Raw genomic sequence first — 57,671 nt, forward strand, 5'->3', positions numbered from 1 at the left:
ATTAAGTTATTAGTCCTAAGTTATAAGTTTCAGGGGCAAGGGTGAGGTTAATACGAAATGCCAACCTGACCAGGTGTAGAAGGATATATCGAAAACAGGACTCCCGTCGTGCGAGTGGTAAGGTGGAACTACTGGCCGGAGTTTTTGCGTTGCTGAGGGAACTGAAACTGTCGGATTTGCTGCAGTTGTGGGGTGGGAATGGTATAAAAACAAAATAGCCTCTCAGTAAACTGAAAGGCTATTTGTAAAGAATATGGCAGCTACCTACTCTCCCGCATTGTGGTGCAGTACCATCGGCCATAAGGGGCTTAACTTCTCTGTTCGGAATGGGAAGAGGTGAACACCCTTGGAAAAACCACCATAAGAAGGTAATAAGTTATAAGTATTAGGTTATAAGTTTTAAGCAAGGTCAATTCAAACAGATGAATGACTTATTACTTACTACTTATTACTTACAACTCAAATAAGATCATATTGGGAAAAGTTAGAACGAGAGTCTAAGAAAAAAAATTAAAGCGTACGGGCAATTAGTACTACTCGGCTTTGATGTTACCACCTTTACACCTGTAGCCTATCAACGTCATAGTCTCTGACGGCCCTTAAAAGTAAACTCATCTTGAGGCAGGTTTCACGCTTAGATGCTTTCAGCGTTTATCCTTTCCGTACATAGCTACTCTGCATTGCACCTGGCGGCACAACAGATACACCAGCGGTACGTACGACCCGGTCCTCTCGTACTAAGGTCATGTCCTCTCAATTTACTAACGCCCACCACAGATAGGGACCGAACTGTCTTGCGACGTTCTGAACCCAGTTCACGTGCCACTTTAATCGGCGAACAGCCGAACCCTTGGGACCTTCTCCAGCCCCAGGATGTGACGAACCGACATCGAGGTGCCAAACCTCCCCGTCGATATGAGCTCTTGGGGGAGATCAGCCTGTTATCCCCGGAGTACCTTTTATCCTTTGAGCGACGGCCCTTCCATACAGAACCGCCGGATCACTTCAGCCGACTTTCGTCCCTGCTCGGCGTGTATGCCTCACAGTCAAGCTCCCTTATACTGATGCGCTCTACGTACGATTACCAACCGTACTGAGGGAACCTTTGCAAGCCTCCGTTACTCTTTAGGAGGCGACCACCCCAGTCAAACTACCCACCATGCACTGTTTCCCGTTAGGGATTAGACTCTAAATCAAAGAAGGTTGGTATTTCAACGACCGCTCCACAATGGCTAGCGCCACTGCTTCAAAGCGTCCCAACTATTCTACACATCCGTAATTCAAAATCAATGCAAAGTTGTAGTGAAGGTTCACGGGGTCTTTCCGTCCCGTGGCGGGTAACCGGCATCTTCACCGATACTACAATTTCACCGGGCTCGTGGAGGAGACAGCGTTCAACTCATTAGACCATTCGTGCAGGTCGGAACTTACCCGACAAGGAATTTCGCTACCTTAGGACCGTTATAGTTACGGCCGCCGTTTACTGGGGCTTCAGTCAGGAGCTTTGGCTTGCGCCGAACACCCTTCCTTAACCTTCCAGCACCGGGCAGGTATCAGGCTCTATACGTCATCTTTCGATTTTGCAGGGCCCTGTGTTTTTGTTAAACAGTTGGTTGAACCATTTTACTGAGACCTACCGAAGTAGGTACGCTTTATCCCGAAGTTACAGCGTCAATTTGCCTAGTTCCTTCTCCACGGCTCACCCGAGCGCCTTAGAATACTCATCCCGTCTACCTGTGTCGGTTTGCGGTACCGGCTGCTATACTCGCTTTTCTTGGAAGAACTTTCATTACTGCGCTTCACCCGAAGGATCCGCTCGGCTAATCCGTCAGCCTATGTAACTAGCATTCTCCGTCACTTTTAATGTATAGCAGGCGCAGGAATATTAACCTGCTTTCCATCATCTACCCCTTTCGGGTTTGACTAAGGACCGGGCTAACCCTGATCCGATTAACGTTGATCAGGAACCCTTAGACTTTCGGCGAATAGGTTTTTCACCTATTTTATCGTTACTTATGCCTACATTTTCTTTTGAAATCGCTCCAGCATACGTCGCCGTACACCTTCGATGCAGATTTCAATGCTCCCCTACCGATATACCACCAAGTGGCAATCATAGAGCTTCGGTTCGTAGTTTGATGCCCGATTATTTTCCGTGCAGAGCCTCTCGACCAGTGAGCTGTTACGCACTCTTTAAATGAATTGCTGCTTCCAAGCAAACATCCTGGCTGTTATAGAAGCTCTACTTCGTTTGATCAACTTAACTACGTATTAGGGACCTTAGCTGCTATTCTGGGTTATTTCCCTCTCGGCCACGGATCTTAGCACCCGTAGCCTCACTCCCGGAGATATCTGTTAGCATTCGGAGTTTGTCAGGGTTTGGTAGGCGGTGAAGCCCCCTAGCCCAATCAGTAGCTCTACCTCTAACAGACTTCATAATCCGAGGCTGTTCCTAAAAACATTTCGGGGAGAACGAGCTATCTCTCAGTTTGATTGGCCTTTCACCCCTATCCACAGGTCATCCCAAGACTTTTCAACGTCAACGGGTTCGGTCCTCCAGTGTGTGTTACCACACCTTCAACCTGCCCATGGATAGATCACAAAGTTTCGCGTCTGCCCCCACTGACTAAGCGCCCTATTTGGACTCGCTTTCGCTACGGCTCCGTTGTTAAAAACTTAACCTCGCCAGTGAGGAGCAACTCGTAGGCTCATTATGCAAAAGGCACGCCGTCACATCTTACGATGCTCCGACCGCTTGTAGGCGCACGGTTTCAGGTACTATTTCACTCCCTTGTTTAGGGTGCTTTTCACCTTTCCCTTACGGTACTGGTTCACTATCGGTGTCTGAGGAGTATTTAGCCTTACCAGATGGTGCTGGCAGATTCAGGCAGGATTTCTCCGGTCCCGCCTTACTCAGGATACTGCTCGTCCTTGTCAATTTGTGCTTACGGGGCTATCACCCTCTATGGCTCAATTTTCCAAAAGATTCAACTTGATGACAATTTCTAAATGCAGTCCTACAACCCTCGCTCCGCACGCGGAGCAAGTTTAGGCTATTCCCATTTCGCTCGCCACTACTCAGGGAATCACTATTGTTTTCTTTTCCTCCCGGTACTTAGATGTTTCAGTTCTCGGGGTTGGCTCTCTTACGAGTACTATACCTTCAGTATAGTGGGTTGACCCATTCGGAAATCCAGGGATATAATGCTTGTGTGCAGCTCTTCCTGGCTTATCGCAGCTTACCACGTCCTTCGTCGCCTCTCAGACCCAAGGCATCCACCATGCGCCCTTAGTTGCTTTAAAAAACTTAAAAAACTAGAATTATTATGTTATTCTTGTAGTTGTTACCCGACCACATTTCTTCAGACCAACCATAAAAAATCATGGTGATTAAAAATTTGTGATCGTCCTTGCATTGCTGCAAGGGTTAGATACTTCGTTCTAACTATTATTTTCCCAATATGTCAAAGAGCTTGTTAATTTGAAAACCTGAAAATTTGAAAATCAAATAGCAAGTTTCCGTGTTAAATTAACTTCTGTAGATAATATGGTTTCGAACCATCAAACGCCTCTCAGGCATTATCTTCTATGTTAAGAACTGTTTCAGATTTCTCTGATTTGTGGAGGATATCGGAGTCGAACCGATGACCCTCTGCGTGCAAGGCAGATGCTCTAGCCAACTGAGCTAACCCCCCAAATTAAGGTTTGAAGGTGTAAGCTTGAGAAGAAAGGTCGTAGCCTTTAATCTCCTGGCCTTATCCCGTGTACCTTTTAAGTAGACCCGAGCAGATTTGAACTGCTGACCCCTACATTATCAGTGTAGTGCTCTAACCAGGCTGAGCTACGGATCTGTTTAATTGTAGCCTCCCGTTTTCGGGTTACTAATTGTAAAGAACTGAAAGTCAATGAAAAGTAAGGAAACAATAGCCAGTAAATCATGTACCGATTAAATCGGCATAAGCTCTAAAAAGGAGGTATTCCAGCCGCACCTTCCGATACGGCTACCTTGTTACGACTTAGCCCCAATTACCAGTTTTACCCTAGGCGGCTCCTTTCGGTTACCGACTTTAGGTACACCCGGCTTTCATGGCTTGACGGGCGGTGTGTGCAAGGTCCGGGAACGTATTCACCGTATCATTGCTGATATACGATTACTAGCGATTCCAGCTTCATGGAGTCGAGTTGCAGACTCCAATCTGAACTGAGAAGAGGTTTTTGAGATTAGCTCCTTGTCACCAAGTGGCAGCTCTTTGTCCTCTCCATTGTAGCACGTGTGTAGCCCTAGGCATAAAGGCCATGATGACTTGACATCATCCCCTCCTTCCTCACGTCTTACGACGGCAGTTTCACTAGAGTTCCCAGCGTTACCTGATGGCAACTAGTGATGGGGGTTGCGCTCGTTGCGGGACTTAACCCAACACCTCACGGCACGAGCTGACGACAGCCATGCAGCACCTTACTGGCAGTGTATTGCTACAAAGTGAGCTTTCACCCACGGTCTCCCAGCATTCTAGCCTAGGTAAGGTTCCTCGCGTATCATCGAATTAAACCACATGCTCCACCGCTTGTGCGGACCCCCGCCAATTCCTTTGAGTTTCAATCTTGCGATCGTACTTCCCAGGTGGGATACTTAATGCTTTCGCTCAGACACACACAGTGTATCGCGTATGTCGAGTATCCATAGTTTAGGGCGTGGACTACCAGGGTATCTAATCCTGTTTGATCCCCACGCTTTCGAGCCTCAGTGTCAATATATGTGTAGCCAGCTGCCTTCGCAATTGGTGTTCTATGTCATATCTAAGCATTTCACCGCTACATGACATATTCCGCTAACCTCCACAATATTCAAGACTGATAGTATCAATGGCAGTTTCCGAGTTAAGCTCGAAGATTTCACCACTGACTTATCAACCCACCTACGCTCCCTTTAAACCCAGTGAATCCGGATAACGCTTGCACCCTCCGTATTACCGCGGCTGCTGGCACGGAGTTAGCCGGTGCTTATTCCTATGGTACCGTCAGTTGAACTAGAAAGTCCCTTTTTCGTCCCATATAAAAGAAGTTTACAACCCAGAGGGCCTTCATCCTCCACGCGGCATGGCTGGTTCAGACTTTCGTCCATTGACCAATATTCCTTACTGCTGCCTCCCGTAGGAGTCGGGCCCGTGTCTCAGTGCCCGTGTGACTGGTCGTGCTCTCACACCAGTTACTGATCGTAGGCTTGGTGGGCCGTTACCCCGCCAACTACCTAATCAGCCGCACACCCGTCTTCTAGCGCATTGCTGCTATAATAATAAAGTGATGCCACTTCATTATGTTACGGAGTATTAATCCAAGTTTCCTTAGGCTATGCTCCACTAAAAGGAAGGTTGTGTACGTGTTCCGCACCCGTTTGCCGGTCGCCGCCCATGTATTGCTACACTGCGCTGCCCCACGACTTGCATGTATTAAGCCTGCCGCTAGCGTTCATCCTGAGCCAGGATCAAACTCTCCATTGTAAATGATGTTTGATACTGACATTTTAAAATTCTCAAGAGAAAATTAAACGTGTCAAATCGAATTATATTCGCTTTGACTTACCTTTTGTTACAACCTAGATGGCTATCTAAGTTGCGTGCTATTGTTTCCTAACTTTCAAAGAACTTGACTATCTCAACTTTCGTTGATCAAGCTTGCAGATGTTAAGGTTTTGAACCTTCAGGCCTTTCGCCTCATCTTTATTTCAGAAGAACTTTCGTTTCACTTTTTCAACAACCTCGTTTCGATTGGGATTGCAAAGGTAAGAATCTTTTTCAAACTACCAAATCTTTTTTCAAAAATTTTTTCGTTAACCAGTGATTCTCAATTACTTCCCTTAAGAACTCAGTCCCATTTGATTGGGAGTGCAAAGTTGAAGTTTCTTTTTCAAACTGCCAAATTTATTTTTTAAATTTTTCAGTTATTTTTTCCTTCAAGTGAACCGCGTTTTTCGAAGAACTATTTCCCTGTTTTGATTGGGAGTGCAAAGGTAAGAGTTTGTTTCGTTTCACCAAATTTATTTTCAGATTTTTTTTCTGCTATCCAGTGATTGTCAACCCTTATGAAGAACTTCCGGTTTTTTACAGCCGGACGGCAAAGATAGATATTTCAAACCATTCACACCAAAAATTTCTTTTTTTTCTTTTTCACATCTACCGCACATTTTTCTTCACATTTACCTTTCAGAGAGCTATCCGTTTGTTGAACGGGCGGCAAAGATAGGACGGCGTTTCTTTCCACCAAATCTTTTTTACTTCTTTTTTTGCCCCCTATTTCCAAACCCGCGTCCAGTCTGCATTTCAATGGAAAAATTTTTTCGAGAAGGCGGAAGGTGTAAGGCCCGACACTTCGGGCTAAGGCTTAAGGTAAACAGCCGTTGTAAGTTATAAGTAGTAAGTTTTAAGTAAACAGCCGGGAGAAGGCTTAAGGCATAAGGCCCGACACTTCGGGCCGAAGTTTCGGCCTAAGGCTTAAGGTAAACAGCCGCCCGATACTTCGGGCATAAGTAGTAAGTAATAAGTTTTAAGTAAAACAGCCGGGAGAAAGTGGAAGGCGGAAGGCTTAAAGTGCAGGGTAACTGCCGTTATACGTAGCCAGTATAAGCCGCAGCGATCATCATAGTCACGATTGCCGATTGACCATTGACGATTCACGATTGACCATTGACTATTGACTATTCACATTGCCATACCTCACCGCCGTCAGAAACAACCCCTTCCCCGGTACATCAAAATTCGCCTTCGTATTGTCCTTCCCCTCAATGATCTGCCTGAATTCTTCCAGCCCTATCTTTCCCCTGCCTACCCTCAACATCGTAGCCGTCAGCGCTCTTACCATGCCCCGCAGAAACCGGTTCGCCTCCACTTCATATACCAAATACTCCCCTTCCCACAACCATTTACTGTGCGAAATCCTGCATTTAAACGTCTTTACCTGGGTATTGCGCTTGGAAAATGTCGTGAAGTCCTCGTATTCCATCAGCATAGCCGCCGCCATTTGCATCTTTTCCATATCCATTGTATAAGGATAGAAGTAAGCACGGTCCTCCAGAAACGGGTTTTTAGCCCTGTATATATAATAGCGATAGTAGCGGCTCGTGGCATCAAACCGGCAGTGAGCCTCCGGCGCCACCGCCTCCACACCATGAATGACAATGTCCCGTGGCAGGATCGCATTCATTTTATAGACGAAATCGGGATGTAACTCTCCCTCAAAGTCGAAGTGAAAGAAGTTCTGCAGCGCGTGGACCCCCGCATCCGTACGGGAAGAGCCGATCAGTTCCACCGGCTTACGCTGCAGCGTGCTGAAGGCCTTTTCCACCTCACCCTGCACCGTTTCCGCATTTTCCTGGGTCTGAAACCCGCTGTAACGCGTGCCCTTATAGGATAATTCCAAAAAATATCTTGTCATGGCTGATTTTACACTACCGCAGCATCGCCTGGAAGCGTTTAATATAATAAGGATCGCGGATTTCAGCCTCCAGCGAAGGAAAGGCCGCCGGATCCGATACCGAACCGTATGACGCATCGAAGAAGTTGTATTTGCCTGCCGGCGACAGGAACAGTGAACTCAGGTCACGCAGTTGCTGGGTAGTGAAACATTTGTTTTTATAGTATTTGCGGGCCTCGGCGATCATCCCGTCATCGCTGGCGGCAGCGGCCATCTTGCGACGCAGTTTCAGGAAATCACTCTCGCCGGCCACCTCCTTGCATGCATTTTTCTTTATTTCCACTTTCGGTTGTGCTACCTCCTCCTTCTTTTCTTCCACTACCGGTTCCGCTTTAAACAATTGCTTTGCAGGGGGAATCAGTATCCTCACCGTTACCCATTTACCCGTTTCGTCCTGCTCTTCGTAGGTGGCCACCGTACCATCTTTCATTTCTTCTTTTCCAACATACCGCACCGCCCCGGTTGCCGCAACTTCCGCTGGTACCGCAACAGCCTCTTTTTTGATCTCGCCCTCCGGCGTTTTCACCGTTTCTTTTACCGGCTCCTCTATTTTTGTTTCCGCTACAGGTGGCTTTGCCACCGTTTCAGCTTTCGCACGTTCTTCATCATCAGTAACGACTGCCACTTCCTGCTTCGGCGTTTCTTTTATTGCAGGTTCTTTCACCACCGGCTCCGGCTCTTTTACCGGTTCTTTGACCACTTCCGGCCTGGTTTCCTGTTTTACCGGCGCCACCTTCTCCACCACCGGACGGTATTTCAATGTACTGTCGGACGATGCTTTCGCCAGCTTTTCCGTAAACGGACTCACCGATGGTATTTTTTCCATTTTTACCCCATTGGAGGCATTGCTGGCGGGCATTATGAGTTGTGCGGTCTGCAAATCAAATAATCCCCACCCTTTTTCAGGCAGGTTTTTCAACAGGTATCCTTTGTCGCCCTGGCGAATGTCGATGGTGAACCGCTGCTCCGGCCAGCGGGCCTGCGGAAATCCCACACCAAATGTGTAGCTGCTGTCCGTTAATTGGGAAAGAATAAGATACCCTGACGCAGAAGCGCTGTATACCTGGTCATTCATCTTGACAAAGAAAGGTTGTTCCTGCTCGGACTGTAAATAGAGGAACCAGCGACGCTGCGCCGACACAAGGCTTACCCATAACACCAGACCCAGGCAGAGAACGACTCGCTTCATTGTTGAGAGATTGATTGGTTTCAAAATTAATCCAAATAACACTATAAGAGGTTGTTAAATACAAACGCCACCCATCCTTTTTCATTTCCGGCAAGGCTTTCACCGGTTATATTTGTAGCTTAAACGATAACGTAATGAAAAAATTCTTGTTGGCAGGAGGGCTGCTCAGCCTTACGCTGCTGGCCACCGCACAGCATCGTCCTAATACCGACACCAGCTGGAAAAAGGTCTACCGCGAATCAGCCACCCGTATCAACGACCTGGTTCATACCAAACTGGATGTGAAGTTTGACTACAGCAAAAGCTATCTGAACGGTAAGGCCTGGATCACGCTCAAGCCTCATTTTTATGCTACCGATTCGCTGACACTCGATGCCAAAGGAATGGATATCCGCAAAGTGGCCATTGCCAAAGGCTCCACCCTGCGCGACCTCAAATACCGCTACGATAACAAGCAACTGTTCATTACACTTGACAAAACTTATAAAGGCGGCGAATCTTATACCATTTATCTCGATTATACGGCCAAGCCCGATGAACTCGAAGCAGAAGGAAGCGCAGCCATCACCGATGCCAAGGGGCTTTATTTTGTAAACCCACTCGGTAAAGAGAAAAATAAACCCACACAGATCTGGACACAAGGTGAAACCGAAGCCAGCTCCGTATGGTTCCCCACTATCGACAAACCCAACCAAAAGACCACGCAGGAGATTTACATGACCGTGCCTGCGAAATATGTAACACTGAGCAATGGTAAACTGACCAGCCAGAAAAAGAATGCCGACGGCACCCGTACCGATTACTGGAAAATGGACCTGCCCCACGCTCCTTACCTGTTCTTCATGGGCGTAGGTGAATATGCAGTTGTCCGCGATTCGTACAAAGGCAAAGAAGTGAGTTATTATGTAGAGAAAGAATACGAACCCGTTGCCCGTCGCATTTTTGGCCATACACCGGAGATGATGGCGTTCTTTTCAAAAATTACCGGCGTTGATTATCCCTGGATAAAATATGCACAGATCACAGGCCGCGATTATGTGAGCGGTGCCATGGAAAATACCACAGCTACATTGCACCAGGAAAGCGCACAGCAGGATGCACGCGAACTCGTGGATGGCAACCATTGGGAAGGAACGATTGCACATGAACTATTCCACCATTGGTTTGGCGACTATGTTACTGCTGAAAGCTGGAGCAACCTTACCATCAATGAGTCATTTGCCAACTACAGCGAATACCTGTGGAATGAATACAAATATGGCAAGGACGACGCCGATGACCACAACTTCGATGATATGTCGGGCTACCTGCAAAGCAACAGCGGTGCAAAAGACCTCGTGCGTTTTCAATACCGCGATAAGGAAGATATGTTTGACGCGGTGAGCTACAACAAAGGAGGCCGCATTCTTCATATGCTCCGCAACTATGTAGGCGATTCTGCTTTCTTCAAATCGCTTAACCTTTTTCTTGTTACCAATAAATTCAAAACCGGCGAAGCACATCAGTTGCGTCTTGCATTTGAAGAGGTAACGGGCCGCGACCTGAACTGGTTCTTTAACCAATGGTATTTCGGCAGCGGCAACCCCAGCGTTGACATCGATTATATGTATGATGACGCCGCAGGTACTGTCAAAGTGATCGTACGCCAGACGCAAAAATCCGGCAAGGTATTCCAACTGCCGATCGCTATCGACGTATACAACGGCGCACAGAAAACACGTTACAATGTTTTAGCCGATAATATGGAAGATACATTCACCATCCGGTATACCAAACGCCCCGATCTGATCAACGTAGACGGCGACAAAGTGATGTTGTGGACCAAGAAAGACAACAAGACCCTCGACAACTTCATTCATCAGTATAAATATGCCGGTTCTTATCTCGATCGCCGCGAGGCCATCGACTATGCATCGAAATACCTGGATAATGATAAAGCGGTCGCCTTCCTCAAAACAGCACTGGCTGACAAATATGAAGGACTTCGCAGCTTTGCCTTGTCTAAACTGACCCTGAAGAACGAGAAGATCAAGGCTGATATCGAACCGCTGATCGCCCGTATGGCCAAAGAAGATAAAAAACCCGCTGTTCGCGCCCGCGCTATCCGCATGCTTGGCGAATACAACAACCCGGCGTATGCTGCATTTTTTAAAGGTGCTACCAATGATTCATCTTACACCGTAGCGGGCTATGCCTTGTCTGCCTACAGCAAGGTGGATGAACAAGGTGCGCTGGCACTGGCAAAAGAATTGAATAAAAAGCCATCCCGCGGTGCGTTGAAAGCTGCGGTAATGTCGGAAATTCTGAAAGCAGGTGACGAAAGCATGTTTGACGAAGTAATCGGTGGCTTTGAAACAATGGGCCTCCAGGAAAAATTCGATGCGGTAGGTAATATTTCCACCTACATCGCAGCATTGAAAAATACCGATAAAGTAAAAAGAGGTATTGACGCCGTGGTGAAGTTCCGCGAAGAGATTCCGGCAAGTTACCGTACGCAAACGGATCCTTATATCAACGGAATGGTGCTCAAAGGTATTCTCGCTGCAAAAAGCAAGGCCCTTGAAGCCCAACCCACCGATGCCGGTCTGAAAGCGCAGGTTGACTACATTAAAGCGCAATTATCGGAAGAAGATAAAAAAGGGTTCTGACAATTTGATAATTTGATGATTTGAAGATTTGAAAATAGTTCCGGCAATGGCACGTGCACCCGGTAATTTAAGTAAGAAGGCTGCTCTGAGAGCAGCCTTCTTTAATATGATAATTTGATAATGAGTTAGGACCCGTATCGTGCATTTGATAATTTATAATGCCGTTTACTAAAGAACAGCATTCCCAAATTTTCAAATCATCAAATCTTCAAATTAATCTCACCATTTCCCACTTGCGCCACCGCCGCCAAATCCGCCACCACCGAATCCACCGAAGCCTCCACCGCCGGACCAGCCGCCGCCACTTCCTCCTCCACCCGACCAACCTCCGCCTCCGGTCCATCCGCCCCAGCCGGTATAGCCGCGACGCGATACGTATCCGCCATTTCCTCCGCCACCAATACCCATCACCACTAAAATAATTACAACGATGATGATGATTAGTAAGGGCGACATGCCGCCTTTTCCCTTGCCACGGCTGCCGTATCCTTCGGGTGCTTTGTAGCGCCCTTCAGCAGCTTTGAACAATTCCGTAGTGCCTTCGTCCAGGCCACGATAGATATTACCCGCCTTGAAATTCGGGACCAGCTCGGTTTCGATGATGGAATGACTCACATAGTCGGTAATGACCCCTTCCAATCCATATCCTACCTGGATGGTTACATCGCGGTTGCCGGAGCCACCGCCGGTGGATACCAGCAGCACCACACCGTTGTTAAAATCTTTGTTCCCCACGGCCCACTTGCGGCCGATGGCCATCGCAAAATCTTCGGCACTGTATCCTTTCAGATCAGACACAATAACCACGGCAATCTGGTTGGACGTGGAATCGTCGTAGGCCACGAGTTTGCGCTCGAGCTCCTGCGCCTGTGCAGGCGTGAGCGTACCCGTAAAATCATTGACCAGTTTAGGCGGATTGGGACGCCCGGGTATGGCGTTTTCCACTTGTGCCATTCCGGAGAATGCCAGCGCAAAAAAGGTCAGTAAGAAAATAAGTTTTTTCATGTCTTTATTCCCGGCTTATTGTCAGCCGGCTTTATTCAGCACGATTGAAAACAGCGAAGTATGTTGAAAAGATGATCCGGTCATTTCATTTAATTTATCAATGGCCTCCATGATCATATCTGTCCCTTTCTCCAGCCCTTCGTACATTTTTCCTTCTTTGAACAAAGGAATCATTTCACCAATGATTTCATTCAATACATCATTAACGGGATAACTGGCATAGGCTTTTCCCAACTGGATCGTCAGGTCGCGTTTGCCTTCACCACCGCCGGTTGTCACCAGTATGATGATCCCGTTATTTTTTTGCTGATCGCCTATTCCCCATTTGTTGGCCAGAGCTCTTGCATACACCTCGGAGGAATATCCGTAGGCGCTGTCCATGATGACGACGGCCATCTGTACATCCGCACGCTGATCAAACTTCACCAGTTTTTGTTCGAGTTTATCCCTGTCAGTGGCGGACAGCGCACGTCCGGTAAAATCGTTTACCAAGCGTGGCGGCTCCGGGGCAGCCGGCAGCACCTGATCGATTTGGGTGAAGCCCTTCAGCGCCATTATCATAAATATGAATAGGAAGAACTTTTTCATCATTTATTTTCCGAACACGATCTCGTCAGGTAGTTCGTTCTTGTCGGTGTCTTTGTTGTAGGGAAAATGGGTGCGTAAGGCGAGACCGATATCTTCTACGCAATGCCGGATTCCTTCGGCAAGGTTATCACGATTAAAATCGGTGATCATCTGTTCCACTTCGGTATTCCAGTAATCCTGGCCGGTACGTAAATGAATTTGTTCGTCCGCAAAAATGGCGAGCTGGTGATCAACGGTTGCCACGTATACAAGTACCGCATTCCGGTCCTGCGTGTGGTCCATTTCCAAACCAAAAAAGATCTCTGCTGCACGGTCGATTGCGTCCATGAAACGGCAATGCGATTCCACAAACACACGTACTTCGCCGCTTGTCTGACGTTCAGCTTCCCGGATCGCCTCCACGATATGGTGCTGTTCCTCGTCGGAAAAGAATTTATTTTTTCGTTTAAAAAATGAAAACACGGGATCAGAATTTTATTTCGACTGCCTTATCGGCGCCAATATCGGCTTGGAAACCTTCTTTTTTACGGAAACCAAAAAGACCGGCCACCAGGTTTCGCGGAAAACTTCTTACAGCGACATTATAATCGTTAACGGCTGCGTTGAAGTCCTGCCGTGCTACACGAATGCGGCGCTCGGTGCCTTCCAGTTGCACCTGTAATTTGCGGTAGGCTTCGGTGCCCTTTAGTTCCGGATAACTTTCCACCTGTGCTATAAGCCGGTTGGTGGCCGTTGCCAGCGAATCCTGTACTGCCTGGTGTTTCCTGTAAGCGGCAGAATCGGGTGTGCCGGTGATCATCACCTGAGAAGCGCGCGAACGGGCTTCCGTGATTTCTATAAGCGTAGAGCTTTCAAAACCCGACATGCCTTTTACCGTACTTACCAGTTGCGGGATCAGGTCGAGGCGGCGCTGATAGGTTGCCTGCACATCGGCCCAGGTTCTTGTTACGTTCTCCTCCTTCGATACCAGACCGTTGTACGAAGTAACCAGCCATATGATCAGCACTGCCGCTATAGCGGCAACGGCTATATAAATATTACGTTGCTTCATTACTTGCTAAAATCTACTGTAGGAGCTTTTTCAGCACCTTCGTCTGCCTTGAATCCTTCTTTTGCTTTGAAGCCAAACATACCGGCCAGGATATTCATCGGGAAAGAACGGACTTTTACGTTGTAAGTATTGACCGCCTCATTGAAATTGCGACGAGAATTACGCACTTCATTTTCGATTGTTTCCAGCTGACCTTGCAACTGTGTAAAATTAGCCGTTGCTTTCAGGTCGGGGTAACGTTCTACGGTTACCAGCAGACGGCTGAGGGCTCCGGAGAGTTCTCCCTGTGCCTGTTGGAAACGGGCCATATTTTCAGGAGTCAGTTGATCTGCGTTCAGATTGATGGAAGTCGCTTTGGCGCGGGCTTCAATCACTTTGGTCAATGTCTCCTGTTCGAAGTTCGCAGCACCTTTTACGGTAGCCACCAACTGATTCACAAGATCAGCCCGTTTTTGATACTCGGTGTTTACGTTGTTCCAGCTCTTTTTTACCTGTTCATCGGCTGTTACAACGCCATTATAGCCGCTGCAACCCATGAATCCAACGATTACTAAGATGGCCAGAACAACAATCCAGCCTATGCTTTTACCTTTCATATTATAAGAAACTTTTGGTTTGAGATTAAAATTAGGTCTTTTGCTAATTTATCGGGCTTGTTTTTCGGTATATTAAAATTAGAAAGCGGTAAATACGGTCTTTCCGCCGGTGAGCGGCATGATTTTGGCCCCACACCTGTAAATCAACATCTTCTATGCGTCACCTTATCACCGCACTGGCTTTTTCCGCCCTGCTTATTTCCTGTAAAAAAAATGACAACGCCGGGCCGCAAGGCCCTGCCGATCTGCGCGATTCGGTAGTATTGTCGGGACTGACATTACCCTGGGAAATTCTCTGGGGACCGGATAACCATATCTGGTTTACCGAAAGAGGTGGCCGTATAAGCCGCTTTAATCCCGCTACCGGCGACAGAACAACCTTGTTCAATGTACCCGATGTGGTAAGCCAGGGTGAAGGCGGACTGATGGGAATGGTATTGCACCCTTCGTTTTCCAGTCAGCCCTACGTATACATCGTTTACAACTATACCAATGCCGGGCAGTACCGCGAGAAGATCGTGCGATATACTTATGGCAACAATACACTGCAGGCGCCTTTGAATCTTATTGAAAATATTCCGGCCGCCAACGTGCACAACGGCAGCCGGCTGGTGATCGTGGGTGATAAACTTTTTGCCTCCACGGGAGATGCCAACAACACTGCGCTGGCGCAAAATGTATCTTCTCCCGCCGGCAAGATCTTGCGTCTTAACCTCGATGGCACCATTCCTTCCGATAATCCCGTTTCCGGTAATCCTTACTGGTCGCTTGGCCACCGCAATCCGCAGGGACTGGTGTATGCACGTAACATGCTGTACAGCACTGAGCACGGTCCTTCAAGTGATGATGAAGTCAATATCATTGAAAAAGGAAGGAATTATGGCTGGCCTGATGTTGCCGGTTTTTGTGACTCACCTGCGGAGCAGACATTTTGCAACGCGCAGAACGTGATGCAGCCCCTGCGCGAATGGACACCTACCATTGCGCCATCCGGTCTGGATTATTATACGCACGATGCCATTCCACAATGGAAAAATTCCCTGTTGTTTACCACACTTAAGAATACACGTTTATACCAACTCGAGCTGTCCGGTGATGGGCGCAGCATCACCAATGTGAATGAATTTTACAACAATACCTGGGGAAGGCTGCGTGATATCTGTATTGCTCCTACCGGTGAGGTTTATTTGTGTACCAGCAATGGCAGCAATGACCGGATTGTACAGATCAGCAAGAAATAATAATGTGAAAATATGCCCGGTTCCCGGGAGTGTGCAGATGTGAAAATTGAATGATAAACGGCGATGGTTCGCTCCCTGAGGCACTCGAAGGGCACGAACCATCGCCGTTTAAACTTATAATCTATACTTCCTTTTACAGCTTTTTAAACTTCATCACGTTGGTGCTGTTTGCGCGGATCTGGTTGGGAACACCGGCTTGTGTGACGGTGGTATTAACGTTCATCACCATCTTAAGCAGCAACGTGTCACCGCTCCAGGAAATGCGCGCTCCATCTGGTGGTGGCACTGTTCCGATGGAATTAGGAGGAGTAAGACTGCTTCCCAGTGTAAATCCACCTGGAAAATGGAGTGAATCAGCATTCACGCGGCGGTAAGTAAATGCGTCGGTTTGTGGTGGCATTTCATAATACCAGTCCTGGTCCTGCTCCACCAGCAGTATGTTATTCATGTACGCTTTTACTTTGAGGCTTGTATCTATCAGGTAGCCGATATTGCTGAAGTTGAATTTGGTGGCGTCGATCAGCAGTGTTCCCGCGTTATTCTTCGTATAATAAATGCCTGTGGCCTCGGTACGGGCGGTCATTCCTGATTGTGTAATGGAAACGGTGCTGGCGGTTTGTCCGTCTACACCTACAAAACGATAGCTGCCGGTGAGTTCCTGTGCATTACCGTTACCACTGCCGTTGCCGCTACCACTACCATTGTTGTTATTGGCATCGGCCTGAAAATCTACTTCTTTCTGACAGGCGGTGAATACCAGCAACACCAGTAATCCCAGGATGGAAAACTTTCTCATGTAAAACATTCGGATTGGTTGATGATGGTTTATTTCCTGATGGCTGCAATTCCCGGCAATTCTTTGCCTTCGAAATATTCGAGCATGGCGCCGCCGCCTGTGGAAACATAACTTACCTTATCGGCAAATCCGAACTGGTTAACGGCTGCAACGCTGTCGCCGCCGCCAACGAGAGAGAATGCGCCCTCTGCCGTTGCGTCTGCCACCGCTTCTGCGATGCTGCAGGTTCCTTTTTGAAATTTTTCCATTTCAAAAACACCCATCGGACCGTTCCACAAAATAGTTTTTGATTGGCGGATCACGTTGGTGAATTGTTCGATGGCTTTGGGACCGATGTCGAGGCCCATCCAGCCATCCGGAATATTATTGGAAGGTGCGGTTGAATCATTGGCGTCGGCCGCAAATTTATCGGCGATGATAGAATCGGAAGGCAGGTGAATGCATACACCTTTGGCTTCTGCTTTTTTGAGCAGATCGCTGGCGGTATCCAGCCGGTCATTTTCGCAAAGCGAATTACCGATCGGTCCGCCCTGGGCTTTGAAGAATGTATAAGCCATGCCTCCGCCGATGATAATATCGGTGGCTCTTTCGAGCAGGTTTTCTATAATAAGGATTTTATCGGACACTTTTGCACCACCGATGATGGCCACAAAAGGTTTTTCCGAGTTATGTAAAACTTTTTCTGCGCTGGTTATTTCGCCTTCCATCACGAGGCCGAATGTTTTTTTATCGCCGGGGAAAAAATCTGCGATTACGGCGGTGGATGCGTGTGCGCGGTGAGCGGTACCGAAAGCGTCGTTTACATACACGTCGCCGAGTTTGCTCAGTTTTTCCGCGAAGGCTTTGTCTCCTTTTTCTTCTTCTTTGTAGAAGCGAAGATTTTCGAGCAGCAGTACTTCGCCGGGCTGCAGTGAAGATGCCAGTTGAGCAGCTTCCGCTCCGATACAATCGGGCGCAAATTTCACTTCAGTTTTGAGCAGATCGCTCAGATGTGCCACGAGGTGACGCAGGGAATATTTATCGGAAGGTCCGTCTTTCGGACGGCCGAGATGCGACATCAGTATTACACTCCCGCCCTGGTCGAGGATGTGGCGGATGGTAGGCACTGCCGCGCGGATGCGCGTATCGTCGGTTATTTCCTGTTTGTCGTTGAGGGGCACATTGAAGTCGACCCGGATCAGCGCTTTCTTTCCTTTGAAGGAGAAATCTGCGAAGCTTGACATAGCAGAGCAAGTTTAATATTAGATACTTTTTTGTGCGTTCACTTCTTCGTACAGCATATATCCTGCCATTACTGCCATCACCTCGTCGGTTACGTCGATACCACCGCGCAGGTTGGTGCGGATAGAGCGGATGGTCTCTCGCGGGCCCCGGGGAAATCCCCACCAGCCAAACAGTAATGAAATCAGGGTGTACGGAAAACTTTTTGCAGCAGCCTGCTCGCCGGCCCGGATCAGGGTAGCCTGGGAGCGGCGGCGGAAAGTGACAACGATCAGGGAAACGGTCCATTCAAAATGTACGAGTTTTCCGCCTTTGTCTACTTCCTGTTGCAGTTTCAGAGGGTTAAGGTTCTCAGCGTTCTTTATTTGCATAGCAGTCGAAAAAAAAGACCGCAGGTGCGTACCTGCGGTCCGGGGTGCAGCAAGGATTACTTGCTGATCAGTTTTGCGAAATAATGTACGGTGCGTACGAGCTGGCTTACATAGCTCATTTCGTTGTCGTACCAGCTTACAGCACGAACGATCTGTGTATCTCCTACTGTTTGTACTCTTGTTTGTGTAGCATCGAACAGGGAACCGAAGTTGATACCGATGATATCGCTGCTCACGATCTCGTCTTCGGTATAACCAAAGCTTTCGTTGGCGGCTGCTTTCATGGCGGCGTTTACTTCTTCAACAGTCGTCTTTTTATTAAGGATGGCTGTAAGTTCGGTGAGTGAACCGGTTAGGGTTGGTACGCGCTGGGCGCTGCCATCGAGTTTACCTTTCAGGTTAGGCAGTACCAGTCCGATCGCTTTCGCGGCACCTGTGCTGTTGGGCACGATGTTCTGTGCAGCGGCACGTGCGCGGCGGAGATCACCTTTCGGATGAGGCGCGTCCTGTGTATTCTGATCGTTGGTATAAGCGTGAATGGTGGTCATCAGACCATTGACGATACCGTATGTTTCGTCCAGTACCTGTGCCATGGGTGCCAGGCAGTTGGTCGTACAGCTTGCGCAGCTAATGATGGTCTCGCTGCCGTCGAGGATGGAATGGTTAACATTGAAAACGATGGTTTTCAGGTCGCCCGTTGCGGGAGCAGAAATTACCACGCGTTTGGCGCCGGCGGTCAGGTGTGCTTCAGCTTTGGTTTTATCGGTAAAGAAACCGGTACACTCGAGTACCACGTCTACGTCGTGTTCTTTCCAGGGAATCTGTGCAGGGTCTTTTTGTGCATAGATCTTTACTTCGTCGCCGTTAACCACGATAGAATTATCGGTGGATTTAACTTCTGCGTCGAAGCGGCCCTGCGCGCTGTCATATTTCAGCAGGTGTGCCAATACTTTGGGGCTGGTAAGGTCATTGATGGCAACCACATCGATGCCTTCCATTTTATATATCTGGCGGTAAACCAGGCGACCAATGCGCCCGAATCCGTTGATAGCTACTTTCACTGTACTCATGACAAATTGAAATTAGGGTTGATTTGAAGTTGTTTTGCGGTGGCGAAGATAACAAAACTGGGGATGAGAACCTGCGGAAAATCTGGCAAATCCGTGATGAAAAATGGAATCAAAACCAATAAAAACCAACTGAAAGCAAAGGAAGGGATGCAGGTGACGGAGAAGACCGGCAAAAAAAATGCAAGAAAAATTTTGGCGGAAATATTGAGGCTCTTATCTTTGCACTCCCTTAAATAAACGGCCCGTTCGTCTAGGGGTTAGGACATCAGATTTTCATTCTGAGAACAGGGGTTCGATTCCCCTACGGGCTACACAGTTTTAACCGCCGCCTGGCGGTTTTTTCATTTTAGATGGATGAGAACAAATCTACTTTCAGCCTTCCGTTCGATGTAAAGATGGATCAAAGAAAATGAGCTCGGCAGTTCCCCGAAGGTAGAACAAATTTTAACCGCCCCCCTGTTACCACTCAAGTAGTCAGGCAACCCGGTTGAGTATTGCCGGATTAAATTTGTATTTTTGCCTGCCGGTGCAGGTTCTAAGCCTCACCGTCGGAGCCCACCATATACCAAACTAACTGTCGTCAGACTTATTATGAAAAGAGTCCGCCATCTCACTCTTTGCTTCGCTATTAGTCTTTTGCTATGCATAAAAGTGCAAGCCCAGCTTATATCCGAAGGTTTTGAAAATGATTTTCCGCCGGCAGGTTGGGCTATCAAGACCTATACACCTAACTCGAACGGCTGGTACATTTACTATTATCAGCAACACAGCGGACAGTATTCTGCAGCATGTTTTGCCAACTCAACCGTGATGGATTCCTGGTTATTCTCTTCGGGTGTAACGTTGCAGGCGGGTAAATCTTATCAATTGAAATACTGGGTTAACAAGCAGCCGGGCAGTTCCCTGCGTATTACACTAAATACGTCGCAGCAGTCAGGCGCTGTCTTCCAGACGGTACGTTCACAGGTGTCGGGCACTCCTAATACATTTGTTGAATTCATTGACACTATAACCTGTGAAGCTTCCGGTACTTACTATATCGGGTTCCATGACAATAGCAGAACAACTCTTCAGACTGGTCTGATGCTGGATGATATCACTTTAAGCCCCATCAGCCAACCTGATTGTGCTGTGGTTAGTGCCGGCACAGTCAACGCATCAGTAACTGCTATATGCCCTGGTGTTAACTTTACCCTGCATGCTGCCGGGCCTACAACAAATACAAATAACATTCGCTATTCCTGGCAAAAGTCTGTCGATAACATTACATGGGAAAATATCACAAACAGCTACGAGTTTCAGCCTTCACTGCAAATAACACAGACTGCTGCCAGTTATTACAGACTCACAGACACCTGTCTTTTCAGCGGCACCTCATCTGTCAGTAACTCTGTACGGATTGACATGAATCCTTTCATGGATTGTTATTGCAGTCCTTGGGGCGGCTCGTGCGGTCCGCTGTATTTCACCAATATCACGTTCCCGGGGTCTTCTATTAACAATAACAGTACCTGCGCATTCGGTTTATACACCAACTACAAAAACATTGGTGCGGCTACGGCCTATCGCAATCAGCCATTACTGCTCCGCCATACCGTAAATAACACCATCTCAAACAGTTACCGGGTTGGGGTATGGGTAGACTCAGACCATAGCGGTACATTCGACGAAGACGAATTCACGCTCAGTTATATTTATTATGGAACAACTGCCACCTCCCAGGTAATCATTCCGGCTGATGCCCTTACAGGGGAAACCATGATTCGTGTCCGCGTACGACAGGCTGAAACACCTGAAGGCATGATATATGCTTCTGCCGCGTGCGCTATTTCCGTTGGTGGCGAAACGGAAGACTACCGGATCAACATCGTTGGAGACGCACCAGCCTGTGCAGGTTCTGTCAGTGCCGGAACGATAAGCGGCCCCACACAATTATGCCCCAATACCCCTTTCGTCCTGACGGTAAATAACGCCACTGTTAACCAAAACGGGATGCGATATGCATGGCAGCGCTCTGCGAACAATACGGACTGGGCCGATATTTCCAATACATCCACTTTGCTTGCTCAGGTGCAATTGACGCAGAACCAGAGTTATTTCTATCGTATGGTAGATACCTGCATTGCGACGGGGACAGCGGCAATTTCTAATGTGGTCAATGTGGTGAATAATAATGTATTTGACTGTTATTGCAGGCCAACCCTGAATAACTATTGTACTACTATTTCCATTGACTCTGTCAGCTTTAATACTATCCAAAATCCGTCAGGTTGTGGGACAGGAGGTTATTCGAACTTTACCGCCTTCAGCACCGATATCGGCAATGGTTCCACCGTACCGCTATATATTCGTTTTAAACAAACAACGGCACAGAAATACGTCATTGCGTGGATAGACTTTAACCGCAACGGCATTCTTGAAGAAGCTGAAAAAGTTCTGAATACTTCCACTACCGGGAACTTTGTGCAGTCAACGGTTGTAGTTCCACATAATGTGATACCCGGAGAGGTACTCATGAGAATCATTGCAAGATCCAGTTCATTTTACAATTCCTGCGATGTTTCTTCTTCGTCTGCAGAAATAGAAGACTACAAAATAAATATCACGGGTACCAGACCAGCCGACGCTTATTTTAGCTATTACGTCAACAGTTCGGCCACGGGCGCAAACAATGGATCCAGTTGGGCAGATGCCTTTACCAGCCTCAACACTGCACTGGAACTGGCGAAAAAATATGATACGATCCGGGTGGCTAAGGGTGTTTACAAACCCGGTAGTGCCCGCACAGACAAGTTTGTGCTGAAAGATTCCGTGATAATACTTGGCGGCTATCCCAGTACAGGTAATCCAGGCGACGGAGATCGCAACTTTAGTCTGCATCAAACTATTATTTCCGGTGAGATCGGTGGAAGTGGCTACACAGACAATACCGATTTGCTACTATATACTTCAGGCATCAGAGGTTTTCTCCTGGATGGTTTCATCATTGAACGCGGTTATTCCTATAGTTCTTCAGTCAACGGACCAGTTTATTTTCATCAAAGTACGGGAACGCTCCGCAATACAGTTTTCAGAAATAACTTCAGCAGAACTCAGGCCGCCGCCCTGACCCTTAAAATGTCGACCATTTCACTGGAGAACAGCATCGTTGAAAATAACCAGAATGAAGAGTTTAGTTATTTATCATCGGCCATTACGGCCCTGGACAGGTCAACACTGAATATTATTAACTGTGTAATTGCGAAAAACAGGGCAACCTATATCATCGATCAGCAATATTCAACCGTTAATCTGATCAACAGCACGATATTTAAAAACATGGGAATAACGAATGTGCGCGACACCAGCAGATTCATTTCCCGTAACAGCATATTATATGGAAACAGTTACAATATTGTCGGCGACACTGTTGAAATAGCCAGAGATTATCTCTCAACAGCCAGCATTTTGAATAGTATCGTCCAGGCTTTTCATTTCGACTCCATCGGTTTCAATGGTCAGGATCCTAAATTTATTGACACGCTGAATATTGCCGGAGCAGACAATCTTTATTTCACTGCCGATGACGGTCTCCATCTGCTGAACCCCTGCAGCCCTGCTATTAATGCCGGTGACAATAGTTTTGTGAATGGATTGGCAACAGATATCACCGGAAACCCGCGCATCCGCAATGGCAACGTGGATCTCGGCGCATACGAAATGCAGGAGGCATTAGCGCAAACTCCTGCCGTTATCTATGTCAACCGGAATGCAACCGGTGCCAATGACGGCACCAGTTGGCAGAATGCCTTTACTAATTTGCAACAGGCATTCAACAATTGTTCCGATACCATCAAGATCGCCCGGGGTATTTATCCTGTATCTGCCACGGACAGGTTTGCTTCCTTTTCGTTAAGTAATAAAAGAGTAGTAATGGGCGGATTCCCTGATTCCGGCAACCCTACCAATGCTGATTTCAATCCGGAACTCCACCGGACAGTGCTAAGCGGTCTGATGACAGGTAACGAGCGAGTGATAACGGTGGTAGCATCCCGTAACAATGACAGCACTGCACATCTGATAGGCGTTACCATCGCGGATGCAGGACCACCTTCCTATTCTTCTGAGGCCAACTCAACAGGTATCCGGATCACCAATAAAAGCAACCCGGTGTTTAAACAGGTGCAGGCATCTGCGGCCAGCAACCTTGCAAACAAATTACTGATTGTTGACAGGGAGAGTAAACCACTTTTCGAAAGCTGTACGTTTTTTACAAATTTCAGTGCTTCAGGTGCTGGAGAAAACAGATCGCTGGAAGTAAGAAGGAAAAGTATAGCTGTCTTCCACAAAACATTCATTGGAGCCGACACCACCCTTACCATTACAGGAGCGCGACGTTCTTCACTCCAGGTTCTGGGCGCGACAGTGCTAATAGACAGTTGCTCATTCCGCAGAACCGGAAATCGGGCGGTATCTGTTTTGGATGGCGAAGCCATCATAAGCAATACTGTTTTTGCCCGGAACATCGGCCGAAGCATATCAGCTGAAAATTCGCGGATCACGGTTTACAACGCTACGTTCAGGGACACCACCCATGCCGTAGAACAAAGCGGAGGCACGCTTGGACATAGCAGAAATACTACGGCAGTTTATGTTAAATGCCGTTTTGAAGGCAGTTTTTCTTATTATAACGCATCAGTAGCGCTCAATGAATCAAGTGACATTTCCTTTGAAAAATGTGTATTCGCCAATGGTGTGGCGGAGTTTTCCGCCGACGTGATGTTGTTGACAACCGGTGGCTCGCTCAAACTGTCTAACTGTCTCATGTACTCACTTAAAGGGCCCGATCATTCATACACCGGAATGATCGGAGCCAGTGATGCACAGACTACCATGATCAATTCAACTATTGTCGGTGGCTTCAGCGAGCAGGCGTTGGTCGGTGCCGAGAACGGATCGTTGAAAATTTATAACTGCATTGTATGGAGAACCGGCAACAAAAATGCCGTAACGGATGCCTACAATGTCGTTAATACCTCCAATAACAACAATGCCGCCCAATGCGACATCCGGAACTCAATACTGCACACACAGAAAAACACATTGCTGACCAACTCCATGATTGGGGTAGATCCCAAACTGCTGAACATCCAAGCTCCTGAAGGCGGTGATTATGTGTTTTATACGGATGATGATGGATTCAAGCCCTGCTCCTGTTCGCCCGCCGTTAATGCCGGCGACAATACGCTCACACTTTCATCCACAGATATACTATCTTTCAACAGGATCAGGAACAACACAGTTGACATAGGTGCGTATGAAATACAGGAAGCTTCAACGTTGGTCAAGTCCTTCTATGTTAACGCCAGTGCGCAAGCGGGCGGAAACGGCGTGAGTTGGGCAACCGCCTATCGGGATTTGCAATCGGCCATGCAGAATGCCTGTGCAGACACCATTCACGTAGCTGCAGGCGTATACAAACCCGCTGTCGCTTCCCGCGACAGCTCCTTCCATATTTACGCTGGTAAAACAATGTTAGGCTCCTATCCGGCCACGGGCAATCCGACAGAATCTGACCGGAATATACATTTACATCCCAGTATCCTGAGTGGCGATATTGGCATTCCAAATGATTCCACCGATAACTCTTTCGTGGTACTCCTGATCAATTCCCCCGACACCAGCGTAACGATTGACGGTTTTGTTGTTGAAAAAGGCGTTGCCAATCGCAACCAAGCCGCCGCCCAGCCAGCGCCTGTTGGAGGCGGTGGCATTCGCTCGTTGGGCAACAAAAATCTGACCATCCGGAATTGTATCATCAGAAATAATTATGGACATAGAGGAGGAGGGCTGGCATCTTTCAGTTCAAACATCACTATCAACAAAACAGTATTTGAATCCAATAATGCTTTAACTGGCGGAGCTTTTCAAATAACTGATGATTATACCGTTATTACCGGAAATCCATGGACTACCAAAACAGTAGTTGCTAATTCGGTCATAGCCAATAACCATGGAACGGGCGCAGTCTTCACCGGACGTAGCGGCCCCACTGCCCTTCTGATACCGGCGTTATTTGAAAATGTGATATTTTATCGAAATGAGGGCAGCGAAGGCGGCGCCTTGCAACTGAGTGACAATCCTTACGTGCATATCAAAAATTGCGCTTTTGTAGCCAATAACACATTAAGAGTACTACCGGGTGTAGCCATACATGTAACCGGTCTCCAAACGACGAACAACCTTGCCACATTCATCTACAACACGCTTTTTAAAGGCAACACGGTTGTTGGAATCAGCTCCTCAAATAATGACTTCAATTTTTCCGGAGGCAACGTCATCCCTGGCACAGTACCCGCCAACAATATGCAATATTCAGGCGCGACCAGTACGTTCAGCGCCGGTACCGGCAACTTCTCGGGAGTCGAAATAAAGGATATTAACAACGGCCCAGGCGCGGACCAAATATGGATGACGGACGATGATGGCATTGCGCCTGTCCCTTGTGCCAAGACGATCGACCGTGGCGGCAACCAGTTCAGCCAGGCACCCCTGGACATCCGCGACAGCGTACGTATCGCCAACCATGTAGTCGATGTGGGACCTTACGAAATGTCTGCATTTAAAGTAGACATTATAGCCAGCGATTCTGCCATCTGTCCCGGCACAAGTGTAACCTTTACAGCAACCGCGCTGAATGCAGGTGTAAATCCAACCTACCAGTGGGAAGTGAATGGCGTTAATACCGGCACCAATGCTGCCACTTTCACATCCTCATCACTGGTCAACAATGACAGGGTGAGGGTAAAAGTAAAAACACAGAACTGCGCGGCAAATGACACTGCGTATAGTAACATCATAGTAATGAGGGTGGGCACTTCAGCACTTCCCACAGTCCGGATCACGGCCACCGATACTACATTCTGTGCGGGTACACCCGTAACATTTTCCGCTGATGCCGTTGGCGCAAATACCAACACTATATACCAGTGGAAAGTAAATGGTGCTAATGTTGGCACCAACAGCAAGACCTATACTTCTGCCGCCTTCGCTGACAATGACCTGGTTCAGGTGGAGGTACAGGTGAACAATCCTTGTCTCGCCAATCCAGTCATTATCAGCAATACGCAAAAAGTACATGTAAACATACCGATTGCTCCATCAGTTGCGATCACGGGACCACCCGGCCCTGTCTGCGAACAATCGATGGTTACCTACAAAGCCACCGCGACAGATGCCGGTGTAGCTCCCGTGTACCAATGGAAAGTAAACGGGATTAATGTAGGAGAAAATTCGCCTGTTTACTCAACTGCACAGATTCACAATGATGATGAGATTATGTTGGTCATGAACAGTTCGGAAAAATGTCCTTCAGTGACACAAGTGACCAGTAACATTATCATTCAACAAGTTGTTGCACCGGTCATGCCGGAGGTTAACATAAATGCAGGCCCAATGACTTGTGCCGGTGTACCCGTTACATTTACTGCCAGCGCAGTAAATGCCGGCACTGTCCCTTATTATACTTGGCTGATTAACGGTGCGCCAACAGGTGTAACGGGCAACAACTTCACCTCTTCCGATTTATCAGAAAATGACGTTGTAGAAGCCGTTGTCACCGCAAATATTTCGTGTGTTGCACAGGGTAGCAGCACGATACCTGTTCATTTTGTATCAGGTCCTCCTCCTTCCGTTAATATCGCCGCAACGACAACAAACATCTGTGCGGGATCGCCGGTAACGTTTACCGCTACAGCCGAAAACGGCGGTACGGCTCCCATTTATCAGTGGAAAGTAAACGGGGTAGATGCAGGCAATAACAGCCCGGTCTTTACAATCAATACATTAACGAATGGCTCCATCGTTACAGTTTCGCTTACCAGCAGCACTATCTGCGGCGGCACTGCCACGAGTAACGCAATCGTCATAACAGTTAATAACGTTAGTACTCCGACGGTTACCGTTACGACGCCTAACACAACAGTTTGTAGCGGAACGGCAGTGGAATTTACGGCTGCTGCCGTGAATGCGGGTATATTGCCTTCCTATCAATGGCAGGTAAACGGTAACAATGTCGGCAACAACGATCCATCTTTTGTTTCTTCAACACTTGCCAGCGGCGATCGGGTAGGTGTAATATTGACCAGCAATGCCAACTGTGCTACCCCTGCAACGGTTATCAGCAACATTATTACCATAACCGTAACCCAGACTGTAACGCCATCAGTAACGATTAACACTTCAGCCACCGCGATATGCAGCGGTTCCGCTACCACATTCGACGCCACGCCAGTCAACGGAGGTAATACCCCCTCCTATCAATGGAAAATAAATGGTTCGGACGCCGGCACGAGCGGTTCTTCGTTTACCTCTGCAACTTTGTCCAACGCAGACCAAGTGAGTGTCATCATGACCAGCAATGCCGCTTGCGCCACTACTCCTGTCGTAACCAGCAACACGATCGCAATGACAGTTACACCAGTCGTAACGCCTAGTGTTTCCATCGGTGCCACAACAACCGATATCTGTAGCGGAGCCAGCCTGACTTTTATAGCAACCCCGGTGAATGAAGGCACATCACCTTCGTACCAATGGCAGGTAAACGGAACAAACGTTGGCAATAACAGTTCATCATTCACAACTACAACGCTTGCCAATAACGACCAGGTGCGCGTAATCATGACCAGCAGCGCTTCCTGCGTTACCAATCAAACGGCTACAAGCAACGTGATTACAGTGACTGTTAATCCTGCGGTAGCACCCGTCGTTACGATCAGCACCCCTGTAACGTTAATTTGTGCCGGTGCAAGTACAACTTTTACTGCCACGCCATCCAATGGAGGCCCGGCACCTTCGTATCAATGGCAGGTAAACGGAACAAACGTTGGCAACAACAGTTCATCATTCACAACTACAACGCTTGCCAATAACGACCAGGTGCGCGTGATCATGACCAGCAACGCGTCCTGTGTTACCAGTCAATCGGCAACAAGCAACGTGATTACAGTGAACTTAAATACAGCAGCTGCTCCCGCCGTTACCATCGGCACATCTGTCACAACAATTTGTTCCGGTTCAGGTACTACATTTACAGCAACCCCGGTGAATGGAGGAACATCACCTTCGTATCAATGGCAAATAAACGGAACAAACGTTGGCAACAACAGTTCATCATTCACAACTACAACGCTTGCCAATAACGACCAGGTGCGCGTGATCATGACCAGCAGCGCAACCTGTGCAGTACCTGCAACAGCTACCAGCAACACCATAACAATGACTGTTAATCAAAGCGTCACTCCTGTTGTAAGTATAGGCACGCCGGCTGCAAATATTTGTCCTGGCTCAAGCATTACATTTACGGCTACGCCCTCCAATGGAGGAACTGCACCTTCCTATCAATGGCAGGTAAACGGGGTAAACGTTGGCAACAACAGTTCATCATTCACAACTATCACACTTACCGCAACGGATCAGGTGCGCGTGATCATGACCAGCAATGCGCCATGCACCACGAATTCCTCGGCAACAAGTAATGTGCTTTCACTAAGTATGGCACCTGTTCCATCGATCACTATTTCAGGTACCACAACGGTTGAACGAGGAATATCTACACTGCTAAGCAGCCAGATCGCCGGTTCCGGAACCAACACTGCTTATCAATGGCAAGATAGTACTTCATCCCACACTTGGCAGGATATCGCGGGCGCGGTATCTTCAACCTATTCTTACAGCCCGGCCAACTCAGACGACAAAGCCAGGTGTCTGCTTACAGCCACTAACGTTTGTGGAACCCCGGTAACGGCGATCAGCAATGTATTGAAATTTATAGTTATCGACGGGACTGTGTCGGGTCGCATGATCCGTTATTATCCCAACCCAGTCAATTCCTTGCTAACTGTCGACAGTATCCGGCTAACCGACAAATGGGAAACGTTGGAAATTCTCACCACTGATGGTCGCAGGGTAATAGCCCCGCTGAACATCAGCAACCAGACAAGTACACAGATAAATGTATCAACGTTTATCAATGGTCTCTACACAATCGTGTTGCGAAGAAAAGATGGCCGTTCTGAGTATGTTAAATTCATGAAATTTTAATAAGAGAATTGTAATTTGAATAAATAGGGTCGCCACCCGGCAGCCCTATTTATTCAAATTTTTTAGCAAGCACACGGCTAAGTGATTATATTCGGATAGCAGCAGGCCAACCTGGAATCAGACGAACTACATGTCAACATTATCAATTCAGGTACACTGCTATTCACTAGCGGTAAAAGCAATTTTAATACCCGGATGGAAAAGATGGCGTTAGCAACGACCTACACCGACCCATTAAATATTCATTCAGCCACCTACGTATGGAACAACGGCTATCTCCAAATGATTAAAAAGTATCAGTTGAGAATATAGCGCTTCTTTTCATAGAAGTGTTTGATAAAAAAGCAGGATGCATTAACTGATTCCAACAACAGCCGTCGACGCTAACGGCAGTTTTAAACCGCTTTAAACCCTTGTTATGAAAAAAATTGCTTCACTGATTTTTACGTATCTCATTTGTCTTTGCGCTTTCGCTCAGCAATCCGCGAGGATCGTCATTCCCGATTTCAAAGACAAATACTGCGAATACATAAAAAAGCTGGAAGCCGGCCAAACCGATATCGATTACCAGGACTTCCGCTTCAGTTTTATTGAAAGCGAACAGTTCAAAAAAGCTAACGAGCAGAAAACAGCATTTGACAGCCTGAAAACAGCCATGTACAACAGGATGGAAGAAGATGACTATCCTGTCATAATCAGCCTGACCAAACAAATGCTGAGCATCGATTACACGAGTATGCTGGCTCACAAAATACTGCGGCAGGCATACGAACGCACAGGCGATACGTCGAATGCAGCAAAATACAAGACCATCCAGTTTGGCCTGTTAAATTCGATTGTAAAAAAGGGAGATGGAAAGTCTTGCGCTACAGGTTGGCCGGTTATACAAATCTCTGAGGAATATTTTATTCTGGGCATTCTGGATGCGAAGGTGATCAAACAGAGCCTTCATACCACAGGCGGTACCTGCGACAAAATGGAGGTGAAGGTTGACGGTGAAAAAGAAACTTATTATTTCGACGTCATCAAAGTGTTTGAGGGATATAAGAAAGCGGGATTGTTTTAGCCTCATAACCGTATTGGCCCGGATGCACAAACTGAGCCGCTTAGTCTTATCGCTGAGCTTCGTGATACTTCTTCAAAAACTCCTTCTTGGAATCATGATAAGAGGAAACGACACCGATCTTATACATACTATAGATAAAAACCCAGGCAGGATCAAACTGGTATTTCAGGAAGCCGGCACGTGCACTTCCGGGATAAAGATGGTGGTTGTTGTGCCATTCGCCGGTAAAGATGCCGGGACGCGTCTGGTTGACCGATAAATTACTGCGGTCAAAATCGAGACCGTCGACATGCTTCTCTTCGCCTTTTGCATGTCCGGTATAGTTAAAGGCTCTTACCAGTACAAACCAGAGAAGGGCACTGGAAAATATGGCGCAGGCGAGCGCAGGTCCGCAGATAAAATAAAGGATCGTAAACCAAACCGACCAGTTGAGCAACCACATGGCAATCGTATAAAGTGGATTGGCCACCGAACCCCATTTTTTGTATTGCTGGTAAGAATTGATCTCCACGCCGGTATGTCGCATAAAACGCGCTACTTTGAGGTAGTCGGTTTCGGAAAGATCCGGAGCTATCCGCTGATGGTTGAATTCGGCCAGCATACAATACCACAATCCGCCACGGGAGTTATAAGGATCACCGGGTTGATCGGACTTGGTATGATGCACATGGTGCGAGATCACATAAATCTCTTCGGGAAGCGTTTTGATCACCAGATGCTGTGTCAGAAAACGCCAGATAGGATGACTGAATTTATAGGCTTTGTGAGTGCAATAACGGTGAAACCAGACCGTGCCATGCGTGCCCATCACAATCAGGCTGTAGAAGGCAATCAACAGCATCAATTGCCAGGAAAAATAGTCGGTTATAAAAAAATAAAGAAATGGCAGTAAGCAAACGACCATCAGGACACTCAATACGGATATCCAGTTTTTGCGGGAAGCAAATATATTGAGGCGGGACAATGCTTCTTTAAAAAGGGTACGATTGGATGGGACTACTAACTCTCCTTTGTCGTTCTGCCATCCATAAGAAGGACGTTGCAATATCTGGTCTATAAAAGCCATATTTGTTTTTTATTGTATACTAACTAACACATCATCACAGGCTCACAGGTCCGCAAGTTATATACGTATATAACGGATGTACAGATTCAATTAAATCTCATCCGCTTTTCGCAAAAATTCGTCGTGGAAAAAGCGTATGGTATCTACCAACGCGGTGCTCAGCTCATGCCTCACCCCAATCCCCTGGCAACGGGCAATCAAAGCATTCGCTTCATGCTCGAGTGTTCGTCGTAATTGGTTGCTGTATTTGGATCTGGCCATCTGATGGACATTTTCATTCGCATTTCTGTCCATAGAAGACACGTCTTTCCTGAACGACCGGTAAGTCGCTTGAAAAACATCATTTGCAATACTGTAAAATTCGGCCCGGATAATCCGGATATCTCCTTCCATACATCACCTTTTACGTCAGTAAAGCTCATGACCAGGCGGATAAATTGCTTATCCTTTGTCTACCAGATCGCTGATTTTGGAAAACTCGCCGCCGCTGAAAAGCCGGCTGCAGGAAAGGTTGTTTGTACTTAACCATTCGTCGTGTTTGGAGGCCGCCACGATACGCCAGAAATTTTTCTTCTTCATTTCCTGGTAATCAGATGCAACGATGAACAATCCGGTAATTGCTTCTCTCGTCTTGAATTGAATGCGTACAATTTTGCTCGACCGCTGGCGGTCTTCCACAAATTTTTCTATCACATCGTTAGTCATATTGTTCTTCGGTTATGTTATTGTCCTTTTTTACGGATATCCACTGCTACCCAGCCTCTGTCGCCGGGCTGTATATCGAATGTCACTTTGTCGTTCAAATTGACTTCTTCAGTGAGTGAACTGTGGTGAAAGAAAATCCGTTCGTTGCGCTGATGATCCATGATAAAGCCAAAACCTTTTTCGTCGTTGAAAAACTGGATGGTCCCGGAATGTGTTGTATCACGTTCATTTCCCTTGGGAATGCCTATCTGCATATCTTCAGCTTTGAAAACTTTTTTCGCACGTGGATCAGGTGGCCTGTCCGAAATGTTTCCGTTTTCATCTACATACGCCATCATTTCGTCAAGACTCTTCCCCTTCTGAGCGTTCTTTTTACGCTCCTCCATCTTCTCTTTTTTGTCCTGACGTTCTTTACTTCTTTTTTGCTCTTTGCTTTTCTTATTATACGTTTCCCGTGATTTAGCCATGCTTGCTCTATTGTTTACTGATAACTGATTTATTGTCTACGCCATATTGCCGTCCATGACATTCATGGACTCAACGATCCAGTTATAGACCGATCGTTCACTTTTACGTTCAAGTGGTAGTTGGTGGGCAATTTTACGTTCGAGTGCATGAGCATCTTTGAGTCCGAAAGACTTGACAACCGAGCCATAAAAATTGATGAGAAAAAGTACCTGATCGCCATTAAAGGGATCGAATATCCGTCTGGACGGTTCGCCGCAAAAAACTTCACCCGCGGGTCTTTCGTCTTTCTCCCAACGGTAATGAATAAAGCACATATCATCTTTACTAAATGTCATTGGCATTTTTTAAATGAGAAAAAAGCATGGCAGCGAATTGCCGCTGCGCATGCATTAAAGAGGTCATGTTGCGTATGGCAACCGTATAATTTCTTACCAGTTGTTGCGACGGGGAGAACTTTCTTTCTCGCGTGCAACGCTGATAGAAAGCGGACGGCCTTCTACTTCTTTGTTGTTAAGTGATTTCATCGCGGTTTGCGCTTCATCTTCTGAGGTCATTTCCACAAAAGCAAAGCCGCGGCTGCGTCCTGTGAGCTTGTCTTTGATAACACGGGCAGAAGTCACTTCTCCGAATGCTGCAAAAAGTTGTTTGAGTTCTTCGTCCTGCACATGGAAGCCCAGGTTTGACACATACATGTTCATAATACTAAAATTGATAGGTAAAAAATTGACAGAAGGACCGCAGATCGAGTAAAGAGGAGAAGGAAATTGTTACCAATCGAAATGTAAGAATTAAAAACTGATCCAGACCAGAGGTGTTGAACTTGTGTCGTAATACACTGAAGGTAGGTTATTATTATCATTATACCCATTATTACTGCATAAAAGCGTAAACATTAACAATGTTTCATTGGATTACAGCATGTTAGCTGGTTATGTATAGGAATAATTGAACGGAGATAAATATATTGCAAACAAATCCCAATAAGCTGATGAGTAATTTTTCCAATGTCGGGTTTAATATAGCGACTGAAGAAGAACTATTTGAAGTTCTCCGTAAAGTATACCCGATAAGCAAACAGGTAACTACAGCCCAGGGCGACTATTTAATTTATACGGATAGCTCGGGAGCACAATTATTTATTCAATCCAACAGCCGCGGAGAAATCGCTGGCGTAAACCCACATTTCAGTGGAAGGAGCAGGCGAAAAGTATGTTTGACCAACGCAATTGAAAGACCGGAAAGCGAATTGGACGGCGCCTTTCACGCCTGGGCCGATCCCGTAAATCCTGATGACCCGGACACCGGCATTTGCCCTTTTGTTTTTGACGTTCCCGATTTTCGAACGATCGGTGATATCAAATTGCCACAGACCGTCGACATTCAACTGACAGCATTTGCACAGGACATCCTTTTCTTCGAAAATGAGGATGCCTACAATAATTATTCAACGGAGTTAAAGTTTGCGTCGAAGTCTTTTGTCCCAAGTGGCTTATTTTTTTCAGAAGAGCAGAAAACCCCGGGCGCGCCTGAAGCCACTGCTATGTTTACAGGATCTATATTACATTTTGAAAAAAAGGAAAACGAGCTGACAGGTGATCAATTTTATTGGTTCTTTACAGATACCCTCGGTGGACTGATAGATGTAGTGGCTGATGCGCGGCTTGTAGAAGAAACACCGGTCGTAAATGGCATTCTCCAGGGACAGTTCTGGCTGTCTGGTCAATTGCACGGACACGTGACCAAAGAAGATACATCAGGAAAATCATTTTTAAAAAGATTGTTCGGAAAGTAAGATCCAATAACAGGCCAGCAATGCCGGAACACAAACAGCCGAAAATAATACAAAGAAAGAACCCGCTACCGAATTGTTATTATTTAAAACCGGCATCGATGACCCACTGGAAAACCACCAGGGAGGTGATCAACGATCCTGGGGCACAATACGAACAATTATAAAAAAACCGGCCCAAAGGCCGGTTATCCCTATTCGCCCTATTTCCAACCACCACCCAGATCGCGGTAAATATTCACTACCGCTACCAGCTGGCGTTTTTTTGTTTCAATCAATTCGAGTCTGGCCTCCAACGCATCCCGCTGTGTCATCAACACTTCGAGATAATCCGCCCGGGCCGAACGGAACAGATCATTCGATATGTCGATGGACCGCGTCAATGCATCCACCTCCTTCGATTTGAGATCATAGTTTTTTTCCAGGTTGCCGATATTGGAAAGTTCGGTCGACACTTCCAGGTAAGCATTCAGTACCGTGCGTTCATAATTGTATAAGGCCTGGATCTGTTTGGCATTCGCGGTGCTGAACTCCGCCTTGATGGCGCCACGATTGATCAAAGGACCAGCCAGGTCACCGGCCAATGAATACAACAACGACTCCGGCATTTTTATCAGATAAGAAGGCTTGAAGGCTTGCAGGCCAACAGCTGCGGATATGCCGAGTGAGGGATAAAATTCCGCTCTTGCCACTCTCACATCCAGTTTGGCAGCCGTGAGTTCGAGTTCCGCCTGTTTGATGTCCGGGCGATTGGCCAGCAATTGAGCAGGCAATCCGGTGGTGACATCCGACGGTAATTGTGTAAGAAAATGCGTGGTCTCGCGTGGGATCGGTTGCGGATACCGGCCCAACAGGAAATTGATCCGGTTCTCGGTTTCCTTTACCTGTTGCAGCAGTTCATATTCCAGGCTTTGTGATTTCAATACTTCCGCCTGAAATTTTTGCACCGCCAACTCCGTTGCACGCGCCGCTTCCTTCTGCACTTTCACAATCTCCAAAGCGTTTTTCTGTAAATTGATATTTTGCCGAACGATGAGCAACTGGTTGTCCAGCGACAGCAATTCATAATAGGAATTGGCCACTTCTGCAATAAGGTTGGTCAACACAAAATTCCTGCCTTCAACCGTTGCCAAATAACGCGCAACAGCGGCATCGCGCGCATTGCGCAGTTTTTTCCAGATATCTGCTTCCCAATTGGCTGTGGCCGCTACCCTGAAATCGCCCAAGGGATCAGGCATTTCTTTTCCTGGTTTGATTTCGGTACTGGCATCACCTGCGCCCTGGCTGGTATAACGTCCCACCTTCTCCACCCCAACTCCTCCGCCCACAGTCACCGAAGGAGCAATTGCCGCTTTGCGTACACGCACATCATTGCGGGCAATTTCTATTTCCTGCAACGTAATCATCAGCTCCTGGTTGTTCTTCAACGCTGTGTCGATGAGCGCTGCCAGATCTTTGTCATTAAAAAAATTACGCCATTGAACCGCGGCAGTGCCCGAGCTATCGGAGCTTGTACCAAACGTAGCCGGTAATTCAGCATGACGGCCCGGCTCTATTATTTTGGGCACGTGGCAACTGGTTAATACCAGCGCCAACGCGCATATATAAAGGCTATACTTAAACATTGTGATCAATTTCTTCTGTTAATGGATTTTCTTCTTCGTCTTTGATGAGTTTGCGTTTCTCCGCGATCTTTCCGAATATGTAATACAATCCGGGAATGATCAGCACGCCGAAGATGGTGCCGAACAACATACCGCCGGCTGCGGCCGTACCGATCGTGCGGTTGCCGATCTTACCCGGACCACTTGCCAATACCAGCGGAATCAATCCCGCGATAAAAGCAAAGGAAGTCATCAGGATCGGGCGGAAACGCACCTTCGCTCCTTCCAATGCAGCCTGGCGCACCGATGCACCCGCACGATGGCGCTGCACGGCAAACTCTACAATCAAAACAGCGTTTTTGCCCAACAAACCGATCAGCATCACCATCGCTACCTGCGCATAGATATTGTTTTCCAGTCCAAGCATGCCCAGCAACAGGAAGGCGCCGAATATACCGGCCGGCAAAGAAAGAATAACGGCCAGCGGCAGGATGAAGCTTTCATACTGCGCAGCCAGGATGAGGTACACGAATCCGAGACAGATCAGGAAAATATAAATAGCCTGGTTGCCCTGTGCCACTTCATCTTTGGAAATACCGGCCCAGTCGATTCCAAATCCACGGGGTAATGTTTTCTGCGCTACTTCATTGATCACTTTGATGGCTTCGCCACTACTATAACCCGGCGCGGCCGAACCGCTGATCTCCGAAGCATTGTACATGTTGTGCCGCGTGATCTCCGAGAGGCCATATACTTTTTCCATCCGCATAAAAGCGGAGAACGGCACCATTTCGTCCTTATCATTCTTCACGTACAACTTCAGGATATCATCCGGTTCGGCCCTGTACTGCGCCGCGGCTTGCACCATCACTTTGTATTGCCTGTCGAATTTGATAAAGCTGATTTCGTAGTTACTGCCGACCAATGTAGACAAGGTATTCATCGCATTATCGATCGACACGCCTTTTTGCTGCGCAATGTCGTTATCTACACGCAACATGTATTGCGGGAAGCTGGCACTATAGAAACTGAATACAGACGACAGCTCCTTACGCTTTTCCAGTTCCTTCACAAAATCACGGCTCACGGTTTCCATTTTCTTATAATCACCGGAACCCGCTTTGTCGAGCAGGCGCAATTCAAATCCTCCTGCCGCGCCATAACCCGGCACTGCCGGCGGCTGGAAAAATTCAATAGTAGCGCCGGAAATGTCTTTTGATTTTTCCTCGAGCTCGGTCATGATCTGCTGTACGGAATGTTTACGTTCATCCCAATTCTTGAGGTTGATAAGGCAGGTGCCCGAGTTGGAGCCTGTACCTTCTGTAAGAATTTCATAACCTGCGAGTGCTGAAACGGATTGTACACCTTCCACGGTCTCGGCCACTTTCTGCAAACGTTCGGCAATTTCATTGGTGCGCTCGAGCGAAGAACCCGGAGGCGTTTGAATGATGGCATAAAACATGCCCTGGTCTTCATTGGGAATAAAACCTGAAGGCACACGCCCGTTGATGAACCAGGTGCCGATACAAAACAACACCAGCACGCCCATCGTCAATGCCCGGCGGTGAACCACTTTTCCTAATAATCCTTCATATTTATTAGCACCTCTGTTAAACGTATTATTAAACCCATCGAGGAATTTGTCGAGGAAATTTTTCTTGCGGTGTTTGCCATGATTGTTCTTCAAAATCATCGCACACAAGGCGGGCGTCAATGTCAAAGCCACAATACCCGAAAGAATAATAGCCGTTGCCATGGTAATGGAAAACTGGCGATAGAAAATACCGACCGGCCCTGACATGAACGCTACGGGAATAAACACCGAAGCCATCAGGAAAGTAATAGCGATAATGGCACCGGCGATCTCGTGCATCGCTTTTTTGGTGGCTTTGAGCGGCGAGAGCTTTTCTTTCTCCATTTTAGCGTGTACTGCTTCGATCACCACGATCGCATCATCCACTACCACACCGATCGCCAGTACCAAAGCAAAAAGCGTGATCAGGTTGAGCGTGATGCCGAAGAATTGCATAAACATAAATGTGCCGACCAGCGATACCGGCACCGCCATCGCAGGAATCAGGGTCGACCGCCAATCGCCAAGGAATAAGAAAACCACCAAACCCACGAGGATAAAGGCTTCCACCAATGTATGCAATACCTTATCGATGGAAGCGTCGAGGAATTTAGACACGTCATAGCTGATCTCGTAGTTCATTCCTTTGGGGAAGGAACTGGCTTTGATCTCTTTCATTTTCGCCTTCACATTCTTAATCACTTCGCTGGCGTTGCTGCCGTAAGATTGTTTAAGAACGATGGCGGCCGAAGGTTTGCCGTTGAGGTTGGAATAAATATCGTACATCGAACTGCCAAACTCTACATCGGCCACATCTTTGAGGCGAAGGATTTCACCGTCGGGGTTGGAGCGGAGAATTACATTCTCATAGCCTTCCTTGTTGGTAAAACGTCCGGGATACTTCAATACATATTCAAAAGCCTGCGAACGTTTGCCGGAGCTCTCGCCTGTTTTGCCGGGAGAAGCTTCAAGGCTTTGTTCGCTGAGTGCTTTCATCACTTCATCAGCAGAAATCTTGTACGCCAGCATGCGATCGGGTTTCAGCCAGATACGCATGGCGTACTCGCGGTTGCCAAGGATATCGGCAAAACCCACACCGTCTACGCGTTTGAGTTCAGCGAGCAAATTGATATCGGCAAAATTGTAAAGGAATTTCTGATCCGTATTGGGGTCGTCGCTGTACAGGTTAATGTACATAAGCATGTTCGATTCCTCGCGGGTGATCTTCACACCTTCGCGCACGACAAGTGGCGGTAATTTATTGACCACGGAAGCTACGCGGTTCTGTACACTGAGTGCCGCCTGGTTGGGATCCGTACCGAGATTGAAAACCACTTGTATCGTTGCCTCACCATCGTTACCGGCATCGGAGGCCATGTACTTCATGCCGGGCACCCCATTCAATGCACGCTCAAGTGGAATGATCACCGACTTGATCATCAATTCACCATTGGCACCGGGATACTCCGCGGTAACGTTTACTTTGGGTGGGGAAATGGAAGGGAACTGCGTAACGGGGAGATTGGTCATAGCCAACACACCCAAAAAGACGATAATCAGTGATATCACGATGGATAACACCGGTCGCTGTATAAATCTGTTAAACATGGAAAATACAATTTGGGTGAATGACTATTCTGCTTTGAGGCGCAGATGGGCAATTACTTCCTGGGGCTTCTTAAAATCATACTCGACCTTATCGTCGTCTTTGACTTTCTGTACTCCTTCGAGTAATATTTTGTCATCGGTTGAAAGTCCGCCTGACACTACATACAGGTCCGGCATTTTTGCCGCAAGCGTGATGTTGCGTGAATGCACTTTGCCGTCTTTGTCCACCACAAAAACATAGGTCTTGTCCTGGATCTCGTAGGTAGCTTTTTGCGGAATGATCAGCGCGCCTTTGAGCGGCATGGTCATTTGTACTTTACCCGTTTCTCCATGTTTCAACAGGCGTTCGGGATTCGGGAAACGCGCGCGGAAAGCGATGTTGCCGGTTTCGCTGTCGAACTCACTTTCGATCACTTCCACCTGTCCCTGTTGTGCCAGTGGTTTGTTATTGGCCAGTAAAAGGTTCACCTGGCTGCTGCCGCGGCTTTTAGCGTTTGTCTGGTACTCGAGGTATTCGGGTTCGGACACATTGAAATACGCAAACATCTGGCTGTTGTCGGAAAGTGTGGTGAGCAATTCACCTTCATCGATGAGGCTGCCGAGTTTTTTGGGGAGGCGGTCGATGGTGCCATCGAAGGGTGCGCGCACTTCGGTGAATGAGAGGTGTAATCTGGCCAGTGCCACTTCTGCTTTGGCCTGGTCGAGTTTGGCTTCGGCCATGGCCTGTTCGTTTTTGGACACGACATTTTTATCGGCCAATGCTTTCGTATTCTGTAACTCGATGGAAGCGGCGCGGGCTTCTGCTTCGGCCTTTAATAATTCGGCCTCGTAAATCTTGGGCATGATACGGAAAAGAACCTGGCCGGCTTTTACGAACTGGCCTTCGTCTACATAAATGTTTTCCAGGAAACCTTTTTCCTGGGCGCGGATTTCCACGTTGCGGACGGAACGGATTTGGGAAACATAATCTTTGGTAAAAGAGGTGTCCATTACCAGCGGAGTGGTCACGGCATACTTGCCGGCTTCTTCTTTCGTTTCTTTTTTGGACGCACAGCTAGTGATGGCCAGGTAAGCCAGCAAGCCTGCGAACAGGAATAATCTTTTCATAACTGTAAATGAAATAGTAGCGATTGGAATATGGGAACACGCAGGGGAACGTATTCACCGGGCGAATAGATAAATAAAAACTGGGTGCGCGTTATCGCGCGCATGGAAGGTTGTTAATTAAATGCGGAGTACGCGCTGGACAATGCAGCGATCGATGGGTTGCCCGAGGAAGGGCGCGGGAGCTTTATAGCAATGATGGAAATAGGCAAGAATCGAATCGAAGGTGGTACAATTGTTACCGGCGTAAGGCTTCGCGTAGAGATCAGCATCATCATCTGTCGCTTCTTCGAGCACCGATTGATCTTCGTCTTCGGTTGCATTGAGGTCGATGAGGATCTGCTGAGGGGAAATCTTTTTTCCCGGTACGTGCGCGGCGTGCGCCGGCATGCCTGTTTTGAGCAGGAATACAACGAGGTACAGGAAAAAAGCGGCGAATCTCATATCGGCGCCAAAATAACGAAAGAAAATTCCAGAAAAAAAGAGGTAATCGGTGAATAGGATGTAAAGAAATAGTTAATTGTTTCATCCGAACATCCGTTCGGATAAGGTAGAAGGTGGAAGGTATAAGGCGTAAGGCATGGGGCCTAAAATGTAAGGCCCAACACTTCGGGCCGAAGCTTCGGCCTATGGCATAAGGCAGGAGGCGTAGGGCTTGTCCTGGTTCGCGTACACACGAACCTGCGGAAGCAGGAAGAGACCAACTGATGATTCGCTCATTCACTTATTGACTCATTCATCATTTTTTGACTTTTGAATTTTTAATTTTGACTTACTATGCTTGAAGTAATAAAAGGCGACATCACAAAAATGGAAGTAGATGCAGTGGTGAATGCGGCCAATACCTCCCTGCTGGGTGGTGATGGTGTGGACGGAGCGATTCACCGGGCCGGTGGTCCGGCCATATTGGATGAATGCCGGAAAATTGTGGCACGTCAGGGAGGATGTAAAGTGGGAGAAGCTGTAATAACGGCCGCCGGCAATCTGCCTGCGCGGCATGTGATACATACGGTTGGGCCGGTATGGAATGGCGGGAATAAAAAAGAAGCTGAATTATTGGCCTCAGCTTATCGCAACAGCCTTCAACTGGCAGTAGAGCATAGTCTGCGGACGATTGCTTTTCCGAACATCAGTACGGGTGTGTATCGTTTTCCGAAACCGTTGGCGGCGGAGATTGCACTAGCCTCGGTAAGCGCTTTCCATAGCAGCTTCGAACGCATCGTTTTCGTATGTTTTGATGAGGAAAACTATGAACTGTACAGGCAACTGATCTTGGCGCCTTAGCTACTTTGCGTCTCTGCGTGAAAGACATCACGCAAAGAGGCATAAGGAGCAACGACGCAAAGGAATTTAAAAACCTTAACCGGCACATTACTTACTACTTATTACTTACTACTTCTACCGTATGACCAAAAACACCGGGTACTCGTGCCCTTCGGGCAGTCCGTTGAGTTTGTACTGCAGGCGGTAGCGGCGGGTGCAATCACACACATCGGCGCGCTTCTCTCCTTTCTTAACATGGATAAAAATGGAATCGTTGCGGAAAGAATAGTCCGACGTCAGTCCGTAATTATCGGCATAGGAAATGCAGGCCTGGGTTTCCATCTGTCCGTTGCGGTAGCGGCAATTGAGCGGGCCGGAGAGTTTGTCTGCAGTGAAATTATTATCCCGGTAAGCCATGGGCAGCACGTCCTCGGCGTCAATTTCGTTGTAGCGGAAATGCAGGCCCGGGTGGTGGCTATCGCAGGCGGTAAATAAGAATGAGATTAGAATTAAAACCAAAAACTGTTTCATAATGAATAGCATAAACCGGGTTAGGATTAAAAAACCGTGCCGGTGAAACTATTAACGTAGAAGACTGCTGATCAGTTCATACAACACACAATAATTTACAGAGTGGGGAATGGATTGCCGGCTGGCAGAGTATGTTGGGGAGGTGGGCGACTTTTTATAAGGGTGGCTGGTTTAGTGTTAGTCCCTGATTAGAACACCTCTTTTATATCTTTCCTGTCGCGCGGGCAATCCATTTTCATAAAAAATCCAAACCCCATCGCGCAGGGGCTGAAAGTACGGACCGACCGTAACATCCATCAGGTCTCCTGAAAGATTAAATCGATCGACATACTGCTTCAATGTATCCAGGGAAGCCTGATATTGTCCCGTAGCAACCAGGGTGCCGTGACGGTCAAACTCCTTAATACTCATTTTCCCTTTACAATTAAACAGGTTTATCTTAACGTAAGATGAGTCTTTGTTGTAGTGAATCAATGAATCCTTACATTTCGCGGGAGTAATATAAGTTTTATACTCTTTCAAATAGATATCAATCTGGCTGGTCGCTGGATAGGACAGCGCGCAAATAAACAAGGTTGTTAATGCGATTATTTTTATCATAAAAAATGCTGATTTATTGCGCAGTTGGTAATAACCTTTACAACCGTAGATAATCAATGACTAATTAAATTAAAGAAAATAATCGTCTTTTCATACTTCAACATACTCGCTTGCTTAACCATACCAACCTTCCAAACGGAATGCAAACTATTTCTTTTCCGGTATGATAAGATGTGCCACTCCGGCCAGTAAGGAAAGCCCTGACAAAACGAGCCCGACTCTTGCTATATTCCAAATCCCCGGACGATGGGTGACCATTCCAAGCACGCTCCAGGCCAGTAGCGCACAGCTTATCATCAGCAGTACAATTATGATTTTACTTCGCATCCGATAGAATTTTGGGTACCAGGTTAGCATCTTCAAATTTGAACAGTAGTAAATTAACGAAGAATTTACTACATCTTTCGTCGATTCATTCAGACCTTTGTAGGCCTGCATACCCACGATCCGGTTCAACTGGTCATAACTGTAGTTGTAAAACAGTGGCAGCGAGTTAGTCGTAGAAGGATTGCCTTTTTTCAAGCCTGCGTTGTTCACCGTCATCGCACCAATGTTGCCGTTGTATAATGACTTAAATGATCCGTTGTTGGGACGGGCAAAAGCACCTGTTCCTCCGATTGAATAGTAGTCATTCTCGGAAGCTCCATTATCAAAATAGTGCAGTGCATAACCATAAATGTCCCTGCCAAATACCGAAGGCACTCCGCCAACAGCCAGTCCGTCTTTGCCCATATCCTTGTCCGGCGTCAGGCTGCTGCCGTTCACACCTTTGAGCCAGCCTTGTATGGTATAGGCATAGTCTACACCCTGCAGTTCTTTACCCAATACCATTCTCGCCAGCGGGCCATGTTTATAGTATTCATAGTTCGCCTCATGCTCCCAGTACACACCATCGCGGCTCGTTTCAACATCCGTGATCCGGTTCTCCGCATCATACGCGTAGCGGTGATAGAAGCCATCCGCCGCTCCCGGTTGGTATGCTACTTCATTCACTTTGCCACTGATCAGGTCGTATTGGTATTTGATGGTCTTTAACCGGTCCGAAGAAGGAAGGTTGGCTACACCTCTATAGTCCTGCAACAGTTGATTGACGTTGCCGTGGATGTCATACGTATAGAAGGTGGCGGTTTGATGCCATGTATCGGTACTCAAAGCTTTCACCATCGAGTAACTCACGCGGTTGCGCAGGTTCTGCTGATCGATACCCGCCGCGATGCCCGGGTCGGGACTCAGCGGATTGTATTTTTCATTGTACACCGTGATCGTCAGTTGGTCCGTTACGCTCGCGCCATTCAGCCAGGTGGTCAGCGTGCTTTCTTCTTTGCTGATCGTTTGCGTCATAGCAATGGTATTCGCTTTCTGTCCTACTTCGGCAATACGGCCCAGGTTGTCATATTTCGTATAGCTATATTGGTTGTGCAAAGCCTGCTCGGCATTCTGGCTTACGGCCAGTCGGCCCAGTCTGTCGTACCAGAATTTACTGATGCCGCCATCCGGTGAGTTTTGTGCTAGCCAACCTACTTCTTTTCTAAAATGCTAGTTACTAAGCTTAGTAATTCTGAGCTTTTGAAAATATTCAATAGCTTTTTTTCAGCCTCCGCGTCGGTAAAAGACAGCCCGCACTTGCCGGGCTTTGCTGTTTATATGTCATAAAGACTTATTCTAAATTTGTAGTCAGTTTTACATTTCCAATACTTTCCTGACCTCGTAAAACTTCATACTCAAAATTTAATTCAACTGTTTCTTTTACTGTTTCAATCATTGTAAAAGCCAATTCAATTTTAAATGGTTTACCATAATTTGCTTCTGATGGATTCTCAATTTTATACACAAAGCTAAATTGCTGCTTTCCCGTATTCAGAAAAAGCCAATTCACTTTATCATCTTTAGGTTTTGCATCAAGAGGCAGTACGCTACTTTTCTTTAAAGTCAGTTCCCCGATGAAATTGTATTTTCTATTTTCAGTAAGCATAATTAGTGTGGAATTATATATGGTAAAGTTTCTTTGGGAAAAACATATGCTCCAATATCTACGTGACGAAACCAATGCTCGGCAGCATTAACAGGGGCTTTTACTGTTCCTTTTATGATTGAATAACCATTAGGATAAAGTCTTTGACCGTACCAGTGAGCATCTTCAAAAGATTTCGCAAAATATTTCGCTTCTACTCCTCCTTGTTGTAAAGAAAACTTACCAGTATTCTTTATAATAGCAGCTTCTGTTGCATCAACAGCTCTAAATACCGTTGTTTCCCCCGTAGCAGCCTGCACAAAAAATAGCTAATCGCTGCATTACCGAATTTATTAAACGGCAAAAAAAGATTTAATCTTCATAATAAGGTCTTCTTCCGAAATAAGCTCATCTGTTTCTAACACCCTTATTGTCTCTTCTGTTTGTTCATTGATTAATTCCCACGAACAATAGAAAAAATGATCTTCCATTTTATATGTTGACACATATAAAACTTTATCCCCTTTTCTGAGTCCAAAAGCAGAAAGATCCCCATCCCAGTAATCAACGAACTTCAGAAGATTAAGATTAATTTCACCACGTAAACGCTCGACAAATTTTTTTATTGAGATATCCTTTTCCATTATTTAATAAATCGGTTGTCAATTAATAATTTTCGAACTGTGCTTCGGCCCTTTTCGAGAGCTTCCTGAACAGTTAAATTTAAAAACTCTCCAGGCATTTCGGAACGAATAGATGCTTTTCGATACTTCGATATAAATGAGTCTACTGTTTCATCCAAACTATTTAACACCTGCCGAGTTGGCGCACTGTTAAGATTCATTTTAAATTTTCTAGCAATCATCTCTGCACGCGAGGCCGCACCGACTGCTATCATAATTGGACCAGAATTCGGCATTGAAACCTTACGTGACATCGCTGACGCGAACATCTTTGCCCCTTGCTTAACCACAAGGCCAACTAAAAGCAAATCTTCAACGTTAATAGCGGATGGGTCGATCTTTCCAGTAGCCGACTGATGTGTCTTTATCGAATTAATACGTGCTCCTGCGTATATAAAACTATAAAAATTTTCATTGGCCTCACTCATTTCAACAAGATATTCATTCAATCTTTGGGAAGCAGCATGTTGGCCATCAGGACTAGATCCATTAAACGGCTTAACAAAGATGTCATCGTTTCCAAATGCTCTACTGTAATCGTAGCTTGCATCTTGTACCTGTTTTAAATATGCTTCTGCCCTATGCCACCCCGCCTGACCAGGATAAACTGTAGAATTTCTATGATAATATAAATTCACATCATAGTAGGCGCCCCTTAATGTCTTTTTTGTCCCTTCCTTCGGGATATAGCTCTTCAAGATCAAATTATCAATGACACCATTATTAGTTTGATTTTCGTAAAACTCTCCATTTATAGTCGTATCCCCGAGAGGATCTCGAAAAAAGATTGGGTTATTTAGAAAGGCTGTATAGTCGCTTACACCGCTAACTGGTCTTGGATCGGGATTCCATCGACGTGCAAGTCGAGCATCATATTGCCAGAATTCCGCGGTCATACTGTTGCCATTCTGATCGAGTTCCGTTGACTTCTCCTGCCCATTAAACCCATACCGATATCCGTCACTTTCCACCTTCCTCCCTGGCATTCCCATACCAAACGGGTAATAATCCGTCGCGCTCGCCACATCTACCGTAAAGTAATCCAACTCAGCTTCGTTCGGAGACGCTTTGCCTTGTTGTAGCTTCTTATCGGTAAGCGTAATGAGCACATTCCCCAGATGGTTACTCAACTCAAAGAACTTCTCACCCCGGCGCTGTGTTTTTGTTTTGGCAGGATCAAAACCAGTCGCCAGCGCATCAGTAACCGTAGCCCGGCTCTCTTTTAAGGCTATGCCCAACCGGCTGCTGCCGTATAAATGTAATTCTTTTTGCTCGATCTGGTTTGCGGCCGGTACTTCGTATACACTCATCACATTGCCACTCGCATCTCTTATGTACAGTGTCGTTTTGCCCGCTGCGGTTTTGGTAATGCGGTTGCCTGAAGCGTCGTAAGCATAACTGATCGTACCGCTTGATTTGACCACACTCGCTATTTTCCCATACACTGTCCAGTTGATCGCCGTGATGCCTTCGGATACATCCGTCTTCAGGTTACCAATCGCATCATAGGTATAGTTGTTCGGATCGGCCTGATCGTCGATGTCTTCCGAATAGTCGTCTGTTAGTGTGGGTTTGTCTGTAACCTGCCGCAGACGGTTATTTTCAGGGTAATATAGGTAATCCATATTATCCATTTGTGTTTTACCTGTAAAAACCGACGGAGCGTCATTACGCTTATACCATAAAATATTACCATCAGGATCATAGTTCGTTTGCTCCTGATAATCATCGATCGAGATCGGGGTCCACACGTTCGTAGATTCATTCAGCCCTTTATAGGCTTGCATACCTACAATACGGTTCAACTGATCGTAACTGTAGTTGTAGAACAGTGGCAGCGAGTTAGTGGTGGAAGGATTGCCTTTTTTCAAGCCTGCGTTGTTCACCGTCATCGCCCCAATGTTGCCGTTGTATAATGACTTAAATGATCCGTTGTTGGGACGGGCAAAAGCACCTGTTCCTCCGATTGAATAGGAGTCATTCTCGGAAGCTCCATTATCAAAATAGTGCAGTACATAACCGTAGATATCTCTGCCAAACACAGAAGGCGTTCCGGTGTTCAGACCATCTTTGCCCATGTCCTTGTCCGGCGTCAGGCTGCTGCCGTTCACGCCTTTGAGCCAGCCTTGTATGGTATAGGCATAGTCTACACCCTGCAGTTCTTTGCCCAATACCATTCTTGCCAGCGGGCCATGTTTATAGTATTCATAGTTCGCCTCATGCTCCCAATACACACCATCGCGGCTCGTTTCTACATCCGTGATCCGGTTCTCCGCATCATACGCGTAGCGGTGATAGAAGCCATCCGCCGCTCCCGGCTGGTACGCTACTTCATTCACTTTGCCACTCACCAGGTCGTATTGGTATTTGATGGTCTTCAGTCGATCTGAAGAAGGAAGGTTCGCTACACCTCTATAGTCCTGCAACAGTTGATTGACATTACCGTGAATGTCATACGTATAGAAGGTGGCGGTTTGATGCCACGTGTCCGTACTCAAGGCTTTCACCATCGAGTAACTCACGCGGTTGCGCAGGTTCTGCTGATCGATACCGGCGGCTATACCCGGGTCGGGACTCAGCGGATTGTATTTTTCATCGTATACCGTGATCGTCAGTTGATCCGTCACGCTTGCACCATTCAGCCAGGTGGTCAGCGTGCTTTCTTCTTTGCTGATCGTTTGCGTGATGGCAGTTGTATTGGCCTTCTGGCCTACCTCCGTGATGCGGCCAAGGTTGTCATATTTCGTATAGCTGTATTGGTTGTGCAGCGCCTGTTCGGCATTCTGGCTTACGGCCAGTCTGCCGTTAAGTCGAATAAGGAATTATGTTTTAATTGCTATTATTTATTTTCGTACAATATTGTATCTTCTCCAACACAAAAAAAATACAATGGAATTGTAAAATTCTCAAAGAAATTTTTCTAGGTGCTAATCAAAAACAGGCAAAGCCAAACACAGAGTGAACAATGAAGAAATATAACTCCCTTTTAAACTCAACTAGTACAATATCCAGATGATAGTGGCTTGTATTTATTTCACTTAAATGTAAATAATACCATTATCCGACACATATTATTATACAATGGAGGAAGCAGAAGATCATGCTAAATGGGAATATAATATTGCCCCATCAATGGAAAATTATAAGTTATTAATTTCAGTTGTTTGCATGGGCCTTATTAATTCTTCCAGAATCTACACTTAACCATTTCTACAGTTACTTTTTAGAAGATTTTTTAATCCTTGCTTCATCAGCACCAAGCGGTCTCCACAAGGGGCCGGAATAAAGCAGACTATCATTTGAATCAACAAAATAAAAACCAACTGGTTTCTTCGTAAATGTATCCAACATTACTCCGGCAATACAATTCTTTTCCAGTTCAATAGGTTGTGACATTTCACCTTTGATCAAGTGCTTATCCGAGTTATAAAATTTCACAAGAACCGCAGGACGATCTATTTTAACCGTATCAGCATACTCAATTGCCAGCCTAACGATTGTCACGCTGTCCATGCACTCCCTGAACATATCATTTATTAAAACATAATGCGCATAGGAGCCAGTAGCTGAAGGCGATGTAGCCATGGTTTGAACATTTTTTAAACTGCAGATATGTTTCGACGTTCTTTCATTAGTACAACCAGTCGTCGATAATAATACAAGACAGATCAGAAATATATTTTTATTCATATGAGATGGTTATTTTTTTCTTAATACTTGTACTCCCCATGAAAAAGGAACAAACTTGTTTGAAAGCGTGGGATCCACTTGAGATGAATTATGTTGCAGCCAATACATACTCGGTAGACCAGGATATCGAGACTGAGCATCTTCGCGCCCTGCCCCAAACCTATCACGGACTGTCCACATCACACTTATATGATTGTCAGATATGCTACGAACCTGAGCATTCCACTGTTGTGTACCTCCCATAACAACCAGCATATATAGTTTGTCTCTAATTTGGGGCTTACCCAACTTCAACAATTCCGCACTTCCATCAAACCCTTCAAGTGTATTGTTAGTTTTATAGTAGTCAATGGCTATTCTTTCGAATTTTGTAGCCAATTTGACAAAAGCGGGATCTAAACTGACAAAATTGGACATATTTGAAACTGTAGTAAATAATATAGGATCTCCAGGATTAAAAACTGTACTCCCATAAGAAACTGTTCCATCAAGAAAATGGTTTAAAAGTAGTTCGCCCTCGCCTACTGCCTCTGCCACACCTGTACTTCGAATCCCTGATCCAAATGCTCGTTTGAAATCCTTTATTCTGGTCTCCAAATCATCACCGTCCGGCAAAACACTTGCGACAAGTAATGGCAATTTAACTTTAACGTCTGGAAAAAATTGCTTTGTATTGTCGCCATTGCTTGAGATAGTTGCCAATGAACCATTTTGATAGTTTGTTGAACGTCCTTGAACCCATGAACCTTTTTGGGTTGTATTATCAACATTCCAAGACCAGTTAAAATATTCATCTGTATCTTTCTTTGCGGCTACTTGGCTTTCACCTGCTTTTGCACCAGGCAACGCAGGTTCTGCTCCATCTAAATCTATGAACTTAATCGGCATATTTCCTGCAAATTGGTATGGGGTATAAAAAGGATAAGATTTGGTTAATGGATCTACACTCAAGAACTTACCTAACGCCGGATTATAAATCCTGAACCCATAATCCTGCGTACCTGTCTCCTCATCATTCTCCTTCCCATTAAACCCATACCGATATCCGTCACTTTCCACCTTCCTCCCTGGCATTCCCATACCAAACGGGTAATAATCCGTCGCACTCGCTACATCTACTGTAAAGTAATCCAACTCAGCTTCATTCGGTGCGGCCTTACCTTGTTGTAACTTCTTATCGGTAAGCGTGGTCAGCACATTACCCAAATGATTGCTCAACTCAAAGAACTTCTCGCCTCTGCGCTGCGTTTTGGTTTTAGCCGGATCAAAACCAGTTGCCAATGCGTCAGTAACCGTCGCACGGCTCTCTTTCAAGGCCATGCCCAACCGGCTGCTGCCGTATAAATGTACCTCTTTTTGCTCGATCTGGTTGAGGGCCGGTACTTCGTATACACTCATCACATTGCCACCCGCATCTCTTATGTACAGCGTTGTTTTACCTGCTGCGGTTTTGGTTATGCGGTTGCCTGAGGCATCGTAAGTATAACTGATCGTAGCGCTTGATTTGACCACGCTCGCTATCTTCCCATAGACTGTCCAGTTGATCGCCGTGATGCCTTCGGATATATCGGTCTTCAGGTTGCCGATCGCATCATAGGTATAGTTATCCGGATCAGCCTGGTCGTCGATATCTTCCGCGTAGTTGCCCGTCAGTGAGCTGTTATCTCCCACTCTTCTCAATCGGTTGTTACCTGCATAATACTCATAGCTCAGGTCATCCATCTTGTTGGGCAGACCGACTTCCGGAGCGCCATTGCGGCCATAAGTCAGGATGTTACCATCGGGATCGTAAGTAGTCGATTCCGCATAGTCCTGGATAGAGATAGGTGTCCACAGGTTCGTAGATTCATTCAGACCCTTGTAAGCCTGCATGCCTACAATACGGTTCAGTTGGTCATAGCTATAATTGTAGAACAGCGGCAGGGAGTTGGTGGTGGACGGATTACCCTTTTTCAAGCCACCATTGTTCACCGTCATCGCACCAATGTTGCCGTTGTATAATGACTTAAATGATCCGTTGTTGGGACGGGCAAAAGCACCTGTTCCTCCGATTGAATAGTAATCATTTTCGGAAGCTCCATTATCAAAATAGTGCAGTGCATAACCATAAATGTCTCTGCCAAATACCGAAGGCACTCCAACAGCCAGTCCGTCTTTGCCCATGTCCCTATCCGGTGTCAGGCTGCTGCCGTTCACCCCTTTGAGCCAGCCTTGTATGGTATAGGCATAGTCTACACCCTGCAGTTCTTTACCCAATACCATTCTCGCCAGCGGGCCATGTTTATAGTATTCATAGTTCGCTTCATGCTCCCAGTACACGCCGTCACGGCTCGTTTCAACATCCGTGATCCGGTTCTCCGCATCATACGCGTAGCGGTGATAGAAACCATCCGCCGCTCCCGGCTGGTAAGCTACTTCATTCACTTTACCACTGATCAGGTCGTATTGGTATTTGATGGTCTTTAACCGGTCCGAAGAAGGAAGGTTGGCCACACCTCTGTAGTCCTGCAACAGTTGATTGACGTTGCCGTGGATGTCATAGGTATAGAAGGTGGCGGTTTGATGCCACGTGTCCGTACTCAAGGCTTTCACCATCGAGTAACTCACGCGGTTGCGCAGGTTCTGCTGGTCGATACCGGCGGCAATACCCGGGTCGGGACTGAGCGGATTGTATTTTTCATCGTATACCGTGATCGTCAGTTGGTCCGTTACGCTTGCTCCATTCAGCCAGGTAGTCAGCGTGCTTTCTTCTTTGCTGATCGTTTGTGTGATCGCCGTAGTGTTGGCCTTCTGACCTACCTCGGTAATGCGGCCCAGGTTGTCGTACTTCGTATAGCTGTATTGGTTGTGCAGCGCCTGTTCGGCATTCTGGCTTACGGCCAGTCTGCCCAGTCTGTCGTACCAGAACTTACTCGTACCTCCATCCGGTGAGTTTTGCGCCACCACCTGGTTCAGGCCATTGTACCGGTACTGCGTCACTTTCTCATGCAGGGCCGCACGGTCCTGGTTGGCGGCACGTTTGGCCTTGATATCATTCAGGTAGGCGGTGCTATAGTCCGGTCGAACACCCGCAGGCGGCACGGTTTTCACCAGGTTACCCGCCTGATCGTAATAATAAAGGGTATAGTGGTATTCTTTTGGCAGGTAGCTGGCCGTGAAGGTTTCCAGTTTGCCCGCAGCCATACATTTAGCGCGATATTGTCGTTCAAATTCTCCCAGGTACCATTGCAGTCTGTATTCATATACCTGTTGCGCAATATGCGTGGCCATGTCGTAGGTGGCCTGGCAGGGATCGGGTTTTACAAAGATGCCGGTTGTATCGGTCAATGTTTTATCGCGGCAGATCACCGTCTGGTTGCCGCCCGTGCCCAGGTTACACTCCGTGCTGTCGATCGATCGCATGTAATCACCCCAGGTGAAGCTAAAGCCTGTGCGGTAATTCAGGAAGCGCGCGAAGTTTTTGTTATAGTTAATATCTGTCTCCGAAAGGTTGGTCGAACCCTGGATCGGTGCATTTTTATAAGGAAGATCAAAGTAAAGATCAAACTCCGCCTTCAACGCACGCAGGTCTGTACAGGTGACACAACGCGCTGCGCCTGTTGATCCGCATTGGATAAAATCAGGAATAACAACTGCCGTAGGTAATTGTATGACAGTAATGATTGTTGTGTCGCACTTTGTAACAGGGCAGTAATAGGTACAACTGTCTATCGGTACTTCTTCAATACAGGTTCCCAATTTCGGGCTCCATACATACCCCGGAGGGCAAAGGCCCGGCATATTGGCCACGCAGGTACCCAGTACCGGATCCCAGGTATAGCCGATCTGGCAAGCCTCTCCTGATCCGTCAGGCACACAGGTTTCCAACACTGGATCCCATACATATCCTTCGAAGCAGAAATTGCCTATTGGTCCTCCGGGAGCTTTGGCCGTATAAGGATCGCCGCTTTCTGACATTTTCAGCACCAATCCTCCGCCTTGCGTGCCGCAGGGATCCAGCGTACCACAAGGTAACTTCACACTTGTATTATAAGTCTGGCAGTTGTTAATGATCGTGTCGCCTATTTCATTACAACGCTGGAAGGCATTGAACAGATCCTGGCTAAGTGTGTCGCCATAAGTTTGCCACAGGTATTCATTCAGTGAACTGAGTACATTTGGATTTTTACCGCCCTTGATGGCATCTTCTTTTATTTCCGCAAAACGGTCGCAGTTGCAACTGTCAATTGCCGTTGTGTATTGTGTAGTTACCGGCGTTCCTTTACCATAAGCTTTAGGATATTCTATGATAAAGGGATTACATACATCGGTACGTGCAATACCATTAGCCGCAAAAACTGTATTGATCAGTTCTTCAAAGCTGCGGTAAGAGCCGTCTACCGGCGTAGAAGGTGCTACTTCAGATGCGCCGAAAGGATTTGCCTGGTTGCTGCCTTTGCGGCAAATCTTCACCATTTCTTCCATCAGTGTGACTAGAATCGCAGCTTTATCAGGATGTGCGTTCAATGCGGGGCATTGCTCGAACCATAATTTCCATTGAGCAATATTGGCTTCACAACGACCGGTATAAATTTCATCTTGTTGTGCGGCACTGCCCCAGTTCGGCGGCAGATTGGGTTCACCGGTTATTGGATCTGCCGGCGGCCAGAAGCTCCAGCTTCCCGGATCCTGGCTGTTATTGCCCATCTGGCTTATCTGCTGATCTTTATTGCGGGGAAAATGCAGGAAATATCCTTGTGCAATAAGATCGGTTTCATCGCTGGCAGGCAAAGGTGCCTGCTCGGCAATGTATTCATCCATCAGGCTCGTACGGGCCTGCAGGTACAGGTTTTTAAATTTATTCCAGACTGAATCTTTATCAGCAGCGGACAATGTACTGAAGGGTGGTTTATCATCGACACCAGGTGCAACACATCCCGATGCACCGGGCGTGCGTTGACAAATTGCCTGGTAGTAAGCGTACTGCCAAAGGCTTCTTCCGCCGGCGTAGTCTGTCATCAACCAGTCTTTCATCGTGGTCTTCTTGGAAACAGCAGTGCTGAGGGCAAAGAAAGGATCTTTTGCAGCCAGCCCCGGTTCAGAGGTGAAAATGTACCCTTCGGTCACCGCCTGCGCATAAGTCGGCACCGCAAAGAAAGTATGCATCCAGTTGTAACTGGGCTTCAGGTTGGTTTCAACAAATGTTAAACGATTGTATTCCGGATGGTATGGCAACAATTGCTCAGCCCAGTTGTCCTGGAACTGCTGTTCAAAATCACCGGCCAACATCGTTGGTAATACAGCGGGGGTGGTATGTATGAGCTCGTCTGTATTTCCAAACGGATCAAGATAGAATCCGAATGTCGAAGGATTGATCTTTGGTTTACGGAAAAATGGTTGTGTGGCCGGCGTAAACGTGGAGAAGATATTGTACTTCCGCTCCATCGTTGCCGTGTTAGTGTATGCCTTTGCATATTGACCGAAAGGTGGCATCATATCGGCCAGCATCAGCTCGCGCTTGGTGACCACTTCCAGGGTTGATGTACCGCAAAGCAATTCACAATTGGCTTTTGCTTTATTGTAAGCAGCCGCAATCTCCGCCGTCAGCGCCGGAGTGGGCGTTTCCGTATAACCGATAGATGTAAGATAGGCCGTGGTGAATGCGCTGAGCGTACCTACTTCAGCCTCACATTCTGCACAACTGGCTTCCTGATGGTTGGTCGGCGGGTTATCACACTGTGTGACTGCTTTTACTTCATTATAAACCGAATCGAAGATCGCCTGGTAATCTATTTCGCAATGGCTGCGCTCGAGATAGTTTGCTTTGAGTTTTTGCAGCGCTTCTTCATTCAACGTAAGTGTTTTACGGATGCTGTAAGAACCAGGCTCCAGTTGTACGGAGAACGTAATCGTTGATGTGCGTGGCGCGGACGGATTGTCCAGGTTCTGAAATAATCGCGTTGGGGTGCTGCACAGACTATCAAATTCAACACTGAGGTTGCTATAATTTTTTATCTCAACCGGCCCAACCGCTTCTCCCGACTCATCAATGACTGCTATTTGCAGATCATAAAGGCACTCATAACAAACCGTAGTTGGTTCATCACATGCGTTGAGGCTGAGGGATTGCGGCGTAAGTGTATAATCAAAATTGTATGTAGTGGTAGCTGGTACCAGCAAGCTGGTAACAGACTCGATACTATTGCCTTTAACGGAGTTGGAGTTAACATCAAGCAGGTTAACAGTCAAAGCGCTGCCATGGTCCTGGTTAGGATAGTGAACGGCATTGGTATAATCCAGCGCCTGCAGGTTAGCAGGATTTTCGCCTGCCAAAGCCGTAGCAATTGTGCGACCGTGCATGTCTACATAACTCACGCTCATCTGCCCATTGGCATCTTTCACCATGTTTTTGAAGTAGTGGCTTTTATCCCCTACTTCTGTTCCAAACAAGGCATCGAGTTCTTCCTGCGTGGGTGAGCCGTAATAGTATTTTGTTTCACGGCCGGTTCCCATTTGCATAGCGGCACCTACGCCGCTTTGCGATAATATACGTCCTGTGGCATCAGGTGTATAACGTGTCAATGCGTAAGGATAACCTTCCGCATCGGGGATATGCGCATTGATGCCTGACCTGTTTGTATTTTGAAGACTGTAGTACTGTGATGCGCTACCGTCCACATTACTTAGCAAGATGGGTGTTTTGGAACCGGTAAACTGCCAGTCAAAGAAATCAGCATGATCTTCATTGTCACCCTGCATAGGAATACCTGCATCCGGACTATTAAACAGGTTCAGATTCTTCTGGTAGGCAATCGCCTGCTGAATACCAGGAGCAGGCAATACCTGCACGGCAGGACGTCCCTCGGCATCATAAAAGCTTTCAGCCGTAACAATATTACCGGTAACATTGTCTTTCGTCACCGTCTGACGTCCCCGAAGGCTTCCGTCAAAATACTGGATAACCGTTTTGTGCTTTCCTTCTTCAGCATAACTGCTCGTGGATTGCCAGTTTAGTTTTGTTTCATGCCCGCTAAAGCCGGCACTCTGAATGGCTGACCAGGGACCGGCCACGCGGGTACCGGATGGTTGTATACTTATTCCCCGTACGCGATAATGTACTTTACCCTGTCCATCATACAAAAGCGGTATCGCAAATTCCGTGGCACTGTATACTAAATCAACACGTGATGAGTTGGTCCGTAATAATTTTTCTTTACCGGCCGTAGTGAATGAGCCGCCTACATAATAATTGGATTCGAGTTCATCTTCCAGCCATGCCCATTCTAATTGTATTGCATTATGGCCGGCATTTACCGGGGCTGACCATGATGCGTTGAGGACGTCATTGGCTGAGGTAAGGGTTGGAGGTAAATTCAGTGTAAAAGGCGTATTGCTGATCGTAAAATACCTTGTCACATAGGTCGTGTTCTCCAACGTCAGCATATTGCGATAATCCAGTGTACCAACGGCGGGCGGAAGATGCGGTGTTACCGTTACTTTTACGTACTCTGCTCCTTCAAATGTGATATACTGGCGTACATCAGATAGTTCACCAGCTCCTTTTTTATACTCCAGCGTCAGTGTTTTGTTAAGCGTCTGCAAAGGATCAGCCAGTGTTGCTTTGTATTCGATCACCAGGTCAACAGACGCGGTAAAGTCCGGCAATACGTGCGTGAGGTTGCTTTCATTCACATAAAAGCTGATCACGTTACGGTACTTGCGGCTATTGGCGTTCTGCTGTGCAGGGCTTACAATCAGGGTGCCGCTGGTGGCCCACGGCACAATATGATCGCCGGGATCCACATCCGTTACACCATTCATGGCGCTGATCACCACGTCTTCCACGCCCCCATCGGGTAGCAGGCCACGGGGTGTTTGCGCATGCAGTATGCCTGAACACATCGTCAATAAAAGGATCATCCAGGCGCAACGGTGTTTAACCGTGGCCATCATCTGTTCCGTCATCGATACAAAGCTTCGTTTCATAAGCCTGATATTATAATATAGTAAGGTGGTTCTGGTTCGTCTTCTGTTAATCGTGTTAATCTACACTGAGCCGGTAGCCTTCTTTCGCCGGCACCAGTTCATATTCGCCTTCATCATTTTTCCGCAGGTAATCGCTGATCTGTAGTGGCACGGAAGCCGCGGCCGTATGCAGGATCTGGATATAAGCGAAACTGGCTTTGTATTCGCGTACAAAACATAACCCGATGCCTTGTACGGTGCGTAGAACACCTGCGTTTCCGAATTGCGTCCGGAAGGCGGCACTGTCTGCCGGATCGATGGGCATCAGTGTGCGCTGCAGGGTTTCCACACGCTTCGGCTCACGGGTTGCGCTGTCGTATACGAGCGTGATCTCCTGTCGCGGAATATCTGTTCCTGATACGTTTGTCCGGGCTACGAGGTGGTATTGCGGCGCAGGAACAGCCTCATTGCTCATTCCCTGTTGTATGGTAAAGGCTTTGGAAAGATTCACCACTGAAGAGTCGTTGGTGATTGTTCCCAGGTAGCGGCGTAATTGCACACGGGCTTGTGTGACGTCTGTGCTGACCAGCACTTGTTCTACGCGGTGATTGATCATCATCGACACGCTGTCGGTGATCAATTGCTCAATATCGCCAAACTGTATATAAGCCTGGTCAGCGCTGCCGATGTAGAAATAGCCATT

General features: G+C 47.0%; 38 protein-coding genes, 3 tRNA genes and 3 rRNA genes (1 of these 44 only partly in view). 7 read left to right on the forward strand and 37 right to left on the reverse strand.

Annotated elements, in window-relative coordinates:
• Nucleotides 1–251: 251 nt before the first annotated feature.
• The 8 genes from rrf to H608_RS0116960 all read right to left on the reverse strand — a co-directional run bounded on the left by rrf (nucleotide 252) and on the right by H608_RS0116960 (nucleotide 8,656).
• Nucleotides 252–363 (reverse strand): 5S ribosomal RNA (gene rrf, locus H608_RS0116920).
• A gap of 144 nt (nucleotides 364–507) precedes the next feature.
• Nucleotides 508–3,303: ribosomal RNA gene (locus tag H608_RS0116925) — 23S ribosomal RNA — on the reverse strand.
• Between the two features lie 318 nt (nucleotides 3,304–3,621).
• A tRNA-Ala gene (locus H608_RS0116930) sits at nucleotides 3,622–3,695 on the reverse strand.
• An 81-nt stretch (nucleotides 3,696–3,776) separates the two neighbouring features.
• Nucleotides 3,777–3,851: transfer RNA gene (locus H608_RS0116935), tRNA-Ile, on the reverse strand.
• Between the two features lie 116 nt (nucleotides 3,852–3,967).
• A 16S ribosomal RNA gene (locus tag H608_RS22740) occupies nucleotides 3,968–5,498 on the reverse strand.
• The 16S, 23S and 5S rRNA genes sit together here with 2 tRNA genes alongside, the layout of an rRNA operon.
• A 637-nt stretch (nucleotides 5,499–6,135) precedes the next feature.
• On the reverse strand, nucleotides 6,136–6,321 hold the full coding sequence (locus tag H608_RS0116950; RefSeq protein ID WP_028788728.1) for a hypothetical protein: 186 nt from the start codon (nucleotides 6,319–6,321) through the stop codon (nucleotides 6,136–6,138).
• A 363-nt stretch (nucleotides 6,322–6,684) separates the two neighbouring features.
• On the reverse strand, nucleotides 6,685–7,428 hold the full coding sequence (truA, locus tag H608_RS0116955; RefSeq protein ID WP_028788729.1) for a tRNA pseudouridine(38-40) synthase TruA: 744 nt from the start codon (nucleotides 7,426–7,428) through the stop codon (nucleotides 6,685–6,687).
• Between the two features lie 13 nt (nucleotides 7,429–7,441).
• Nucleotides 7,442–8,656: a hypothetical protein gene (locus H608_RS0116960; RefSeq protein ID WP_155990219.1), complete on the reverse strand. Its 1,215-nt coding sequence runs from the start codon at nucleotides 8,654–8,656 to the stop codon at nucleotides 7,442–7,444.
• A gap of 134 nt (nucleotides 8,657–8,790) precedes the next feature.
• Between H608_RS0116960 and H608_RS0116965 the strand changes: the two genes are divergently transcribed.
• The gene (locus H608_RS0116965) at nucleotides 8,791–11,304 is read left to right on the forward strand and encodes a M1 family metallopeptidase (RefSeq protein WP_028788731.1); all 2,514 of its coding nucleotides are present in this window, start codon (nucleotides 8,791–8,793) and stop codon (nucleotides 11,302–11,304) included.
• Nucleotides 11,305–11,523: 219 nt separating this feature from the next.
• On the opposite strand, the gene H608_RS0116970 is transcribed toward H608_RS0116965, so the two are convergent.
• From H608_RS0116970 to H608_RS0116990, 5 genes are read right to left on the reverse strand one after another with little or no spacing between them, the layout of a single operon-like run.
• On the reverse strand, nucleotides 11,524–12,309 hold the full coding sequence (locus H608_RS0116970; protein ID WP_028788732.1) for a TPM domain-containing protein: 786 nt from the start codon (nucleotides 12,307–12,309) through the stop codon (nucleotides 11,524–11,526).
• Between the two features lie 21 nt (nucleotides 12,310–12,330).
• A complete protein-coding gene (locus tag H608_RS23805) occupies nucleotides 12,331–12,864 on the reverse strand; it encodes a TPM domain-containing protein (RefSeq protein WP_028788733.1) in 534 nt (177 codons plus the stop codon).
• A 36-nt stretch (nucleotides 12,865–12,900) separates the two neighbouring features.
• Nucleotides 12,901–13,359 carry a TPM domain-containing protein gene (locus H608_RS0116980; protein ID WP_028788734.1) on the reverse strand — a complete coding sequence of 153 codons (459 nt, stop codon included), beginning with the start codon at nucleotides 13,357–13,359 and terminating at the stop codon, nucleotides 12,901–12,903.
• Between the two features lie 4 nt (nucleotides 13,360–13,363).
• Nucleotides 13,364–13,948 (reverse strand): LemA family protein, encoded by a 585-nt coding sequence (locus H608_RS0116985; RefSeq protein ID WP_028788735.1) that lies wholly within the window; start codon nucleotides 13,946–13,948, stop codon nucleotides 13,364–13,366.
• The gene (locus H608_RS0116990; protein ID WP_028788736.1) at nucleotides 13,948–14,544 is read right to left on the reverse strand and encodes a LemA family protein; all 597 of its coding nucleotides are present in this window, start codon (nucleotides 14,542–14,544) and stop codon (nucleotides 13,948–13,950) included. Before H608_RS0116990 ends, H608_RS0116985 begins: the two co-directional genes overlap by 1 nt.
• 155 nt (nucleotides 14,545–14,699) lie before the next feature.
• Between H608_RS0116990 and H608_RS0116995 the strand changes: the two genes are divergently transcribed.
• On the forward strand, nucleotides 14,700–15,785 hold the full coding sequence (locus H608_RS0116995; RefSeq protein WP_028788737.1) for a PQQ-dependent sugar dehydrogenase: 1,086 nt from the start codon (nucleotides 14,700–14,702) through the stop codon (nucleotides 15,783–15,785).
• A gap of 133 nt (nucleotides 15,786–15,918) precedes the next feature.
• On the opposite strand, the gene H608_RS0117000 is transcribed toward H608_RS0116995, so the two are convergent.
• Genes H608_RS0117000 through gap form a run of 4 tightly spaced genes read right to left on the reverse strand, consistent with a single transcriptional unit; the run spans nucleotide 15,919 to nucleotide 19,243 of the window.
• Nucleotides 15,919–16,581, reverse strand: a complete 663-nt coding sequence (locus H608_RS0117000; protein ID WP_028788738.1) for a hypothetical protein — start codon at nucleotides 16,579–16,581, stop codon at nucleotides 15,919–15,921.
• A 29-nt stretch (nucleotides 16,582–16,610) separates the two neighbouring features.
• On the reverse strand, nucleotides 16,611–17,804 hold the full coding sequence (locus H608_RS0117005; protein WP_028788739.1) for a phosphoglycerate kinase: 1,194 nt from the start codon (nucleotides 17,802–17,804) through the stop codon (nucleotides 16,611–16,613).
• 18 nt (nucleotides 17,805–17,822) lie between these two features.
• Nucleotides 17,823–18,173: a hypothetical protein gene (locus tag H608_RS22750; RefSeq protein ID WP_051268408.1), complete on the reverse strand. Its 351-nt coding sequence runs from the start codon at nucleotides 18,171–18,173 to the stop codon at nucleotides 17,823–17,825.
• A gap of 56 nt (nucleotides 18,174–18,229) precedes the next feature.
• Complete coding sequence (gene gap, locus H608_RS0117015) at nucleotides 18,230–19,243, reverse strand: type I glyceraldehyde-3-phosphate dehydrogenase (protein ID WP_028788740.1); 1,014 nt, start codon at nucleotides 19,241–19,243, stop codon at nucleotides 18,230–18,232.
• Nucleotides 19,244–19,482: 239 nt separating this feature from the next.
• Between gap and H608_RS0117025 the strand changes: the two genes are divergently transcribed.
• The 3 genes from H608_RS0117025 (at nucleotide 19,483) to H608_RS0117035 (ending at nucleotide 30,389) form a co-directional block, all read left to right on the forward strand.
• Nucleotides 19,483–19,554: transfer RNA gene (locus H608_RS0117025), tRNA-Glu, on the forward strand.
• A 280-nt stretch (nucleotides 19,555–19,834) separates the two neighbouring features.
• Entirely contained in the window at nucleotides 19,835–29,323 is a 9,489-nt protein-coding gene (locus H608_RS0117030; RefSeq protein WP_155990220.1) for a GEVED domain-containing protein, read from the forward strand.
• Between the two features lie 418 nt (nucleotides 29,324–29,741).
• The gene (locus H608_RS0117035) at nucleotides 29,742–30,389 is read left to right on the forward strand and encodes a DUF4919 domain-containing protein (protein WP_028788742.1); all 648 of its coding nucleotides are present in this window, start codon (nucleotides 29,742–29,744) and stop codon (nucleotides 30,387–30,389) included.
• 46 nt (nucleotides 30,390–30,435) lie between these two features.
• Here H608_RS0117035 and H608_RS0117040 read toward each other — a convergent pair whose 3' ends face one another.
• From H608_RS0117040 to H608_RS0117065, 6 genes are all read right to left on the reverse strand, one after another.
• Nucleotides 30,436–31,455, reverse strand: a complete 1,020-nt coding sequence (locus tag H608_RS0117040; RefSeq protein ID WP_028788743.1) for a fatty acid desaturase — start codon at nucleotides 31,453–31,455, stop codon at nucleotides 30,436–30,438.
• A 90-nt stretch (nucleotides 31,456–31,545) separates the two neighbouring features.
• The gene (locus tag H608_RS0117045; protein WP_028788744.1) at nucleotides 31,546–31,848 is read right to left on the reverse strand and encodes a hypothetical protein; all 303 of its coding nucleotides are present in this window, start codon (nucleotides 31,846–31,848) and stop codon (nucleotides 31,546–31,548) included.
• 48 nt (nucleotides 31,849–31,896) lie between these two features.
• Nucleotides 31,897–32,160 carry a hypothetical protein gene (locus H608_RS0117050; protein ID WP_028788745.1) on the reverse strand — a complete coding sequence of 88 codons (264 nt, stop codon included), beginning with the start codon at nucleotides 32,158–32,160 and terminating at the stop codon, nucleotides 31,897–31,899.
• Nucleotides 32,161–32,177: 17 nt separating this feature from the next.
• Nucleotides 32,178–32,627, reverse strand: a complete 450-nt coding sequence (locus H608_RS0117055) for a cold-shock protein (protein WP_028788746.1) — start codon at nucleotides 32,625–32,627, stop codon at nucleotides 32,178–32,180.
• 36 nt (nucleotides 32,628–32,663) lie between these two features.
• Nucleotides 32,664–32,963: a hypothetical protein gene (locus H608_RS22755; RefSeq protein WP_051268409.1), complete on the reverse strand. Its 300-nt coding sequence runs from the start codon at nucleotides 32,961–32,963 to the stop codon at nucleotides 32,664–32,666.
• Nucleotides 32,964–33,056: 93 nt separating this feature from the next.
• Nucleotides 33,057–33,326 carry an RNA recognition motif domain-containing protein gene (locus H608_RS0117065; RefSeq protein WP_028788747.1) on the reverse strand — a complete coding sequence of 90 codons (270 nt, stop codon included), beginning with the start codon at nucleotides 33,324–33,326 and terminating at the stop codon, nucleotides 33,057–33,059.
• A 290-nt stretch (nucleotides 33,327–33,616) separates the two neighbouring features.
• On the opposite strand from H608_RS0117065, the gene H608_RS0117070 reads away from it, so the two are divergent.
• The gene (locus tag H608_RS0117070; protein ID WP_028788748.1) at nucleotides 33,617–34,420 is read left to right on the forward strand and encodes a hypothetical protein; all 804 of its coding nucleotides are present in this window, start codon (nucleotides 33,617–33,619) and stop codon (nucleotides 34,418–34,420) included.
• Between the two features lie 200 nt (nucleotides 34,421–34,620).
• Here H608_RS0117070 and H608_RS0117075 read toward each other — a convergent pair whose 3' ends face one another.
• The 4 genes from H608_RS0117075 to H608_RS0117090 form a co-directional block, all read right to left on the reverse strand.
• On the reverse strand, nucleotides 34,621–36,042 hold the full coding sequence (locus H608_RS0117075; RefSeq protein WP_028788749.1) for a TolC family protein: 1,422 nt from the start codon (nucleotides 36,040–36,042) through the stop codon (nucleotides 34,621–34,623).
• Entirely contained in the window at nucleotides 36,035–39,202 is a 3,168-nt protein-coding gene (locus H608_RS0117080; RefSeq protein WP_028788750.1) for an efflux RND transporter permease subunit, read from the reverse strand. Before H608_RS0117080 ends, H608_RS0117075 begins: the two co-directional genes overlap by 8 nt.
• Before the next feature lie 24 nt (nucleotides 39,203–39,226).
• Nucleotides 39,227–40,309 (reverse strand): efflux RND transporter periplasmic adaptor subunit, encoded by a 1,083-nt coding sequence (locus H608_RS0117085; protein WP_028788751.1) that lies wholly within the window; start codon nucleotides 40,307–40,309, stop codon nucleotides 39,227–39,229.
• Nucleotides 40,310–40,426: 117 nt separating this feature from the next.
• Nucleotides 40,427–40,750, reverse strand: a complete 324-nt coding sequence (locus H608_RS0117090) for a hypothetical protein (protein ID WP_028788752.1) — start codon at nucleotides 40,748–40,750, stop codon at nucleotides 40,427–40,429.
• 333 nt (nucleotides 40,751–41,083) lie between these two features.
• On the opposite strand from H608_RS0117090, the gene H608_RS0117095 reads away from it, so the two are divergent.
• Nucleotides 41,084–41,590 carry an O-acetyl-ADP-ribose deacetylase gene (locus H608_RS0117095; protein ID WP_028788753.1) on the forward strand — a complete coding sequence of 169 codons (507 nt, stop codon included), beginning with the start codon at nucleotides 41,084–41,086 and terminating at the stop codon, nucleotides 41,588–41,590.
• A gap of 114 nt (nucleotides 41,591–41,704) precedes the next feature.
• Here H608_RS0117095 and H608_RS0117100 read toward each other — a convergent pair whose 3' ends face one another.
• From H608_RS0117100 to H608_RS0117150, 10 genes are all read right to left on the reverse strand, one after another.
• On the reverse strand, nucleotides 41,705–42,100 hold the full coding sequence (locus tag H608_RS0117100; RefSeq protein ID WP_028788754.1) for a hypothetical protein: 396 nt from the start codon (nucleotides 42,098–42,100) through the stop codon (nucleotides 41,705–41,707).
• Nucleotides 42,101–42,277: 177 nt separating this feature from the next.
• On the reverse strand, nucleotides 42,278–42,700 hold the full coding sequence (locus tag H608_RS0117105) for a hypothetical protein (RefSeq protein ID WP_028788755.1): 423 nt from the start codon (nucleotides 42,698–42,700) through the stop codon (nucleotides 42,278–42,280).
• A 147-nt stretch (nucleotides 42,701–42,847) separates the two neighbouring features.
• Nucleotides 42,848–44,122, reverse strand: coding sequence for a hypothetical protein (locus tag H608_RS0117110; protein ID WP_155990221.1), 1,275 nt, complete (start codon nucleotides 44,120–44,122; stop codon nucleotides 42,848–42,850).
• Between the two features lie 235 nt (nucleotides 44,123–44,357).
• Nucleotides 44,358–44,672 carry a hypothetical protein gene (locus H608_RS0117115; protein WP_028788757.1) on the reverse strand — a complete coding sequence of 105 codons (315 nt, stop codon included), beginning with the start codon at nucleotides 44,670–44,672 and terminating at the stop codon, nucleotides 44,358–44,360.
• A 2-nt stretch (nucleotides 44,673–44,674) separates the two neighbouring features.
• Nucleotides 44,675–44,971, reverse strand: a complete 297-nt coding sequence (locus tag H608_RS0117120; RefSeq protein ID WP_028788758.1) for a hypothetical protein — start codon at nucleotides 44,969–44,971, stop codon at nucleotides 44,675–44,677.
• 33 nt (nucleotides 44,972–45,004) lie between these two features.
• Nucleotides 45,005–45,295 (reverse strand): hypothetical protein, encoded by a 291-nt coding sequence (locus tag H608_RS0117125; RefSeq protein ID WP_028788759.1) that lies wholly within the window; start codon nucleotides 45,293–45,295, stop codon nucleotides 45,005–45,007.
• Nucleotides 45,295–47,961, reverse strand: coding sequence for an RHS repeat domain-containing protein (locus H608_RS0117130; RefSeq protein WP_155990222.1), 2,667 nt, complete (start codon nucleotides 47,959–47,961; stop codon nucleotides 45,295–45,297). The genes H608_RS0117125 and H608_RS0117130 overlap by 1 nt, the downstream gene beginning before the upstream one ends.
• 589 nt (nucleotides 47,962–48,550) lie before the next feature.
• Nucleotides 48,551–49,024 (reverse strand): hypothetical protein, encoded by a 474-nt coding sequence (locus tag H608_RS24455; protein WP_155990223.1) that lies wholly within the window; start codon nucleotides 49,022–49,024, stop codon nucleotides 48,551–48,553.
• 9 nt (nucleotides 49,025–49,033) lie between these two features.
• The gene (locus H608_RS0117145; RefSeq protein WP_081658932.1) at nucleotides 49,034–56,989 is read right to left on the reverse strand and encodes an RHS repeat-associated core domain-containing protein; all 7,956 of its coding nucleotides are present in this window, start codon (nucleotides 56,987–56,989) and stop codon (nucleotides 49,034–49,036) included.
• Nucleotides 56,990–57,044: 55 nt separating this feature from the next.
• On the reverse strand, nucleotides 57,045–57,671 hold the 3' portion of the coding sequence (locus H608_RS0117150) for a hypothetical protein (RefSeq protein WP_028788764.1). The gene runs 204 nt beyond the window's last position; 627 of the gene's 831 nt are visible here — the last part of the coding sequence; its start codon lies beyond the right edge, outside the window — the gene reads right to left on this strand; its stop codon occupies nucleotides 57,045–57,047.

Source organism: Terrimonas ferruginea DSM 30193 (assembly GCF_000425585.1).
GTDB lineage: Bacteria > Bacteroidota > Bacteroidia > Chitinophagales > Chitinophagaceae > Terrimonas > Terrimonas ferruginea.

Excerpts from the sequence above, each read along its gene's own strand:
- H608_RS0117105 (WP_028788755.1), bottom strand. The coding sequence starts at position 42,700 with ATGATAAAAATAATCGCATTAACAACCTTGTTTATTTGCGCGCTGTCC.
- H608_RS0117080 (WP_028788750.1), bottom strand. The coding sequence starts at position 39,202 with ATGTTTAACAGATTTATACAGCGACCGGTGTTATCCATCGTGATATCA.
- H608_RS0117085 (WP_028788751.1), bottom strand. The coding sequence starts at position 40,309 with ATGAAAAGATTATTCCTGTTCGCAGGCTTGCTGGCTTACCTGGCCATC.
- H608_RS23805 (WP_028788733.1), bottom strand. The coding sequence starts at position 12,864 with ATGGCGCTGAAGGGCTTCACCCAAATCGATCAGGTGCTGCCGGCTGCC.
- H608_RS0117095 (WP_028788753.1), top strand. The coding sequence starts at position 41,084 with ATGCTTGAAGTAATAAAAGGCGACATCACAAAAATGGAAGTAGATGCA.
- H608_RS0117125 (WP_028788759.1), bottom strand. The coding sequence starts at position 45,295 with ATGGAAAAGGATATCTCAATAAAAAAATTTGTCGAGCGTTTACGTGGT.
- H608_RS0116985 (WP_028788735.1), bottom strand. The coding sequence starts at position 13,948 with ATGAAGCAACGTAATATTTATATAGCCGTTGCCGCTATAGCGGCAGTG.
- H608_RS0117065 (WP_028788747.1), bottom strand. The coding sequence starts at position 33,326 with ATGAACATGTATGTGTCAAACCTGGGCTTCCATGTGCAGGACGAAGAA.
- H608_RS0117055 (WP_028788746.1), bottom strand. The coding sequence starts at position 32,627 with ATGGCTAAATCACGGGAAACGTATAATAAGAAAAGCAAAGAGCAAAAA.
- H608_RS0116995 (WP_028788737.1), top strand. The coding sequence starts at position 14,700 with ATGCGTCACCTTATCACCGCACTGGCTTTTTCCGCCCTGCTTATTTCC.
- H608_RS22750 (WP_051268408.1), bottom strand. The coding sequence starts at position 18,173 with ATGCAAATAAAGAACGCTGAGAACCTTAACCCTCTGAAACTGCAACAG.
- H608_RS24455 (WP_155990223.1), bottom strand. The coding sequence starts at position 49,024 with ATGAATAAAAATATATTTCTGATCTGTCTTGTATTATTATCGACGACT.
- H608_RS22755 (WP_051268409.1), bottom strand. The coding sequence starts at position 32,963 with ATGACATTTAGTAAAGATGATATGTGCTTTATTCATTACCGTTGGGAG.
- H608_RS0116960 (WP_155990219.1), bottom strand. The coding sequence starts at position 8,656 with ATGAAGCGAGTCGTTCTCTGCCTGGGTCTGGTGTTATGGGTAAGCCTT.
- H608_RS0117040 (WP_028788743.1), bottom strand. The coding sequence starts at position 31,455 with ATGGCTTTTATAGACCAGATATTGCAACGTCCTTCTTATGGATGGCAG.
- H608_RS0117100 (WP_028788754.1), bottom strand. The coding sequence starts at position 42,100 with ATGAAACAGTTTTTGGTTTTAATTCTAATCTCATTCTTATTTACCGCC.
- H608_RS0117075 (WP_028788749.1), bottom strand. The coding sequence starts at position 36,042 with ATGTTTAAGTATAGCCTTTATATATGCGCGTTGGCGCTGGTATTAACC.
- H608_RS0117030 (WP_155990220.1), top strand. The coding sequence starts at position 19,835 with ATGAAAAGAGTCCGCCATCTCACTCTTTGCTTCGCTATTAGTCTTTTG.
- truA (WP_028788729.1), bottom strand. The coding sequence starts at position 7,428 with ATGACAAGATATTTTTTGGAATTATCCTATAAGGGCACGCGTTACAGC.
- H608_RS0117000 (WP_028788738.1), bottom strand. The coding sequence starts at position 16,581 with ATGAGAAAGTTTTCCATCCTGGGATTACTGGTGTTGCTGGTATTCACC.
- H608_RS0117045 (WP_028788744.1), bottom strand. The coding sequence starts at position 31,848 with ATGGAAGGAGATATCCGGATTATCCGGGCCGAATTTTACAGTATTGCA.
- H608_RS0117050 (WP_028788745.1), bottom strand. The coding sequence starts at position 32,160 with ATGACTAACGATGTGATAGAAAAATTTGTGGAAGACCGCCAGCGGTCG.
- H608_RS0117035 (WP_028788742.1), top strand. The coding sequence starts at position 29,742 with ATGAAAAAAATTGCTTCACTGATTTTTACGTATCTCATTTGTCTTTGC.
- H608_RS0117005 (WP_028788739.1), bottom strand. The coding sequence starts at position 17,804 with ATGTCAAGCTTCGCAGATTTCTCCTTCAAAGGAAAGAAAGCGCTGATC.
- gap (WP_028788740.1), bottom strand. The coding sequence starts at position 19,243 with ATGAGTACAGTGAAAGTAGCTATCAACGGATTCGGGCGCATTGGTCGC.
- H608_RS0116970 (WP_028788732.1), bottom strand. The coding sequence starts at position 12,309 with ATGAAAAAACTTATTTTCTTACTGACCTTTTTTGCGCTGGCATTCTCC.
- H608_RS0116990 (WP_028788736.1), bottom strand. The coding sequence starts at position 14,544 with ATGAAAGGTAAAAGCATAGGCTGGATTGTTGTTCTGGCCATCTTAGTA.
- H608_RS0117070 (WP_028788748.1), top strand. The coding sequence starts at position 33,617 with ATGAGTAATTTTTCCAATGTCGGGTTTAATATAGCGACTGAAGAAGAA.
- H608_RS0116965 (WP_028788731.1), top strand. The coding sequence starts at position 8,791 with ATGAAAAAATTCTTGTTGGCAGGAGGGCTGCTCAGCCTTACGCTGCTG.
- H608_RS0117115 (WP_028788757.1), bottom strand. The coding sequence starts at position 44,672 with ATGCTTACTGAAAATAGAAAATACAATTTCATCGGGGAACTGACTTTA.
- H608_RS0117145 (WP_081658932.1), bottom strand. The coding sequence starts at position 56,989 with ATGAAACGAAGCTTTGTATCGATGACGGAACAGATGATGGCCACGGTT.
- H608_RS0117090 (WP_028788752.1), bottom strand. The coding sequence starts at position 40,750 with ATGAGATTCGCCGCTTTTTTCCTGTACCTCGTTGTATTCCTGCTCAAA.